We start from the raw sequence: 57036 nt of genomic DNA on the forward strand, positions 1-57036 counted from the left end.
GCGGCCTTCCAGCGGCTCGCTGCTTTTTGCTGTCTGATAGAACGCACTATTGGCGCAATGCCCACGGATTCGACTGCTGGCCATCGTGCTGCGCCCATGAAGCAACGGTCAGACCTGCCGAGGAGGGTGTGGTGTCGTGAGTTCATCATCTTGGCTGCCCGCGCAATTGACCTCGATGGCGCACAACGTGGATCTCCTTTTCTACATCATGCTTGGCATCATCACGTTCTTCTTTGTGCTCGTCGAGGTCTTGCTGATCACATTCCTGATCCGCTACCGCCGATCGGCGAAGAACCCGGTCGGCGCGGCCGTCCACGGCAACAACGTGCTGGAGACGGTGTGGACGCTCATCCCTGCCCTGATCCTCGTCTTCATGGGTGCCTACAGTGTGCGCTACGTCTACGAAGCGCAGAATCCGCCGGCGAAACCGCTGGTGATTGAGGTCATCGGGCACGAATGGTTCTGGGAGTTCAAGTATCCCAACGGGCTCGACACCCACAACGACCTGCGGATCCCGGCAGGACAGAACGTGTTGTTCGACATTCACTCGGCGGACGTGATCCACGGCTTTTACATCCCTGAGGCCCGAATCCAACAAGACGCACTGCCTGGTCGGATCACGCAATTCTGGGTGAATGTGGACGCCAAAGACGTGGGCAAGCAATTCCAGGTGCCGTGCGACCAATTCTGCGGCACGGGCCATCCCATCATGGTTGGCCAGTTGACAGTGATGTCGCCGGACGATTTCAACACCTGGATGCAGACGGAGCTGCAGAAACAGCAGGCCAAGTCGTAGGCCACGTGACACCCGGGCAACCCGCTCGCCGCCAGCGGACCGGAAGATCCTCCGGCGTCCGGACCGTCCGGCGCACTCCTCTCGTCGGTGTCCCGCACGGGGTGACGGGTGAGCGGGCATACTGAGACAAGGTGGTGTGAACATGGAAGCCGTGCTGCAGGCGCCGCGCCGGTCCTTCGTCCGCGAGTGGGTGTTCACCGTGGACCACAAGAAGATCGGCATCATGTATGGCGTCACCGCCCTGTTCTTCTTCCTCATCGGCGGTCTGTTCGCATTGTTGGTGCGTACCGACCTGCTGAGCTACAAGGGCTTGTTCGACGCGCAGAGCTACAACGAGTTTTTCACCATGCACGCGACGGTGATGGTGTTCCTGGTCATCATCCCGATGCTGATGGGCGCGTTCGCGAACTACCTGGTTCCGCTGCAGGTGGGCGCGCGCGACATGGCGTTCCCGCGCATGAACGCCCTCAGCTACTGGCTGTATTTCGTCGGGGGCATCATCATCCTGCTCAGCATGCTGTACGGGATGCCCGACTCCGGGTGGACGGCGTACCCGCCGTACAGCCTGACCTCCCAGGGGCCGGGGATGGATTTCTGGGTGATGGCGATTCACATCGTCGGTCTCTCGTCCATCCTCGGCGCCATCAACATCATCGTCACCGTCCACCGCATGCGGGCGCCCGGCATGACGTGGAACCGGCTGCCGCTGTTCGTGTGGAGCACGTTGGTGACGGCGTACATGCAGCTGTTCGCGACCCCCGCGCTGGCCGGGGCCGTGACGACGCTGCTGCTCGACCGCCACTTCAACACGGTCTTCTACGACAGCTCCGCGGGCGGCGACCCGATGATGTACCAGCACCTGTTCTGGTTCTATTCACACCCGGCGGTCTACATCATGATCTTGCCGGCGTTCGGCATCATTTCCGAGGTGATACCCGTCTTTGCGCGCAAGCCGATCTTCGGCTACCACGCCATCGCCTACTCCAGCGTGGCCATCGGGTTCCTCGGCTTCTTCGTGTGGGCGCACCACATGTTCGTGGCCGGGATGCAGATGTCCGCCGGCATTCCGTTCATGATCTCGTCGCTGGTCATCGCGGTCCCGACCTCGGTGAAGATCTTCAACTGGCTGGCGACGATGTGGCGGGGTGCGGTAGAGTACACAGTGCCGATGATGTACGCTTCGCTCGGGTTCATCGGGTCGTTCATCATCGGCGGCTTTAGCGGGACCATCGTGGCGGCGGTGCCTCTCGACATGCACCTGCACGACACCTACTTCGTCGTGGCGCACATCCACTACGTGCTGTTCGGCGGCGCCGTGATGTGCATCATGGCCGGCATCCACTTCTGGTTCCCGAAGCTGACCGGCCGCATGTACAATGAGAAACTCGGTTATCTCGGGTTCTGGTTGTACTTCATCGGCACCCAGGTGACGTTCTTCCCGATGCACCTGGTCGGCCTGGCGGGCATGCCGCGGCGCATCCAGTCATACGCGCCCATCTTCCAGACCTGGAACCAGGTGGCGACCATTGGTTCGTACATCCTGGGCCTGGGCACCATCATCATCCTGTACAATCTGATGGTGTCGGCCAAGTACGGCCGCAAGGTGGGCCACAACCCCTGGCACGCCCGCACCCTCGAGTGGACGGTGTCGTCGCCGCCGCCTGAGCACAACTTCGATGAAATTCCCGTCGTCACGGATACGCCTTACCGTCCGTACACGCCGGAGGAACTCACGGCGAGCAAGGAGTCCGCGTAGCGGTTCCGCCTGCGGGCGGGCAATACGGGCAATCATCGGAGCGGAGCACGGCACCCGGCGGAGCGAGGCGCCGTACCGGCGTCGCGGCGGTGCAAAGATGGGTCGGCGGGGAGGTGAAGCGCGTGAGCTGGCGACTGCCGCTGATCACGTCCATCGTCATTGTCGTCCAAATGACCTTGGGGGCGTTGGTGGTCGGCGAGAATGCGGGCTTCGCCTGTCCCGATTGGCCACTGTGCAATGGCGCGCTGTTTCCCAGCCCGAGCGGCCTGGTTGCGCTCGAATGGGTGCACCGGGCGACGGCGCTCCTGGTCGTGGTGCTGGTGGCGGCCGTCGCCGTGCAGGCCTGGCGGCGCAGGGAAGACGCGCGGCTGTTCCGCCTCAGTGTTTGGGCCGTGTTGTCCCTGTTGGTGCAGGTCGTGGTCGGCGGTCTGATTGTGCTGGTGAAGGCACCGGGGGTGACCACGACCATCGACGTGTTGAACAGCATGTTCCTGCTGTCGTTGTCCGTGACCATCGCTATGCGCCTGCGATCCCGGGCGGCCGCCTGCGCAGGCCTGCCGCTGAACGGCGTGAAATCCGGAGAACCGCGGGGGGAAGCGTACCGAAGGCTTCGCCCGGCATCCCGGGCGTTCACGGGTGCGGTGTGGGCGGCCGTGACGGCAGGGGCGCTGTTTCGGCACACCGGCGAGAGTGAGGCCTTGTTCGGGCGCAACGATTATCTGGCGAGCCACGGCCAGACCGCGATGCCGTCGCTGGCAGAGGCTCACTGGATGCTCGGCCTGCACGGCTTGACCGCCCTGTGTCTCGCGGGCGCCGCAGTGTTTCTGGCGGTGAGGGCGTCCCGGACGAGGGTCCTCGTCCGCTGGGCCTGGGGGTGCCTCGCGTTGGTGGGGGCTCAAGCCGTCCTGGGCATCCTGACGCTCGTGACAGCGTTGCAGCTCGCGTTGGCCACGCTCCATTGGACCGTGGCCAGTGTGTTGGTGGCATGCGCGGCCGTGCTGCAAGGACGGACGGCGGCGTCGGTGGCAGAAAATGCACGCGCCCGCCCTTCGGGCGCAGACACGGACGAGGATGGACGCACGGATGGGGTGGCACTGGCCGAGCCACATCCGTTACGATGACCCTGGTGAAAGGAGGGAGGGACGATGGCGGTGCACGGGACGGCGGCGAAGCGGTTACGCCGCGAGGAACCGCAGCAGCGACACGGAACGTGGCGCGACTATATCTCTCTGATGAAGCTCGGGATCACGACGGCCAACCTGATGGCGACGGTGGCCGGACTGTGGATGGGGGCCCATGGCCATCCGGGGTGGAAAACGGTGGTGATCACGCTCATCGGCACAGCGATGGTGGTCGCTTCCGGGGCGACGCTCAACAATTTTGTCGATCGCGACATCGACGTGCGCATGCAGCGTACGAGCGGACGCGCATTGCCCACGGGGAAGGTTCAGCCGGTGTCGGCCTTGGTCATCGGACTTGCCCTCGGTGCAGCCGGATTGGTACTGCTCGCCGGTTGGGTCAACAGCACGGCGGCGGCATGCGCGTTTGTCGGACTCGTGATGTACGCCTATGTGTACACGGTGTGGTTGAAGCGAACGACGACGCTGAGCACGGTCCTCGGCGGATTGGCCGGGGCGATGCCCCCGCTCATCGGATACGCGGCCGGAAGCGGCGGACGTCTGAATCTGGCCGCGTGGGTGGTGTTCAGCGTGTTCTTCCTGTGGCAGCCTCCTCATTTCCTTCCGCTTGCGATGAAGCGAGTGGAGGATTACCGCGCGGCAGGGATTCCGATGCTGCCGGTGGTGCGCGGATACACAGAGACGAAATGGCAAATACTGGTGTACACCGCGGCGATGGTGCCTGTTTCGTTGCTGCTGTACGCCCTGCAGGCGGCCGGCGTGATCTACCTGTTGGTCGCCCTGGTGCTCGGCGTCATCTTCTTGTGGCGCGCGGTTCAGGGGCTGTTCACGAAGGACGACCTGGGCTGGGCGAACCGGTTGTTCCGGTTTTCCTTGGTGTACCTGACGGCCATCTGCGTCGCAATGGTTGTGAATCCGCTGTAACTGCGAGCAACGCGTGTCACGGACACGTTGGAAACGGAGGAGGATCAGGATGGCGACCGAACATGCGCATGCGGCTGGGCACGCCGCCCATCACGACGAGCATGTCGACCATCAGGGCAACGCGAACTTCGCCGTCTGGTGCGGACTGGCTGCGCTGACGTTTACCACGGGGACGTTCGTCGCGTCCAATGTGTACCTGAGGGCGTGGAGCCCGGCCAAGTTCGTGCTGGACGATACCCTGTTGAAAAACCTGCCTTATGTTGCAGTCCTGTTTTCCATCATCTCCACCGTGTTGTTGTTGATAGCCGCGTCCTTTTTCGTCCGCGACAAATGGCGCGCTTTCAACGGGACCCTGGCGTTGGCGGCCTTGACCTATGCGGTCGTATTGTTGACGCAGTTCCGTCTGATGATCTGGTTCGCAGGGTACAGCAAGCAGGTGGCGACCATCTACGCCCCGACGGCGGCCATCCAATTTCTGCTGAACGTCGTCGGCATGGTTCTCATCGCCGTCGCCGGCTGGTATTCCAGCTTTCCGAACAAGGCGCACATCAACAAGTTCTTCCCGGTGGCGATGAACGTCTGGTTGTACTCGGCGGTGTCCGGGATCCTGATTCTGATCCTCGAGAACGTCATCACCTGGGGACAGTTCGCCGCGTGGTGCGGCATCAAACTGACCAGCTGAAGGCCGCGCGCAAGGCGGAGGAGGGGAATCGATGCAACCGTTGCTGTTCGCACTCGGCGCTTTCGCCTTTGTGGCGCTGACGCTGCTGATTTTGAAGTACACCACGTACCTGTCGAACACCAAGAAGTGAATCTGGCATCGCTCGCCGCCGTGGAGCCATCCGCGGCGGCTTCCGTACATTCTGCCGGACGCGATCCCGCGGATGGCCCGAACACCGGGCCGCCCCCTGTGCGCCACGGGGGTCACCGAGCGGTGCGGCGGTCCGGCTTGGAGAAGGGATAGGCGTGGGCTCGGCCTTGGCGTTTACAACCGGATGGGTTTGCATCGTGTTTCTGGGGTCGGTCTTCAGGCGGTACTTGCAGCACCGGCGCCTGAGCCACCTGTTTTGGAGCGTGTCGCTGGCGGCCTCCGCGGTCGCGTCGTTCAGTTATTGCGGTGCGGTCTGGTCATCCGGTGCCGCCGCCGAGGTGTGGTTCCGGTTGTATTATATCCTCGGGGCGATGTGGATGCCCGCCTGGATGGGGCTGGGGAGCCTGGCGTTGGTGCTGCGCCCGAGGTGGGTGTGGCTGCTCGCGTCGGCGGTGACGTTGGCCGGCGCCGCCGGCAGCGTCCTGTTGTCGCAGGCCCCCATTCAAGCCCAGGCCTTGGCGGCGCTGGCCGGACAGGCCGGGACCGGCATCTTGGCGCCGGGGGCTTGGTTGGGGGTGCTCATTCCGCTGAACACATTCGGCGCGGCGGCCGTCATCGGCATTGCGGCCTGGTCGGCGTGGAAGACGTACCGCAGGCAGGCCCCGGTCCGGTTCCTGTACGGGAACCTCTGGTTGGCCTGCGGCGTGCTGGTGATCTCCATGGCCGGGACATCGGCCCGGCTGGGCTGGGGAGATCTGTTCTGGGGCGTGATGTTTGTGGGATGGGGGATCACCTATTGCGGGTACCGCCTGTTGACGCCCCCTGCGCACGTGTGGGTGGAGTCCGTTCCGAACGGCGCCCGGTGACGGACCAGAGGCGGCGCCGGGGCGGGCTTCCGACGCTGGCGGACGGCACTTCGCACAGACGCTGGCGGGGGAGGATCCATCAAACGCCTGTCCTGCGGCACCGCCGGCGCAGCATCACGAGTGGCGGTTGTTGTCGCGGGTCCACTTGCGGTTGCGATTGCGCGTGTGGGGAAACGAGTCCCCCTTTTTCAAATACACCCGGTTCGGATGGTGCAGGTTCCGGCTGTCCGGATGTTCCCCAATCTCCACGTACCATCCGTCATTCGGCACTTCCCAGCCTGGCTCAAAGACGTTGTTCTGTCCCAAACGGACCACCTCATCTTCTGATATGTTCTAATATGGGGATGCATGTCCGAGTGTATGCAGAGGGAGATCGGATGCCTCCCGCCACATCGAGCAGGAGTTGGTTCCCGTGCGCCCTTTCCTGTGGTTGTTTCGCTGGATGATCTGGATGACCGCGGTGATCACCTTCGCCGTCATGCATCCTTCGTTGGATACGGCGGCGGTCTGCGCCGTGGCGGCCGCGGCGTTCTGCGGCACCAGCGCCGTGCTGGCCAGCCGTTCGCCGCATCCAGCGTGGCCACGGATCCGCGGCCGCACGGTATGGGTGGAGGGCGTGGTGTCCTGGGGGCTGGCGGCGTGGTTCTCGGCGCACGCGGAGCCGGATGTCCGCCTGCTCATCATCCTCTGGACGCCACCGGGCACCGCCGCGGCGCTGGCACTGCGCGAACGCGTGCAGTGGGCATTGGACGGGGCGGCCTCCCTGGGCGTCGTGACGGCCGTCATGTGGGCCGCACGGGTCGTCTCCCTGCCCGTCCTGACCGCGGTCTGGACGTACCTGCCGTATGTCGTGGCGTCGGGCCTGGTGGTGGCTTGCGAGCACCTGTGGCGGACGCTGTGCCGCGAACGCACATGGCACCGGGCGGCGTTGGAGGAGATCCAGCGCCGGACCGAGCAGGTGTCCCGGTACAACGAGCAGGTGAACGAATACGCCGAGCGGGTCCATCGGCTCGCCGTGGCGGAGGAGAGGAACCGGATTGCCGGGGTGATCCACGATACGGTCGCCCACCGATTGACCGCCCTGTTCGTCCAACTGCAGGCCGCGCGGCGCGTCCTGGCGCAGGGGGACAGCGCCGCGGCCGTGGGGAATCTGGAAGTGTGTGAGGTGCTCGCCCAGGAATCCCTCGCCGATGTCCGCCGCTCTGTCCACGCCCTGCGCAGTCAGGTGGCCGGCGAGGGCGTGGAGGCGCTGCGGCGCTTGGCGATCCAGTACGGCGGCCTGACCGGGATGGAGGTGCGCTTCGACGCAGGAGGGGTGGACTCCCTGCCGACGTATTGCCTCGGGGTGCTTTACCGGGCCCTTCAGGAGGGGTTGACGAACGCCCACCGCCATGGCCGCGCCACCATCGTCACCGTCCGCCTGCGCATGGCGGACGGTATGGTGACGCTGGAGGTGTCGGATAACGGGCGCGGCGCCAACGGGGCGCTGGCCGGTTTCGGGCTGGGCACCATGTGCGAGCGGGTACAGCGGCTGGGCGGGGACGTCCATGCGGACACCCGGCCCGGACAGGGATTTCACCTGCGGGTGCGTGTTCCGGTGTTGGAGGGGATGGGGGCATGATTCGCGTGATGATTGTCGATGACCAGCGCCTGATGCGCGACGGGTTGCGCACGCTGTTGCAGTTGGAGCCGGACATGGAGGTGGTGGGCGAGGCCTGCGACGGCGAGGAGGCCGTCCGCCTGGCGGAGCGGCAGGAGGCCGACGTGGTCCTGCTCGACATCCGCATGCCGCGTTGTGACGGGATCTCCGCGCTCCGTCAGCTCCGCCGGCTCCGCCCGAATCTGCGCGTGTTGATGCTCACCACCTATGACGACCGGGCCGACATTGTGGACGCGCTGAGAGCGGGAGCGAATGGCTATCTGGTGAAGGATATGCGCGCCGAGGAGATCGCCGAAGCCATCCGCACGGTGATGGAGGGCGGAGCGGTTCTTCCGCCGCGGGTGGCGAGCGAATTTCTCGCCGCGGTGCACACGGAGGGGATGCACGCCGAGTCCACCGTGCCTGACACGGGGGGCGGGGCGACCATGCCTCCCTTGCCGGGGGAGGAAGCGTTGACCGACCGCGAGCGGGAGGTGTTGCACCGTCTGGCGCAGGGCTTGTCGAACCGCGAGATTGCCCGCGAACTGTTTGTGAGCGAGGGGACCGTGAAGAATCACGTGAGCAGCGTGATCACCAAGCTGGGCCTGCGCGACCGCACGCAGGCGGCCGTGTACGCGGTCCGGCGGGGCTTTGGCGTGAGCGGGTCAGGCGCGGACGCGTGAGGCAGGGGACGCTGCCGGTGGGATGACAAAGGTCATGGATGTGGGAAGAAGATCGCCCCTTCAGGGGGCTCTTTTTATGCCGTTTGGCACTGTCGGCACGGTGCCGGCCCCTGATACGATGAGGGCGCGCACGGACACGGAATGGAGGAATGGGCGTGTTGGAGGTCAGGGATTTGCGCAAGACATACGGGTCTCACGTGGCGGTGGACGGCGTCAGCTTCACCGTCTCGCCCGGGGACGCCTTCGGGCTGCTCGGACCCAATGGGGCCGGGAAATCGACGACCATCGCCATGGTTTCCGGCCTCATACAGCCGGACAGCGGGGAGGTGTTGCTGCAGGGGCACAGCCTGCGCGCGCATCCCCGGTTTGTCAAGCAACGACTGGGGCTGGTCCCCCAGCACATCGCCCTCCACGAGCGATTGACCGCCGAGGAAAACCTGCGCTACTGGGGCCAGGTGTACGGCGTTCACGGGGCCAGACTGAGGGACAACGTGGAGTGGTGCCTGCGGGTGGCGGGCCTGACGGACCATCGGAAGCAGCGGGTGGAGCGGTTTTCCGGCGGGATGAAACGGAGGCTGAACATCGCCGTCGGCCTGATCCATCGCCCGGAGGTGTTGATCATGGACGAGCCGACGGTGGGCATCGACGCCCAGTCACGCAACCACATCCTGGACACCGTTCGGGAGTTGAACCGCGACGGCATGACCGTTATTTACACCAGCCACTACATGCAGGAAGTGGAGTACCTGTGCAACCGTCTCGCCATCCTGGATCACGGGCGGATGATTGCATACGGGGCATTGGACGACGTCCGGCTGTTGGCGGGCGGCCTGTCAACCGTCCGCATGGACCTCGACGGCGATCCGGCGCCCGCCTTGGACGCGCTGCAGCAGGCGCTCCCGGCGGAACGCGTGGAAGCGGGAGAGGGCCGAATCTCGTTCCACGTGCGCGACCCGGGGCCGGCCGTCGGGAAGGCGGTGTTGGCGTTGTCCCAATACGGGATTGCGCCGCTGCGGATTGACATCGAGCGCCCGAATCTGGAGGCCGCCTTCCTGCAATTGACAGGCCGGAGACTGCGCGACGGGGGGGACGCCTGATGCGCGTGGTGTGGGCAATGGTGTGGGCACAGCTGTTGGATCTGCTGCGGGATCGCAAGGCGCTGCTGCTGATCCTGGCCATGCCTCTGGTGTTGACGGCCATCCTGGGCTTTGCGTTGAACGGCCTGTTCGCCGGAAAACCGCTGCCCGTGGTGCGGGTGGTGGTCCATGACGCCGACGGCGGCGCGTATGCCCAGCAACTGACCGCTTTCCTGAAGGGTCAATCGCTGTTCCGCGTCTCGGAGGCGGCGAGTGCGGAATCCGCCCGCCAAGCTCTGGCGTCCGGGCAGGCGGACGTGGCGTTGGAAATCCCGCACGGGGCCTCCGGCGTGATCGATCACGGAGGATCGGCTCAGGTGAACGTGGAGGCGCCGGTCCAGCAGGCGTTCCGCCAAGGGCTGGTGCAGCAATACGTCGATGGCTTCGGCAGCCGGTGGTCGGCGGTCAGTACCGCCATCCGCGACGGCCTGCCGCCCGCGTCCGCTGCGGCCGGTGAGCCGCTGCAGATCCGGGAGGCGGCTTCAGGCACGCGGCCGTTGAATGCGAAGACGTATTACGCGTACGCGATGATGGCGATGTTCCTGTTGCTGCATGCGGTCCAGCGTGCGGGCGTTCTGGTTCGCATCCGGCAATCGGACCAATTCAAACGGATTGCCGCCGGGCCGGTTTCCACTTCCGCCGTCGCGGTGGGAGATCTCATCTCCACCCTGTTCGTGCTCGCCGCCCAGTGCCTCGTCCTGTTCGCGGCGTATCGATGGATCCTGGGGGCAGACACCGGTCCGCCGTTGCAGATGGGGGTGTTGACCGGTTCGTACCTCTTTGCGCTCGCCGGCCTGTCGCTGGTCATCGGGCGCTGGGTGCGGTCCGAGGCGGTGGTGGACGGGCTCGCGGGCATCGGCGTCAACGTGATGGCCGTGCTGGGAGGCAGCATGTACCCGGTCTACGGATTTCCGGACTGGGTGCAGCGCCTGGCGCAGTTCCTGCCGAACGGCCGCATCCTCAAGGCCTGGTTGGACTCGGCCATGGGCGTGTCGTGGCATGAGGTGTGGGTGGCGGCGGTGTACCTGCTTGCCGTGGCGCTGGTCTGCCTGCTGGCGGCTGCCGTGCGGCGGCCGGCGGTGGCGTGAAAGGGGGGACAACCGTGGCGGTTTGGAGCATCTTCAAAGGATTTTGGACGGGCACGGTGCGCAACCGCGCGAACCTGGTGTACATGCTGGTGATGCCGGTGGTGTTCCTGTTGGTCTTCGGCATCCTGCCGCGCATCGGAGGCCAGACGCTGCCGGTGGCGGTGGTGGACGACGATCACACGGTGGTCGCGAGAGCGTACATCGCCGCGCTGCGCCAGACGGACGGCGTTCACGTCGAGGAGGTGGCGGACGACGCCATCGGTGATACCCTTCGGTCGTTCCGGGCGGCCTGCATCGTCACCTTCCCGCACGGTTTTCAGGACGCGGTGCTGAGGGGGCAGACGCCTCAGGTCATCTGGGTGAATTCGCCGAACGCCAGTGCCGATGCCCAGGTCCGCATCCAGCGGCTGCAGGAGCGCATGCAGGAATGGACGCTGTTGGGGGAGGCGGGCGTCCAGCAGGCCACGGCCGGGCATGCGGACGTATCCGGGACCAGCGGCGGGGACCGGCGGGCAGAGGCGTTCGCGGCCGGGATGCAGGAGGCGCTGCACCTGACCCCGGCGTTCGCCAGCCGCGCCGTGAGCACGTCGGCAGACGACCGGGCGTCGGCGAGCCTGCCGCAGGAACAGCAGGCGGTCATCGGGGTCGCCCTCATGTTCATCATCTTCACGGTGTTCGGCAGTACGGGCACGGTGCTGCTGCATCGCAACAGCGGCGTATGGGACCGGCTGCTCGCCAGCCCTGCCCCGCCCTGGCAGGTCCTCGCCGGCTACGGTTTGGCGTTCTTTTCGGTGGGCTGGGTGCAGTTCGCCATCCTGTGCCTGGCTGGCGCGGCGTTCGGCAGCCCCGTCCCGCTCAATCCGCCGGCGATTGCGGTGGTCACGGCGTACGTCTTGGCCATCTGCGGCATCGCCCTGTGCATCGCGGGCCTGGTCAAGAACGTGGAGCAGCACATGAGCATCGGCACGTTCGTGGCCGTGACCACCAGCATGGTGGGCGGTGCGTACTGGCCGCTGGACATCGAACCGGAATGGATGCAGCGGCTGGCCTGGTTCGTCCCGCAGGGATGGGCGATGAACGGGTTCAAGGCGGCCGTCCTCGGCTGGGGCGCGACGCCGGACACCTGGCTCTCCCTGGGCGTGTTGGCCGTTCTCGCCGTCGTGTTCTTCACGGTCGGCATGGTGCAGTTGCGGTACTCGTGAGCAGCAAAGGCCCGCCGCAGGGTGCGGCGGGCCTTCCGTATCTCCCGGAGCAGGCGGTATTGCGCGCGGCAAGCGGTCCAGAAACCACCCGCCTGCGCTTTCGCCCTGAACCACAGGGCGTCTCGCGATGGCTTACGCGATGGTGATCTCCTTGCACAGATACACGTCCTGAATCGCGTTCAGCAGTTGGATGCCTTCTTCCATCGGGCGCTGGAACGCCTTGCGGCCGGAGATGAGGCCCATGCCGCCGGCGCGCTTGTTGATCACGGCGGTGCGCACGGCCTCGGCGAAGTCGTTCTGTCCGGACGGGCCACCGGAGCTGATGAGGCCGATTTTGCCCATGTAACAGTTGGCCACCTGGTAGCGGGTGAGGTCGATGGGGTGATCCGAGGTCAGCTGGGTGTAGATGCGTTCGTCCGTCTTCCCGTAGCTGCTGCCCTCCAGATTGAGCGCCTTGTAACCGCCGTTGGTCTCCGGTAGCTTCTGCTTGATGATGTCCGCCTCGATGGTGACGCCCAGGTGGTTGGCTTGGCCGGTGAGATCGGCCGCGGTGTGGTAATCGACGCCGCCCTGTTTGAAGCGGGAGTTGCGCAAGTAGCACCACAGCACCGTGAACATGCCGAGCTCGTGGGCCTCCTGGAACGCCTCACTGACCTCCTGCAGTTGGCGCGTGGACTCCTCCGACCCGAAGTAGATGGTCGCGCCGATCCCGGCCGCGCCGAGCTCCCACGCCTGACGCACGCTGCCGAACATCACCTGGTCGTACTTGTTCGGATACGTGAGCAGTTCGTTGTGGTTGATCTTGACGATGAACGGGATCTTGTGGGCGTACTTGCGGGACGTCAGCGCGAGCACGCCAAAGGTGGACGCGACCGCGTTGCAGCCGCCCTCGATGGCCAGCTTGACGATGTTCTCGGGATCGAAGTAGGCCGGATTTTTGGCGAAAGACGCGCCCGCCGAGTGCTCGATGCCCTGGTCGACCGGCAGGATGGAGACGTAGCCGGTGCCAGCGAGGCGGCCGGTGTTGAAGAGCTGCTGAAGGTTGCGCAGGACCTGGTTGTTGCGGTCCGAGCGGGTGAACACCTCGTCCACCGTGGCGGGCGACGGGACCGTGAGGGCCTCCTTGGGGATGGTCTTGCATTCGTGGCGCAACAGGGCGTCCGATTCGTCTCCCAGGTAGCGGACGATGTCGTCCATGGAAAGCATGCCTGTCACCTCTCTGAATCCAAATCACCCCGCGCAGGAGGGCGCCCTCGGGCCGCATCCGCGGGGGGGACCGCTCCGACGGGCCAGCCTGCGCACGGGTGTGCAGGACGTGCTGAAACCCGTCATTAATGTAACAGATCCCGGCCCCGAATGGAAAAACGATTTGCGGTATAATGGGCGTGCAACGGAAGGTGAGGGATGGACATGTATCACCGCACGCAGACGCGCCCGGTGCGCGTCGGCAACCTCACCATCGGCGGAAGCAACAAGGTCATCATCCAGAGTATGACCACCACCAAGACCGCCGATGTGCAGGCGACCGTGGCGGAAATCCACCGTCTGGAAGAGGCTGGCTGTGAACTGGTGCGCGTGACCGTCAACAATCTGGAGGCTGCGGAAGCCATCAAGGAGATCAAGAGGCAGATTCATATCCCGCTGGTCGCGGACATTCATTTCGATCACCGGCTGGCGTTGAAGGCAATCGAGAACGGGATCGACAAGGTGCGCATCAACCCGGGCAACATCGGGAAGCGCGATCGCGTCGAAGCCGTGGTGAAGGCGTGCAAGGAGCGGGGGATCCCCATCCGCATCGGGGTCAACGCCGGGTCCCTGGAGCGGCACATCCTGGAGAAGTACGGGTATCCGACGGCGCAAGGGATGCTGGAGAGCGCCTTGCACCACATCCGGATCCTGGAGGAACTCGATTTCCACGACATCATCGTGTCGATGAAGGCGTCCGACGTGCCTCTGGCCATTGAGGCGTACCGCCTGGCGGCGGAGTCGTTCAACTACCCGCTGCACCTAGGCATCACCGAGTCGGGGACGCTGTACAGCGGCACCATCAAGAGCGCGGCCGGCCTGGGGACCCTGTTGTCGATGGGCATCGGCAACACCATCCGGGTGTCGCTGAGCGCCGATCCGGTGGAAGAAGTCAAGGTGGCGCGCGAGCTGTTGAAGACCTTCCATCTGATCTCGAATGCTCCGACCCTGGTATCGTGCCCGACCTGCGGGCGCATCGACATCGATCTCATCGCCATCGCCAACGAGGTGGAGGCGTATCTCCAGAACATCAAGGCGCCCATCAAAGTGTCGGTGCTCGGCTGCGCGGTCAACGGCCCGGGCGAGGCGCGGGAGGCGGACATCGGGATCGCCGGTGCGCGCGGCGAGGGGCTTCTGTTCCGCAAGGGCAAGGTGGTGCGGAAGATCCCGGAGGCGGAATTGGTCAGCGAGCTGAAGAAGGAGATTGACCGTATGGCGAAGCGGTATCAGGAAACGGGATCGATTGACGAATAACCGTCCGGGCGTCGAGGCCGTCCGATGCGGGGCGCGCGGGGCAGACCGGGTTGGAAATGGAGTCGATGCATGGATGACGGCACGGGTGTTGTCGGTACAGACGGGCCAGCCGCGGGAGGTGCTCACCCAGGCGGACGACGGCCGCGGTTTGGCGTGGACGTCGGCGATTTGGAAGACGCCGGTGTCCGGCAGGGTGTGGCTGGGCGAGGAGCATCTGGATGGAGACGCCCAGGCGGATCTGGTGCACCACGGCGGGCCGCACCGGGCGGTGCTGTGGTACGGCGCCGGGCATTACCCGCAGTGGCGGGCGGAGCTGGGATTGGCGGAGCTGGATTGCGGCTGGTTCGGGGAGAACCTGACGGTGACGGACCTGGACGAGGCGACGGTCTGCATCGGCGACGTGTACCGCATCGGTGGCCCCGATGGGGCGGTGGTGCAGGTGTCGCAACCGAGATCGCCGTGCTGGAAGCTGGCCCGGCGCGTCGGCGTCCCCGACCTGGTGGCGCGGGTGGAGTCGACGTTTCGATCCGGTTGGTACGCGCGCGTCCTGCAGCCCGGTTGGGTCGCCGCCGGGGACGCGGTGGAGCGGTTGGAGCGCCCGTGTCCGGAGTGGACCATCCACCGCGCCCACGAGGTGCATCTGGGGCTGCGCGTCCTGAAGCGGCGGCGCGGGGACGTGACGGAGAGCGCGGATGTGGACGTGAACGCCCTTTTGGCCGCCGCCAAAGCGCTGGCGGCGTGCCCATACCTGTCCCCGGATTGGCAGCGGATGCTGTCAAGTGCGGGCGCGTGAGGGGGCTCCGGACCGGACGCTCCGGGTGCCGATTGCGCTCACCGCACCTGGACGACCTGCCCGCCGGTCATCCGCACCAACTCGTCCGGCGTGAGCGGGAACACGGCTTTCGGGTGCCCCGCGGCGGCCCAGAGGGTGTCGAGGGAAAGCAGGTTTTGATCGATGAAGGTGGTCAGCGGCTGGGCGTGCCCGATGGGCGGCACGCCGCCGATGACGAATCCCGTCGCGGCGCGCACGAAGGCCGCATCCGGCTTTTCCACCGGTTCTCCGCACAGCGACGCGATCCGCTCCTCATCCACGCGCCCGGCGCCGCTGGCGATGACGAGCACGGGCCGGCCGCTGTGCACGGTGCGAAACACGAGCGACTTGGCGATCTGCGCCACGCTGCACCCGACGGCGTCGGCGGCCTCCTGGGCGGTGCGGGTGCTGTCCGGCAGCTCGATCACCGAATTCGTGAACCCCTTTTGGCGCAGCGCGTCCTGCACGCGTTGGGCGCTCTCCTTCAGCGGCATCTGAGTTCCCTCCAAAACCATTGAAGATTCGGCCTTCTTCGACGATCCATCCCCGGATTCCTTCTTCACGGATTTCCCCCATCTTCTCTCCTTTTTTCACGCCATCTTTTTCACGCCATCCCGCAATCGTCCGGGGGCGTGGGCGGGCGCAATCGTTTCGAGCCAAATTCAAGGTTGACCGGATATACCTGTAGCAAGAGTGTTCGAAGAGAGGGGATTCGTATGGATCTGGATCCGAAGCGCGACCCGCAGGGGCCGGCCGTCCAGGGAATATCGTCCCGGGACGCCGCGCGGGCGGAGAAAGCGATGAAACAGGGGCGTCAACGCGCGCGTCAGGCGAGATGGCTGTCGGTGTTCTCATGGGGGACGGTGGCGGCCTCGGTGGCCGGATTTTTCACTCTGTGGTACACGGTCAGCGGATCGCCCGTGTCGGCGGCGACGGGGATCGGCCAGACGAACGGGACCGGGAGCGGCATGGCGGCGCAGGGCTCGGGATCGCAGGGTGCGAGCGGATCGACGAGATCCGGCTCGATGGCCTCCGGGGCGTACGGGGGCGGTGACGCGGGCTTCGGCGGAGCCATCGGGGGCAGGCGACATCATCGCGACTTAGGCTCCGGCTTGGACGGTGGCGCGTCGGGCGGCGGGAATGATGGCGGCGTCTACGGCGGCAGCACGTATGGCGGCTCCTTCGGGGGGGCCGGTATCAGCTCTGCGCAATCGCCGGACGTCCGGACGGGTGGCTCGTGATGGGGCTCGTGACGGAACGACGGGATGACCTGGTGCGCACCACCTTCGCCGCGATGGGCACCACGGTGGAGGTGGTGGTGGCCGACGGGGAAGCGGCGGAGCCGGCCCGCGCGAGGCATGTGCCCGGCGACACCGGCGGAGAACGATTGCCGGGCGGCACCGGCGTGGAGCGCCTCTTGGATGAGGCGCGGCGGCTCGTCGCGGATTGGGAGCGCCGGTTGTCCCGCTTCCATCCCGACAGCGACATCAGCCGCATCAACGCCGCGGCGGGGCGATGGGTCCCGGTGCACCCGGGGACGATGGAGGTGTTGCGGCTGGCGGAGGACGCGCGGCGGGCCACGGGGGGCTGGTACCACCCGGGGCTCGGGCGGGCCATGCGTGCGGCGGGGTACGGGGTGTCCTTCTCCGAACTGACTCCGGCTCCCCCGTTGCAACGGTCCGGGCCGACGCCTTGGGGAGAATGGCCGGAACCGGCCCCTCATTCCGGGGACCTCGCGTTGCCCGTGGACAGGACCGCCTATGAATTGGACGAGCGTGCGCTGCGGGTGAAGGTGGTGGAGGGCAGCGAGATCGATCTCGGCGGCATTGCCAAAGGCTGGATTGTGGAACAGGTGGCGTCGTGGCTGCGCGGGATGGGCCTGCGGCAGTTCATCGTCAACGCCGGCGGAGACATGGTCTGCGTGGGCTTGTGCGGCGAACGGCCATGGCGGGTCGGCATCGACGATCCGTTCGGCGGCACGGCACCTGCGCTGACCTTGGATGTCTGGGACCTGGCGTTGGCGACCAGCGGGACGTACAGGCGGCGTTGGCAGGCGGGGGATGGCATCGTTCATCATCTGATGGACCCGCGGACGGGCCGACCGGCACAGACGGATGTGGTCTCGTGCACGGTGTTGCACGAGCGGCTGGTGGTGGCGGAGGTGCTGGCGAAGGTGGCCCTGTTGCTCGGTCGCGACGCGGGGACGGCGTGGCTGGCCGGGCAACCGCAGCGGGGCTGGGTGATGATCGCGGCGGACGGGGAGGTGCGGCACGCGTGGACAGGCCGGAAGAGCGGGTGACCTGGTACCCGTTGGCGGGTGCTGTGCTGTTTTTGTTGGTGGTGATCGCGGCGTCGTACGCCTGGGTGGTCGTGATGTTCCCGCCGGAGAAGGAGAAGAACGAGATTTTCTGGTACATGGCACGCGCGGCGGGGTTCACGGCGTACGAGCTGTTGGCGTTCACGGCCCTGCTCGGGCTGACGTCCAGCGCGGGGGTGTGGGACCGATGGAAGGTCCGCCGTCTCGTGACGCAGTGGCACCAGTTTGCGTCGAGCCTCGTGATTGCCTTTCTCGTCCTGCACCTGTGGGGGCTGCACGAGGACACGACGATTCCGTTTCCGTGGTCCAAGCTGTTGGTGCCCTTCTCGGCGTCGTACCGGCCGCTGTACACGGGCTTCGGCGCGTTGGCCCTGTACGGCTTGGCGGTCCTGTTGGTCACCTCGTATCTGCGCCCGCACATTGGGTCGCGGGTGTGGCGGACCGTGCACTTTTTATCGATCCCGGTCTTCGTCCTGGTCACGCTCCACGGCCTGCTCTCGGGCACGGACGCGGCATCGGTGTGGGCGGCGTGGATGTACGTGGTCCCGGCGGCATTGTTCGTGGGCGTGCTGGTGCCGCGGCTCCTGCGGCGGGCGTGAATCTGTCACAATAAGGAGCATCCGCCTCGAACGTAAGTGCGAATCTGTCGTTGTCACCGTGCCGGGTGGGTAGTATAAGAATGATTCTGCCACTATGCCGTCGCCGTGAACATGAACCGGCCACGACGTGGCGTCCGCGCCGCGACCATAAGGACGAATCTGCCGTGGTGAGGATCCGTACTGCGACCATAAGGACGAGTCTGCCACGGGCGGTTCGGCGGCGGGCCCATACGGCCCTCGCGCCGGAGGTTGTCTACTCCCCATGCGCGGGTCGATGCGATCCGCACCCCATTCCGGACTTCCACACTTCTTCAGGTTGACGCCACGTTCTTCCCCGGCTACAATCGAGACATCCTTTAGCATATTAGCAAGCTAAAGCGGGCGGCGGGCGGAAGCGCCGACGGCCGCCTTGGATGGAATCGCGGAGTGATGCCCATGTCGATAGATATGCAGCAGCGCTGGGCGGACCGGCCGCTCGGCATGCGCGACGTGTATCCGCAGCAGGCCAGGCGGCGGCGGCAACTGGAGTCGAAGCTGCTGCGGGTCTTTGAGCAAAACGGATTCGAGATGGTCTCCTGCGGGCTGTTGGAGTATGTGGACACCCTGTTGCGCGGACGCGCATCGAGCGAGGCGGAGGACTGGCTGCGCATGGTCGACGCCACCGGACGGACGGTGGTGCTGCGGCCGGAGATGACGCCGTCCATCGCCCGGATGGCCGCGCCGCTGCTCGCGGCGGGGACGAAGGAGATCCGCTGGTCGTACGCCGAACGGGTGTACCGGCGCACGAACGATCCCGCGTCACTCTCCTGGGCCAGTGGCAAGGCGGCCGAGTCGACGCAGGTGGGCGTGGAGTGGATCGGGCGCGCGGGCGCCGAGGCGGATGCCGACGTGATGGCCCTCTGCCAGGCGGCGCTGGGGGCGCTGGAGCTGGACGGCTGGCAGATGGTCGCGAGCCACGCCGCCTTCGCGCCTGCGTTCCTGGAGGCGCACGGCATCGCGCCGGAGACCGCCGAATCGCTGACGCTGTGCCTCGCGCGCGGGGATTACGTCGGGTTCCGCGGCGTGATGGGCGCCCTGAGCGCAGCCACCGGCGTCGCCGACGACGTGCTGGATCAATTGTCCACGCTGAATCCGCTGGCCGCCGACCTGCCCGAGCCGCTGCAGCACCGCTTTGCGGAGAGCGAGAGCGGTCGGCGGGCGCTCAGCGCGTGGAGGGAGCTGCGCGACCTCGCGGCGGTGCTGCAGCGCCGGGGATTGGCGGACCGGGTGTCGTTCGATCTCACCCTGGTGCGGGACCTGACGTATTACACCGGCATCGTCTTCGAGGTGTTCGCGCCCGGCGCGGGCGCGCCCATCGCCCTCGGCGGCCGGTACGACGATCTCCTGGTGCAGTTCGGCACGCCCGCCCCGGCCATCGGGTTTGCGTTCGAGGCCGAGCGGTTGCTGACCGCGTTGACCGAGGGCGAGTGGCTGCACGAGGCCGACGAGCGGGGCGCAGGCTCCGCCGGCGGTGCGGAATCGTCCGGGCGCGCCCGGACCACCGCGTCAGGAGAGGAGGCATCCCCATGGTGACCATCGCTCTGGCCAAAGGGCGCACGGCGGACGACGTGGTGCCCATGTGGCGGCGTGCGGGACTGCCCGCCCCGGCCGATCTCGACGACAGCCGCGCCCTCGTCTTCGAGGTTGAGGCTCCGGTCCACGGGCCGCTGCGCTTCCTCCTCGCCAAACCGGCCGACGTGCCCACGTACGTGTCGTTCGGCGTGGCCGACATCGGAGTCGTCGGCAAGGACGTGCTGCTCGAGAGCGGGCGCGAGGTGTATGAACTGTTGGATCTGCAGGCCGCGCGCTGCCAGCTGTGCGTGGCCGGGCGGCCGGAGGAGCGGGATCGGCGGCCGCGGCGCGTGGCGACCAAGTATCCGCGGCTGGCCGATCAGTACTTCCGCAGCCTCGGCGTCGCCGCGGAGACGATTCCGCTCAGCGGATCCATTGAGTTGGCGGCCGTCATCGGGCTGGCGGATCGCATCTTTGACCTCGTCCAGACCGGCGCGACCCTGGCCGCCAACGGGTTGGTGGTCTTCGACGAGGTGTTGGACGTGTCGGCGCGGCTCATCGCGAACCGGTCCAGCTACCGGACGAAGCGGCAGGCCATCCAGTGGGTGACGGATCAATTGGCGCAGGCGCTGACGCGGGAGGCGGTGGAGTCATGAAGCTGGCGAGGGTTGAGGCGGGATCGTTCGATTGGCGGCGGAATGCCTCGGCGGACGACGAGGCGGTGCGCCGCGTCGCGGAGATGGTGGCGCAGGTGCGCCGGGAAGGCGACCGGGCACTTCGGCGGTACACGGAGGAATTCGACGACCCGGGCCTGGCGGGACGCGCGTGGACGCTTGGGGTCGATCCGGCCGATCTCGAACGGGCCTGGGCGACCCTGGATGCGCCGCTGCAGCGGGCGCTGGAGAGAGCGGCGGATCGCATCCGGCGCTTTCACGAGCGCCAGCGGCCGGAGGACGTGCAGGCGGCGGGATCGGACGGCGAACGGATGGGCATGACCTGGCGGCCGTTGCGGCGGGCCGGGGTCTATGCGCCGGGCGGCCGGGCGGCGTATCCGTCGACGGTGCTGATGAACGTGATTCCGGCGCAGGTGGCGGGCGTCGACGAGGTGGTGTTGGTCTCGCCCCCGCAGCGCGGGACGGGGTTGCCGCACCCCTTGGTGATGGCGGCGGCGCACCTGCTCGGCGTGCGGGAGGTGTACCGCGTCGGCGGCGCGCAGGCCATCGCCGCCCTGGCGTACGGGACGGAGAGCGTGGCGCGCGTGGACAAGATCGCGGGGCCGGGCAACCTGTACGTGGCCCTCGCGAAGCGCCTGGTGATGGGGGACGTCGGGATCGACAGCGTCGCCGGGCCGAGCGAGGTGTTCATCGTCACCGACGAGACGGCCGATGCGCGCTTCGTGGCGGCGGACCTGCTCGCACAGGCGGAGCACGATCCGGAGGCGGGCGCGGTCCTGGTCACGGTGGACGCGGGGCTGGCGGACGCCGTGGAGCGGGAGCTGGAGCGGCAGTTGGCGGACTTGCCGCGGCGGGAGATCGCCCGGGCCGCGCTCGAACGCTGGGGCGCGGTGGTGGTGGCCCCGACGCTGGAGGAGGCCATCGAGGTGGTGAACCGCAGCGCCCCGGAGCACGTGGAGCTGTTGGTGCGGGAGCCGGATCGATGGCTGCCGCGGGTGCGGGCGGCGGGGGCGGTGTTCCTCGGCGCGCACACGCCGGAGCCGGTGGGGGACTACTACGCCGGCCCGAACCACGTGCTGCCGACGCACGGGACGGCGCGCTTCGCGTCCGGCCTCGGGGTGCTCGATTTCATGCGGCGGATGACGTGGGTGGCGTACACGCCGGAGGCCCTCGAACGGCATCGGGCGGACATCGTCGCCCTCGCGGAAGCGGAGGGGCTTGCCGCACACGCGCGCGCGGTGACCATCCGCGCGGAAGGAGGGAGCCGGGATGGCGGATCGGAATGACGGGCCGGCGGAGGGCCTTCGCGCGGGCGGGGCGGGCGCCCCGGAGGCGGGCCCGCGCTGGCAGGCGGCGGTGGAGCGGCGCACGGGCGAGACGGACGTGCGCCTGAGCCTGAACCTGCGTGGCAGCGGCCAGGCCAAGCTGGAGTTTCCGGTACCGTTCCTGCGCCACATGCTGCACCTGTTCGCGGTGCACGGGCGGTTCGATCTGACGGTGCAGGCGGACGGCGACGTGGATGTGGATGATCACCACCTGGTGGAGGACATCGGCCTGTGCCTGGGGAAGGCCTTGCACCAGGCACTCGGAGACAAGCGGGGGATCCGCCGCTATGGCGAGCGGCACACGCCGATGGACGAGACGCTGGCGCGGGCGGTGATTGACCTCTCCGGCCGCCCGGCGTTCGTGCTCCAGGCCGACATCCCGGCCGAGCGGGTGGGGACGTTCCCGACCGAGCTGGTGCGGGAGTTCTTCAAGTCGTTCGCCAACGAGGGCCGCTTCGCCCTGCACCTGGCGGTGCTCTACGGCGAGGACAGCCACCACATGATTGAGGCGCTGTTCAAGGCGACGGCGGCCGCGCTGCGCGAGGCGGTCGCCCTCGACGGGGACGCGGTGCCGAGCAGCAAGGGGGTGCTGGAATGATTGCGGTGTTGGACCTCGGCATCGGCAACCTGTCGAGCGTGCGCAGCGGCTTTCTGCGGGCGGGCGAGGAGACGACCGTGATTGCCCGGGGCGAAGCGTGGGAGGAGCTGCTGGCGGCGCGGGACGACGTGACGGGCGTGGTGCTGCCGGGCGTGGGCGCGTTTGGCGACGCGATGTTTCAACTGCGCGCGTCGGGCCTCTTGAACGTGGTGCGCGGCGCGGTCCGCGAGGGCCGGCCGCTGCTCGGCATCTGCCTCGGCATGCAGCTGTTGTTTTCGCTCAGCGAGGAGCATGGATCGCACGTGGGGCTCGGGGTGTTCCCGGGCAAGGTGGTGCGTTTCCCGAACGACGTCAAGGTGCCGCACATGGGCTGGAACGACCTCACGGTGGTCAAAGACCACCCGCTGCTCGCAGGGGTGCGCAAGGGGGATTACGTGTACTTCGTCCACTCCTTCCACGCCGTGGTACAGGACGAGCAGCACCTGCTGGCGGCCGCCCAGTACGGGCGCACCCTGGTGCCGGCGGTGGTGGCGAAGGGGTCCGTGTGCGGGACGCAGTTTCACCCGGAGAAGAGCGGCCCCGTGGGCGAGAAGATCCTGCGCAACTTCGTCGCCATCTGCCGGGCGTGGACGGCGCCGAAAGGGGAGAAGGCCCATGTTTGACCTGTTTCCCGCCATCGACATCCTGGGCGGGGCGTGCGTGCGCCTGACGCGCGGCGATTACGAGGCGAAGACGGAGTACGGCCGCGATCCGGCGGCGATGGCGTCGCGCTGGATGGACGCGGGGGCGCGCTGGCTGCACGTGGTCGATCTCGACGGCGCCAAAGCGGGCCGCCCGGTCAACGTGGATGCGGTGCGCCAGGTGGTGCGGGCCGCCTCGGCGCGCGGGGTGCGCGTCCAGGTGGGCGGCGGCATCCGCACGCACGACGCCATCGCGCAGTGGCTTGAGGCCGGTGTGGCGCGTTGCGTGATCGGCACCGCGGCGCTGGATCGGGACTGGATGGACGCGGCGGTGGCGCGCTTCGGGGCGGACGCCTTGGTGGCGGGCCTCGACGGGCGCGGGGGCAAGATGGCGGTGCGCGGTTGGCTGGAGCAGACGGACGTGCCGCTGGTCGAGGTGGCGCGCGGCCTCTTTGAGGCGGGCGTGCGCCACGCGCTGGTGACCGACGTGAATCGGGACGGCACGCTGCAGGGGGCCAACCTGGACCTCGCCGTCTCGGTGCAGGCGGAGGGCCTCGGGGCCATCGCGTCGGGCGGCATCCGCAGCCTGGAGGACGTCCTCGCGGCGCGCCGGGCGGGCCTGGCGGGCGTCATCGCCGGCCGCTCGCTGTACGACGGGACGCTCGATTTGGCGGCGGCGTTCGCAGCCCTGCGGGAGGAGGAGACGGCATGCTGACCAAGCGCATCATCCCCTGCTTTGACGTGCTCGACGGGCGTGTCGTCAAGCACGTCGGTTTTTTGGAGAACCGCCGCGACGCGGGCGATCCGGTGGCGCTCGCGGAGCGCTACTGCGCGGACGGCGCGGACGAGCTGGTCCTGCTCGACATCTCCGCGTCGGAGGAGGGGCGCCTGGCCACCCACCGCGTGGTGGCACAGGTGGCGGAGAAGGTCAACATCCCGCTCACGGTGGGCGGCGGGGTGTCGACGGTCGATGACGTCCGCGCCCTGCTGTTGGCCGGCGCCGACAAGGTGTCGATGAACACCGGTGCCGTCCGCAATCCGCAGTTGATCCGCGAGGCGGCGCACCGCTTCGGCGAGCAGTGCGTGGTGGTGGCCATCGACGCCAAGCTCAACGAGACGATGGGCCAATATGAGGTGATGGTGAAGGGCGGCAAGGTCGGCACCGGCATGGACGTCATCACCTGGGCGAAGCGTGCGGCCGATTTCGGCGCGGGCGAGATCCTCCTGACCAGCTTCCGCCAGGACGGCACCCGCGAGGGATTCGACATCACGCTGACGCGCCTGGTGGCCGAGGCGGTGAACATTCCGGTCATCGCCAGCGGCGGCGCGGGCAAGAAGGAGCATTTCTACAAAGTGCTGACCGAGGGCAAGGCGGATGCGGCCCTGGCGGCGAGCGTCTTCCACTTCGCGGAGACGTCCGTCGGCCAGGTGAAGGCCTTCCTGCGCCAAAAGGGGGTGCCGGTGCGGTGGACGGGCACGGGGACGCCCGCGTGACGCGGGGGAAGGACGTGGTGGCGCCGGCGGGATCGGAAGCGGTGGCGCCGGAGAAGGAGGCGGTGGTGCCGGCGGGATCGGAGACTGTGTTGGCGGCGGGATCGGCGGCGTCGACGGCGGGCGGTGCCGCCACGGCCGGCGAGGAAGCGGTGTGGCTGGAGGCCGTGCGCTACGACAAGGACACCGGCTTGGTGCCGGTGGTGGTCCAGGACGCCCGCAGCGGCCAGGTCTTGATGCTGGCGTACGCCAACCGGGAGGCCCTCAAGCGCACCTTCGGCACGGGGCAGGCGTGGTTCTGGAGCCGGTCGCGCCAGTCCTTCTGGCGCAAGGGTGCCACCAGCGGAAACGTGCAGCGGGTGGTGGAGGTGCGGATCGACTGCGACGGCGACGCGGTCCTGTACCGAGTGGAGCCGGCGGGTCCGGCCTGCCACACGGGGGCAGCGTCGTGCTTCTACCGGGTGTTGCAGCACAAGGAGAGCGTCCTCGGCGCTGGTCCGAACGGCGGCGGTGCGGGCGCGGCCGGTGTGGGCGACGCCGGAGCTGTGCCAGGGCCGGCAGGTGCGGCGGGCACGGATCCGGTGAAGGACAGCAACACGAGCGCTGAACCGGCCGCGGTTGAGGATGCCGGCGGGCAGGTGTTGGAGCGGTTGTGGCGCGTGATCGAACAGCGGTGGACGGAACGGCCGCAGGGATCGTACACCACGTACCTGTTCGAGCGGGGCGTGGACAAGGTGGCGAAGAAGGTCGGCGAGGAGAGCGCGGAGGTCGTGATTGCGGCGAAGAACGCGGTGGAGTCGGCCGCTGGCCGCGCGGAGCTGGTCGAGGAGAGTGCGGATCTGCTGTACCACCTGTTGGCGCTGTGGAAGGTGGCAGGGATCCGGCCGCAGGACGTGTTCCATGCTTTGCAGAAGCGAGAAAAATGAGTTCTTGCGTCGCGCTGCCCGTCGCCTTCGGCACGTGCGCGGCGCCACGCTGCGTTGGTGAGCGAGCTGCATGGAAATTGCCGTCCGAATCGGAGTTGTGAGGAATATATTGAAAATACGAGAGAAATAGCCTTACAAGGTGACAGGATGGTATCTTGCCCGCACTCGAGCCATATCGCCGATTGAGCCAAAGTAAACACCCTATTATACTTAAGATACAAAACGAAAGACACAACGGGCAAACCTCGGGAAACCGGGGGACGCAAAGCCATGGGCCTACGGCGTTCAAGCTATGGTTGCCAGGTTGCTAATACTCGGCGTGCAACTGGCGATAGTTTGCCAGTTTTTTGTTTTCTCATACCGTCAAAGAGGCAGGTGTCCGCGTGAAGCAACCCAAGCTGAGACAATTGACCCACCGTGCGCAAAACGGCGACCAGGACGCGATTGTTCAGATTATTCAACGCCTGATGCCGCTCATCAAGAAATACAGTCACCACAACGAGGACGATGAAGTGGAGTTGATGTTGTGGGTCACGCAGGCCGTGCGCAGATACAAGCCGAACACGACCTGGGGGCGCGATGAACTCAGACGCTGGCAGGAGCGGTCGCGGTGAGTGCACGTGGGCGTTGTTAAATCATCTAGCTGATCCCGCCTTATAGAGTACAGGGGCTGAGCACACCGCAAGGACGCCGAGGATGGGGGAAGGCGTATGCAAGGGCTGGGATGGGAGTGGTTGCAGAGCCCGGAGGCGTTGAGCGCAGCAGCGGTCATCATCATCGAGTACGTGAAGGACGTTCCGGGGATTCGGCGGATTCCGACCAAACTGCTGGCGCTGATTGTGGGGGAGGCCTTGGTGATGCTGACAATTCAACCTTTTCCCACCACCCTGCGAGGATTGGCGGTGATCTGGCTGGACGGATTGCTGGTTGGCGCGGCATCCATCGGAGGTTGGCATTTGGTGCTGGAATGGGCGGGACGCCCCGAAGTCGTGAGGCGGCATGTCAGGTGTTTGCGTGATCGCCGGGTTTCCACGCGCGGTTGACGGTTTAGGCATAGTCCACAGAGGACCTCCATAGGCTGGGGTAGCACGACAAACGCTCATTGCGAAGAGGGTGTTCGGGATGAAACCATTCCCTTAGCTGACCCTTGGGATCTCGCGGAGGCGCGGATTGTAGCGTGGTTTGTCACCGGCATACGCCAGGAGGGCGCGAGGTTGGCCAGGAAGAGAGAGATTCTGCGGCATCGGGAGCTCTTGATTCTGAATGCGCCAGCTGAAGAGGACGGCGAGGACATGTTGTACCTCTTGGCGGCGCACTCCGACACCGCGTCGGAGGCCGAATACCACGTGTTCCTCGAAACCGCGCTGTCGTTGCTCACACCTAAGCAGAGAACGGTCATCATCGCCACGGTCATCCAGGGTGTGCCGGAGCACGTGTTGGCAGAACAACTGGGCATCACGCAACAAGCAGTGCACCGCTTAAAGTCGCGCGCCTTGAAACGACTGAGGGCCTGTCTGATCGCCGAACACGCACCGAGTTGATCCGTCCGTGTGGCAGCTCGCCCCTGGAAACGAAGGACTGTTGTACGCCGGGTCCTTTTCACAAAACCAGGCCTCGCCGTTCAGGTTCGGCGGGGCTTATCCACGTCGTACTCTGCTGTGCGGGGCGATGGTACAATGGGTTGGTAACATGCGGACTGTGGGGTCCGGACTATACAAGGAGGAATTCACCATGGCCATTGTGGCCGTCAGCATCGCACCCCTCGGGACGGGCAGCACCAGCGTGAGCACATACGTGGCCGAGACGCAGCGAGTCCTGGAGCGCCATCCGAATCTCCGGTTCCGCCTCGATCCGATGTTCACCACCATCGAAGGCGAACTGCCGGAGATCTTCCAGGCGATTCAGGAGATGCACGAGGCGCTGGTGGCGATGGGCGCGAAGCGGTTGTCGACGGTCGTGAAGATCGACGATCGGCGGGACGTCTCCCACTCGATGGAAGAAAAGGTCGCCGCTGTCGAGGAGAAGACGCGCCGGTGACCACCCAGCCGCACGGACCGCAGCGAGAACAGGAACCGGCTCGGGAGTCGGAGCGGGAACGTGGAAGAACCGTTGAGGGAGCCGGTCAGGGGGCACTTCTGGAGACGGACCGCCTCCTCCTGCGCCCCTTCACCGCGGCGGACGCGCCCTCCGTCCAGCGCTTGGCGGGGGACTCGGACATCGCGCGGACGACCCTCAACATTCCCCATCCTTATCCGGACGGCGCCGCCGAAGCGTGGATTCAGGCCGCGAACGAGGCGGAGCGGGCCGGCGCTCAGTACATGCGGGCGATGGTGCGCAAAGACAGCGGGGAACTGGTCGGCTGCGTCGGCCTCGGCGTCGCCCAGCGGCACCACCGGGCCGAGCTCGCCTATTGGGTCGGGCGCCCCTGGTGGAATCTGGGCTACGCCAGCGAAGCCGCGCTCCGCATGGTCCAGTTCGCCTTCACCGATCTCGGGCTGCACCGCGTCTGGGCGGCCGCCATGCCCCACAACCCGGCGTCGATGCGGGTCATGGAGAAGATCGGCATGCGGCGAGAAGGCCATCTCCGCCACCACGCATTCAAGGACGGCCATTTCATCGACCTGGTGTATTACGGCATCGTGAAGGGTGATCCACTCCCCTGACGCCCGGCCCTCCTCTGATCCCCTTCACCGATTTCTTTCACCGATCTCCGCCGATCCTCGCGCTTCACCCCGCGGCGCCGGCCGCCGTCGCGGCGCGGGCCAAGCGCTCTGCCGCCCGCTCCAGCTCGAGTGCCCGCAGCGCCTCCAGGGCGTCGCTGAGGTGGACGCGCAGCAGGCAGTCGGCGAGATCGAACGGCAGCGGCACGTCCGTGACGATGGTCGCCAGGCGCTTGCTGAGCAGGGCGATCTCCCGGTGTGCCACGATGCGATCCCGCAGCCGAACCGGCAACGCCTCCGCGTTCGCCAGCACCCTCTCCAGGGTCCCGTGCTCGGCCAGCAGCTTCTTCGCTGTCTTCTCGCCGACGCCGGGCACCCCCGGAATGTTGTCGCTGGCGTCGCCCATGAGTGCTTTGAGATCGATGATTTGAGACGGGGTCAACCCCCACGTCTCCAGGAGCGTGGCCGGCGTGTACACGTCGGTCTCGGCGACGCCGCGGCGGAGGATGCATACCGTCACCCCGTCGGCGACCAGTTGGAGGGCATCGCGATCGCCCGTGAGGACGAGGCCGTCCCATCCCTGCTCCTGACAGCGGAGGGCGAGGGTGCCGAGGATGTCGTCCGCTTCGTACCGAGGGTCGGCGTGCTGTGCCACCCCGAGCGCCGCGAGCACCCGCTGCGTCGTCTCAAACTGCTCCAACAGCGCCTCCGGCAACTCGCCTCGCTGGGCTTTATAGGCCGGATATAGGTCGCGCCGGAACGTGTCGCGGGTGGTGTCCCAGGCGATGACCACATAGCGGGGCCGCACCCGTTCCAGCGCGTGCGTGAACATGTGGAGGAATCCCATCACCCCGTTGGTGTACCGCCCGTCGGCCGCGCGCCGCGGGCGGCCGCCATAGAGCGTCGCGAAGTACGCTCGTACCAACAGGGAACTGCCATCGATCATCAACACATCGGCAGGGACCAACGTCGTCCTCTCCTTCCCGTATCCTCGTCATCATACCACTGGCCGGGAGGATTGCGCAGGACCCGGTCCGGTCCGGCATCGTCGTTGCGGGCGTATTGCACCCGCAGGTCCGGCGTGCTACAGTGAAGGTGACAATTTCATCGTGAGGCGCTAGGGGTGCCGTACCGGCTGAGAAGCGGCTTGCCGCTAACCCTATGGACTCGATCTGGATAATACCAGCGGGAGGAAGTGCCATCGGACAACACGTGCGTGGGACCTCTTTTGTGGGCCGGATCGGTCGATTGTGCAGACCGGGCGGAACACGAAAGAGGTTTTTGATTTCCAGCGTGTTCCCGCCTCACGGAAAGAAGGGGTGTTGGGCATGCAGTGGAAACTGCGGGACATTGTCGTGGCGGCGATTCTGTCGGTGGTGTGCGGCGTGGTGTACATGGGTTGGGACTTTTTTACGGAGGTCATCACCAAGGGCTGGAGCCCGGCGGCGGCGGGCATCGTCAACGGCGTGTGGTGGATCGCGGCGGGGCTCGTCGCGTACATCGTGCGGCGGCCGGGCGCGGCGTTTTTCGCGGGCGTGGTCAGTGCGTTCTTTGAGTTCGCCTTCGGCAGCCCGTACGGGACGGGGGCCATCATCTCCGGCCTGGTGCAGGGCATCGGCGCGGAGGCGGGCTTCGCGCTCGGCGCCTGGAAGCGGTACGGCGCCGGGATGATGATGCTCTCCGGGGCGCTCGGCGGCGTCGGCAACACGCTGCAGTGGTACTTCCAATACGGAGGCAACCAGTACGGCACGGGCACCATCCTCGGGTACCTGGTGCTGACGCTCATCAGCGGGGCGGTGTTGGCGGGGCTGTTGCCGAAGTGGATCGCGGACGCGCTCAACCGGGCGGGCGCCTTGCGAAATTTTGAGATCGGAAGGCAAGCGGGATCGAGATGAGCCGAACGGACGTCCTGACACGGCCCCAGGCCCGGGACGCGGAACGGCCGCTGGTGGCCCGGACGCCCGAGGAGCGGTCGGACGAGGCACCGGAGAAGCTGCGGGACGAGGCGCCGGTGCTGGCGGATGGCACGCCGCGGCGTGCGGAACGCCCTTGCCTGCTGCGGCTGCGCGGCGTGGACATCGCGTATGAGGACGGGCGGCCGGCGGTGAGCGGGATCGACTTCGAGTTGCATCAGGGGGAGTCGGTGCTGTTCCTCGGGCCGAGCGGGTGCGGCAAGAGCACGGTGGCGATGCTGTGCGCGGGCCTGATTCCGGAGGCGGTCGAGGCCAAGGTGACGGGCGAGGTGGTGCGCCACCCGTCGCTCGATGCGCCGGGGGCGGTGGGTTACGTCTTTCAGGACCCGGACGCGCAGTTCTGCATGCTGCGGGTGGACGACGAGATGGCGTTCGGGCTGGAGAACCAGGGCTTGGCCAGGGCGGAGATGGCGGAGCGGATTCGCGGAAGTCTGGCGCAGGTGGGACTGGCCGGGCAGGAGCGGGCCAATCACGCGGTCTTCTCCGGCGGCATGAAACAGAAATTGGCCATCGCCTGCGCGCTGGCGATGCACCCGAGGTTGCTGATCCTCGACGAGCCGACGGCCAACCTCGATCCGCTGGCCACCCGCCAGGTGTTCACGGAGATTGCGCGGCTGGCACGGGCCGGGCAGACGCTGCTCGTGATTGAGCACAAGTTCGATGCCCTGTTGCCCTGGATGGACCGGGTGGTGCTGTTCGACGCGGCGGGCCGCGTGCACCGGGCGGGCCCGACCGCCGAGGTGATCCGGGAAGAATGGGACTGGCTGGTCGCCGAAGGCGTCGTGGCGCCGTGGAAGGCGCGCCCAGTGTGGCTGGATGGATCGCCGGAAGGCGGGCCGGACGCTCCTTCGGGGGATGCGGCGGACACCGGGGCCTGGCGGGTGGCGGAACCTGCGGCGGCTCCAGGGGCGGCGCGATCGGCGAAATCGGCGGCATCGGCGGGATCGAATGTGGCCGAACCGGCCTTCTCCATCCGCAACGGCCGCTTGGCCTACGACGGGCGTCTTGTGTGGCAGGACGTGTCGTTCGACGTGCCCCGGGGTGCATTCGTGGCCATCGTCGGGCCAAACGGTGCGGGCAAGTCGTCCCTGCTGCAGGGGATGGCGGGGCTGCAGCGGCTCAGCGGCGGCGAGGTCCGGTTGTTTGAGAGAGAGATCCGAGCATGGCGGCCGGCGGATCGCGTGCGGGCGGTGTCCTATTGCTTCCAGAATCCGGAGTACCAATTCATCTACGAGCGGGTGGCGGATGAATTGGCGAACCGGCCGGTGGGGAATGAGGTGCCGCCGGAGACGATGCGGCTGCTCGAGGCATTCGGGTTGGCGGGCTGCGCGAAACAGAGCCCGTTCGGGTTGAGCCAGGGCCAGAAGCGGCGATTGAGCGTGGCGTCGATGTTGCGGGAGCCGCACGACGTGTACCTGCTCGACGAGCCGACGTTCGGGCAGGACGCGCGCACGCAGCAGGCCATCCTGGACCGGTTGGCGGCGCTCCACCAGGAGGGGCGGACGGTGGTCATCACCACGCACGACCTGGACCTGGTGCGCCGGTACGCCACCCATGTGGCGGTGGTGGCGGACGGGGGCCTGTTGTACTGGGGATCGCCCGCAGGGCTATGGCAGCGTCCAGACGTGATGGCGAAGGCCCATTTGGTAGACGATGTGCGGCCGCTGGAGGAAGGTGATGCGGCGGCGCCAGAGCCCCAGGGAGGCGCAGGACCTGCGATGGCGCCGGAGCCGCAGGGGGGCGCTGGGCCTGCGGCGGCGCGACCGGCGCGGGACGTAGGCGCAGGACCTGCGGCCGTATCCGGAGCCGAATCCTGGCCGGCGTCCCTCGCGGCCGAACCGCTGCGCAAGGGGCTGGTGTACCGGCTCAACCCGCCGTGGCATCTGGTGACGTGCGTGATCGCCATCGCGATCGGCATCTTCGCCCACACCCTGCCCGAGGCGGTGGCGATGTTCCTGTGGCCGCTGGTGCTTCTGTTCGGCGCGGCCCGTCTGTCGCCGCGTCGGGTGGTCGTGCGGCTGTCGCCGTTTCTCATCTTCTACGTGCTGTACGTGTGGACGCTGACGGCGTACGCCCGCGTGGAGCCGGGGACGAGGACCCTGGACTTCCTGTGGATGCACCTGAGTTATCCGGGGTTCATCGCGGGGTTGGTGCTCGCGTTTCGCATGCTCGGCGCGGTGTGCTTCGGGGTGCTGTTCGTGACGGCGACGGACGTGACCGATCTGGTCGTCGGCCTGTGCCAGACCTTCCGCGTTCCGCCCAAGTTTGCGTACGGCACGCTGGCTGGAATTCGCTTCATGCCGCTGTTTCAGTCGGAGTGGACGAAACTCAGGCAGGCCCGGCAACTGCGCGGCAAGGATGCCCGCTGGCGGGCGCTGCGGCCGGTGACGTATGCGCTGCCCCTGTTGGCGCAGGCGATCCGGATGAGTGAGCGGGTCGCGATCGCGATGGAGGCGCGGGGATTTCGCGGCGCGCCGGCGGATCGACCCGATGGCCGCGCCTACTATCGCGTGGTGCCGGTGCGCCGCTTGGACTTCGCGTACTTGGCCGTGGTTTGTGGGATTTCGATCACGCTCTTGTGGTGCTTTTGAGGCGGCCGTTGCGGTCCGGGAAGGGGTTGCCCGGGAAGGGGATGGTCCAGGCCGAGGCGGTGGAGGTCGCTGGCCCGGATGGCCGGTGAAGGAGCGGCGCCGGGCCGGCTTGCGTTCACTCGAAATCGTCAGGGTTGTCGACGGTGGTCCATGCGTCGCTGCCGCGCGCGCCCTGGGCCTGCCGGGCGGTGGATGGGCTGGCGGCGGGTGCGGCCGCAGGCGCGGCGGTGGCGGCGGTGGCGTCTTGCTGGGCGGCCTCAGGGATCGTGTCGCCCAGTTGCCCCTCGTAGGCGAAGTCGTCGGGGCTGTCCACGTCGACCAGCGACGTCACCTCTGTATCCCGTTGCCGCAACGGTTCCGTGGGGTGGGGGTGTCCGTTCACTGCATGGGTATCGGCCCTCGCGTGTTGGTCGGGGCCCGATATGCGTTCGTCCAAAGTGATCTCCTCCTTTTTCGTTCCTGGCGCAAGGTACGCGATGAACGGCTTGCGATCCGCCGGCACGAGTCACCACTTGGTTCATCAGATGGTACGAAACGGTGGCGGCTCTGAAACGGCTTCGCTTGGGGCTCGGCGGACAGGTGGTTCATGGCTAATTTGTCCAACGTGGTGCCGGCCTAGACACGGGGGACGCGGGTTTGGGGCGCGATGATGCCGCGGTCGTCACCATGTACTCCCTTCATGACCACTTTTAAGTCGCGGCGCTGGTGTGCAGGGAGTGGGTGGCGGAACGGAGTTCCGCGATGCGGAACTGCGAAATGTGAGGCAGCATGCCCATCGCCACATGCACAGGTGGAACCCAGGGCGAGTGGAGCCGGTCAGGGGTGTCCAGTCAGAGGCATCCACAGCCCCACGCGTCGACGCCCCCGCATACCGGGCCCGCGCCTCACCCGTCCACCCTCTCCATCCCTGCCCCCTACGCGCGCCCGCGTCACCCATCCGAGCCCTCCTCCATAAGATGCGGCACCGACATCAGCCCACTGGGAGGAGGCCACCCCATGACCCTGACCGTGTCCCACTGGATCTACCTCGCCGTCGTCGTGCTCGTTATCATCGGCATGGCGATGCGGCGAGGTGTCATCCCGCTGTGCGTGATCGGCACGTTCGTGCTCGGTTGGGTGTATTCGGGCCACTTCGTGATCGGCGTGCAGACCCTGTTCAACGCCAGTCTGACCAGTGCGAACGTGCTGCTGGAGATCATCCTCATCATCGCCATCATGATTGCGCTGCTGCGTCTGCTCGAGCACATCGGGGCGGATCAACTGCTGCTCAGGCCCGTGCGCAACCTGTTCCGCGGACCGGGCATGGCCTTCTGGGGCACTGGGGTGATCAAAGGGGTCGTCTCCGCGTTCGTCTGGCCGACGCCCGCAAGCATGATGATTGGGCCACTGATGATCCCCATCGCGCTTCGCGCCGGCCTGCCCATCCTCGGCGTGGCGATGGCCATGAACCTGTTCGGCCACGGCATCGCCCTGTCCGGAGACTTCGTGATTCAAGGCGCGCCGAAGCTCACCAGCGCTGCCGCGGGGGTGACCGTGATGGACATCATCCGCGCCAGCGTGCCGTTGGTGATCGCCACCGGATTGGTCAGCACCGTGATCGCTTACGTGCTGCTGCGCCGCGATATGCGCCGCGGCCGCCTCACCGCGGAGGCCGTGCCCGAGGTGCCGGCCGAGCGCACGTACAGTTTTGCCGCACGCTTCGCCGCCATCGTGGTACCGCTCGCGTTTCTCGCCACCATTGCCGCCACCATCGTCCTCGGGCTGCGCGGCGGTGATGCCACCGCGCTCATCGGCGGGGTGAGCCTGTTGTTGTTCCTGTTGATCGCGTTCCTCGAACACGGCTTGAAGGCCTACCAGGCCGTCATGGAATCCCTGCAGTCCGGCTTCACCTTTTCCATCCGCATCTTTGCCCCCGTCATTCCGATTGCAGGTTTTTTCTTCATGGGATCGCCCGACATCGCGCCGCAGATCCTCGGCAAGGGGGCGCCGGGGTACCTGTTCGATCTCGGTCGCGCCCTCGCCGCCCACGTCCCGCTCTCCGCGGTGCCGGTGGCTATCATCGTGGTGTTGGTCGGCGTGATCGCAGGACTGGACGGCTCGGGGTTCTCGGGCTTGGTATTGGTCGGCACCTTGGCGCAGGCGCTCGGCACGCCGATTGGCGTCCATGTCGCCGTGCTGGCGGCGCTGGGACAGATGGGCTCTGTGTGGAGCGGCGGCGGCACGCTCGTGCCGTGGGGCGTGCTGGACATCGCCGGCGTGACCGGGTGCAGTCCGGAGGACTTGACGAGGCGAAACTTCCTGGCGGTCATCTGCGGCCTCATCGCCGCGACGGCGGTCGCCATCGCGATGATGTGATGGCGGCACCAGGAGCGTCGACCGACGGCCCGCGCATCCCCAGGCGGCCCCCGCGCATCCCGCGCTTGCGCGTGTGCACGGGCCTGCGGTCGTGTAGAATGGAACGTATGAATCGGCAGATATGGTGGACAAGCGCATTGTTCTGCAATGAATTCATCCGGGCCGCCCTGTACTACGTGTGGGTGCCCGTCGTCCTGCCGCACCGGGTGCACATGCCCATCTGGTGGGTGGGCCTTTGCACGAGCGGCCAGTTCGCCGCCGACGCCGCGACCAAGCTGGCGTACGGGGTGGCCGCCGCCCGGGGCTACGCCCGTTGGACGGTGCGCGGCGGAATCCTGCTGGCCATCGCCGCGGTGGCCGTGCTCCTGGCAACCCACAGCAGTTGGGCCGCGCTGGCGTGTTCCATCCTGTACGGGTGCGGGGCGGCGTCCGTGTGGCCCGCGGCGCTCACCCATTTCGGCCAACGGATTGGGGGCGCGAAGGCGGAATCCCTGGCGCAGGCGTTCATCCCGTGGATGTCGGGGACGGGCATCGGCATGTTTGCGCCGAATTTGCTGCTGCACATCCGGTACGGAACGCTGACCGTGCTCGGCCTGATGGCCTCCATCCTCGTCGTGAGTGCATGGGCCATCCGGCCGGAGAACCGCAGCGGGACGCCGTCCCTGCGGCGCGAGGTCCTGCTCGCCCGGGTGCTCGGGCGAAAGCTGCGGCCGTTCCTGCTGCCGATGGTGCTGCAGACCCTGGTCATCGGCACCATCACTCCGTTTCTCGCGCTGTTCGGCGTGCGATCCCTCCACTTGCACACCTGGGCGTACGCCCTCTTTCTCATCGCCACCGGGGCCATCACCGTGGCGCTGCTGATCCCGCTCGGGCGGGTATCCGACCGGATGGGGAAGCTGCCGGTGTTGTCGATCGCGTTCTTGGCCTCGGCGGCCGGTGTCGCCGTGTTGTCCATGTGCCGATCGTGGGAGCGGGCACTGGTGCCGGCGGCGGTATTCGCCGCCGGATTCGGGGCTGTGTTTCCCACCTGGAACGCCCTCTTCATGGACGCCGTGCCGCACTGGCTGCACACGCGCGCCGTGGGGCTGTTCACCGCCGTGGAGGACTCGGGCACCGCGCTCGGGCCGTTTATCGGGGGGCTCGCGTGGCAGGGGCTGGGGGCGTCCGGGCCTTTCCTTGTCGCCGCCGCGGTGATGATGTTGTTGTCGGTGTACTTTTTCGCCTGGTGGCGCCACGACGTTCGCCGGCGAAGGTGAGCGTGGCGCAGGGTGCCGGGGAGTTTTTCGCTGTCGCCGCATGACGTGCTATGATACAACGAGGAAAAGCGTGCCAAGGAGTGGTCCACGTGCCTTTCAACGAGATCGATCAACGCGCCGTCAACGCCATCCGCGCCCTGTCCATCGACGCCATTGAGGCGGCCAACTCGGGCCATCCGGGATTGCCGATGGGGGCGGCGCCGATGGCATACGTGCTGTGGTCGCGGTTTTTGCGGTTCAACCCGAAGAACCCGAAGTGGATCAACCGGGATCGCTTCGTGCTGTCGGCGGGCCACGGATCGATGCTGTTGTACAGCCTGCTGCACCTGACCGGGTACGACGTCTCGCTGGAGGACATCCGGAATTTCCGGCAGTGGGGATCGAAGACGCCGGGCCATCCGGAGTACGGCCACACCCCGGGGGTGGACGCGACGACGGGGCCGCTGGGCCAGGGCATCGCGATGGCGGTCGGCATGGCGATGGCAGAGCGGTTTTTGGCGGCCACCTTCAACCGGCCCGGCCATACCCTGATGGACCACTACACATACGTGCTGTGCGGGGACGGCGATTTGATGGAAGGAATTTCCTATGAAGCGGCCTCCCTCGCCGGACACCTCGGCTTGAACAAATTGATTGTCCTGTACGACTCCAACGACATCTCGCTCGACGGCCCGACGTCGTGGTCGTTCACGGAGGACGTGGGGAATCGGTTCCGGGCGCTCGGCTGGAACGTGCTGCGGGTGGACGACGGCAACGATCTCGCGGCCATCGAGCAAGCCATTTCGGAGGCGCGCCAGTCGGCCGACAAACCCACCTTGATTGAGGTGAAGACCATCATCGGTTTCGGCGCGCCGACGAAACAGGGGACCAGCGCGGCCCACGGGACGCCGCTCGGCCCGGAGGAAGCGGCCCAGGCGAAGGCGGCCTACGGTTGGACGTTCGATCCGTTCGTCGTCCCGGACGACATTCGCGCCCACTTTGCGGCCATCGGGGCGCGCGGGGCGGAGCTGGAGGCCGCCTGGGACCAGGCGGTGGAGGCGTACGGGAAGGCGTACCCGGAGGAGGCGCAGAAGTTCGTCGACGCGCTGCATGATCGCGTGCGGATCGACTGGGACGCCGTCCTGCCCGCTTTCGAAGGCGCGGTGGCGACGCGCGACGCGTTCGGTAAGGTGGTGAACGCCATCGCGCCGCACGTGCCCACGCTGATTGGCGGTTCGGCGGACCTGTCGGGATCCAACAAGACCATTCTGAAGGACGAGCCGCACTTCGCGCGCGCGTCCTACCACGGGCGCAATTTCTTCTACGGGGTGCGGGAGCACGCGATGGGCGCGGTGCTCAACGGCATGTCGCTGCACGGCGGGGTGATGCCGTACGCCGGGACGTTCCTCGTCTTCTCCGACTACCTGCGCCCGGCGCTGCGCCTGGCGGCGCTGATGAAACAGCCGGTGATCCACATCTTCACCCACGACAGCGTGGCGGTGGGCGAGGACGGGCCGACCCACGAACCGATTGAACAGTTGGCGTCGCTGCGGGCCATTCCGGGCTTCAAGGTGTTCCGGCCGGCCGACGCGACGGAGACGGGGCTCGCGTTCCGCTACGCGCTCGAGCACCGGGACGGGCCGGTGGCCATCGTCCTGACGCGCCAGAAGGTGCCGGTGCTGGCGGAGGTCAAGGAGCGCGCGGCGCTGTTTCCCCGCGGCGGTTACGTCCTGTTCCAGGAAGGAGAGGGCAATCACCTGATCCTGATGGCCAGTGGCTCGGAGGTCCAACTGGCCCTCGGCGCCGCCCGGCGCCTGGCGGCCGAGGGCGTCGCGGTGCGGGTGGTCAACATGACCTGCATGGAGCTGTTCGACGCCCAGGACGAGGCGTACAAAGAGAGCGTCCTGCCGAGCGCGGTCACCCGCCGTCTGGCCATCGAGATGGCGCACCCGATGCCGTGGTACAAGTACGTCGGCCGGGAGGGGCGGATCCTCGGGATTGATCACTTCGGCGCCTCGGGACCGGGCGATGTGGTGGTGGAGAAGTTCGGCTTCACGCTGGACAACGTGCTTGCGGTGGCCTGGGCGATGGTGTGATCGCCCGGGTTGGAACCACCCGTATTCTGAAAGGTGCCTCCACATCCGATGGTGAACGGCGTCCTCATCCCTTCGCCTGCTCCGGCTTGACGTACGAAGACCACATCTTGTAATCCGCGGGGATCCGGGTGTCCGACCACTGTTCTTTCGGGAAGAACTGGTGGTGCTCCTGGAAGTAGGCGTCCATCAACTGGCGCGCCACCGGCGCCGCCGTCTCCGCGCCGTACCCGGCGCCCGGGACCATGACGCAGACTGCAATCTGCGGGTTGTCAAACGGCGCGTAACCGACGAACACCGAGTTGTCCATGTTCACGCCGCCCTCCGTGATCTGCGCCGTCCCCGTCTTGCCCGCCGCCGCATACGGTGCGCCCTGGAACGCCTGCGCTGCCGTTCCGACGGTGGTCGCCTCGTGCATGCCCTCCTGCACAATCTTCAAGTACTGTGCCGGGATGTTCAGCTTCGCCTGCACCACCGGCTTGATCTCCTGAGGCGGGCTTCCGTCCTGCGGGACAATCTTTGCCACCAGATGCGGCTGCAGCCGCACCCCGTTGTTGGCGATGGTGGCCACGTACTGCGCCAACTCAATCGGCGTGAACTGCTGCGTCTGCCCGATGCCTGCCATTGCCAAGTCGGCCGGGGAGCCGTAGAGCGGATAGCTGCCGTTTTTCTTCAACGATTCCTCCGCCTTGTCCAGGTCCAGTTGCACGCGCTGCATCTGCTTGCGCGAATCTTCCACATAGAATCGGCCCTGGGCCTCGTAAGGCAGGTCAATCCCGGTCTTGGCGCCCAGCCCGAAATCCCGTTCTCCCTGAAAGAGGGTGGTGATGCCCCGGGCAAACTGGGTGTTGAGCCACTGCGGGTACGACGACGCCCCTGTGAAGCCGCCGCCGCTAGAGGCATCCGCGCCCATCCACTTGCCGAGCCACAGGCCCACCTCGTAGAAGAACGTGTCGCAGGACTGGGCGATGGCCTTGACCGGCGTCACCAGGCCGTGGTACTCATTGTTGTCGTTCATCTTTGTTGTGCCGACATAGGTGATGGTGTGGTCCTGAAACACCGTGTTCGGTGTCACGATGCCGTTTTTCAGCGCCGTCACCAGGTTCGCCATCTTGACGGTCGATCCGGGCGTGCGCGGGCTCTGGATCACGTTGTTCAACTGCGCTCCTGAGGTCTCGACATAGTGCTTGTGCGGATCGTATGCCTTCGACCCGCCGACGAACCAATTCGGATCGAGGTACGGGTAGCTGACCATGGCCAGCACCCCGCCCGTCTTCACGTCGAGCACGACCGCCTCGGCGTCGTGGATGTATGCGGCATACTTCGACTTCTCCACGGCATCCATTAGCACCTGCTGGGCGATGGCCTGCAGGTGGCCGTCGAGCGTCAGTTGCAGGTTCGCCCCTGGCACGGGCGCCGGGTCATAGTCCAGTGTCTGAATCGGACTGCCATTGCTGTTGACCTGCACAATCTGCTTGCCCACCTTGCCCTGCAGGACGCGCTCATACTGCAACTCCAGACCGGCAACTCCGACTTTCTGCGTCCGCAGATAATGCAGTTCATCCACATAGTACGTCTCTTTTCCCGCCGGGATCTGGCCCGTGTACCCGAGCACCTGTCCGGCCAGCACCCCGTAGGGATACGTCCGCTGCGACTCCACCATGACGTCGACGCCCGGCAGCTCCGAGCGATGCTCTTCCACCCATGCCAGTTGCTGGTCCGTCAACCCTGACGCCAGCTCAATCTGCGACTGATAGGTCTCTTGTTGCATGGTCTCGAGCAAGTCGCTCTCTTTGACCTTGAGTACCGGCGCCAATTTGGCCGCGATGCTGGGCAGTCGGGGTTTCAGGGACGGGTCATTTGCTAGATACAGGGTGTACGCCGGCTTGTCGTAGGCGAGCAGGTCACCGTTTGCGTCGTAGATGCGCCCCCGCGCCGGCAGCACCGGGATGGTGTCTTGACGGGCATTGGACGCCTTCTCGCGAAATTCTTCGCCGCGCGCAATCTGCAGGTAGCCCAAGCGCAGGATCAGCGACAGGCTGGCCAAAAACGTCATGCCATAAACGACATTCGCTCGCCGCGCAAGAGAGCGCTCCGATCTTTTCGTCTTCTTCGTCCTGATCATGGGTACCGGTCTCCCGTGTCGGTCTTTCCGAGGGCATGAAGCAGTTCATGGGCCTGGAGCGCGGTCCAGATGGACGTGATCTGCTGGAGATCGCGCAGGGACAGGCCGAGCAACTGTTCGATGTGCCGGATGCGGTACAGCAGCGTGTTTCGGTGCATGAAGAGGACCCGGCTGGCCTGGGAGGCGTTCTGGTCACAACTGAGGTAGACCCACAGCGTATCCAGCAGGTGCCGGTGGTTCGGTTCCAAGAGCGGCCCGAGCGTGCCCTGGACGAGCCGCAACAGGTCCGCCTCCGGGAGGCTGGCCAGCATGCGGAGCATCGGAGGGCTCAGCCGGTTGGAAATGAGTCCGTGCTGGCCAAACCGCTCGGCATAGCGGAGGACCACCTCCTGCTCCCGCAGGCTGGGGCCGAGGTCGTGTTCGTCGCGCGCCCAGGACACGTACGCCCGGGCGGGGAGGCGGGCGGCCAGCCTGCGTTCCGCGTAGGCGGACCATGCATCGAGCCACTCGTGGGCCAGATGCTGGCCGGCGGACGGATTGGACGAAGGCAGGATGGCGAGGATACCGTTCGGCCGGTAGGCGAGAAACGGGAAGGCGGGTTGATACCGCCAAACGTGCGTCACCAGGAAGCCGCGAAGGATGTCCATGTTTTGATACTTCTCCTCTGGCTGTGTCAGCTCCATCCCGATGAGCAGATAGCCGGGATGGGGCGGCAGCCCGCACAACGTCAGCAGGCGAAGGTTTTCCGCGGTCACCCCGTCCAGGAGGATCTTTTGAACCTTTTCCCCGCGGCGTTCGGCTTCCGTCGCCGACCACTCCGAGAGTTCCGTCAAAATAAGGGCGAGCCGCAGAGAATAGAGGGACCACGCGGTCTCGTCCATCACTCGTTGCAGCGGCGCGGACGAGCGAATCGTCCCGTACACCGTGTTTTGGTCGGTGATCTCGTAACGATGCCAATGGTCCTCGGGGATCTCCACGTCGCGGTTCGCCATCATCCTCCGGACCGGCACCCCGCGCGCGTCCTCGAGCAGGAACGATTGATCGGGCGCCATTCGATGCAGCTCAGCCAGATGGCGATCCAGTTGTTGCAGCAGCCATCGCCCGCGCCGGTCGGCGTGCAGGAACTCTGCCGTGGCATGGGGGGCAACCGGATCCATCCGTTGAACGTCGGTGCGGGCGACGTGGATAGGCTCCCTGCGGTTCCTCGGTTTCACCCGAAATCACCTCCGCGTCCGCGTGAAGCTCGGTCAACCGGCCGTGGGAACCGGGCCGGAACCGTGTCTCCAGTTGTGCAGATGCACAAATCCGGCACGTCAATCTGACAAATCAGACGATTGTTCGTTGAGACGCCCGGTTCGGCCGCCGTATGCTCATCCATGTAAACCCTTACATCCACCTTTTACTGTACCACACCGAACCCAGATGGGAAGCGGGGGTGAGCGGCAGATCAGACGCTTCCGACTGTGCGGTCTTGGAATGACCTTGGCGCGTGGAAATCCGTGAGGAGGGATGAAGGATGCCGGGAAATCGTGCGGTCGTGTACAAAGGGCCGGGCCGAGTGGCGGTGGAGACCATCGATTATCCGGAGCTGGTGCTCAAGGACGGGCCGGGCGTCAACCCGTTGAACGTCGGGCGCAAGTGTGAGCACGGCGTGATTCTCAGGGTGGTGTCGACAAACATCTGCGGCAGCGACCAACACATGGTCCGCGGGCGGACCACCGCGCCCGAAGGCCTGGTGCTCGGTCACGAGATCACGGGTGAGGTGATTGAGGTCGGCCGCGATGTGGAGTTCATCAAAAAGGGAGACCTGGTTTCCGTTCCCTTCAACATCGCCTGCGGGCGGTGCCGGAACTGCAAGGAAGGCAACACGCACATCTGCCTGAATGTCAATCCGGATCGCCCCGGTTCCGCCTATGGATACGTGGATATGGGGGGCTGGGTCGGCGGTCAAGCGGAGTACGTGATGGTGCCGTACGCCGACTTTCAGTTGCTCAAATTCCCGGACAAGGATCAGGCGATGGAGAAGATCCTCGACCTCACCATGCTGTCGGACATCTTCCCGACCGGGTATCACGGGGCGTACAGCGCCGGAGTGACCACCGGATCGACCGTGTACGTCGCGGGGGCGGGTCCGGTCGGCCTGGCGGCGGCACACGCGGCGCAGCTGCTGGGCGCCTCCGTGGTCATCGTGGGCGACCTGAACCCGGCGCGCCTGGAGCAGGCCCGGAGCTTCGGCTGCGAGACCATCGATCTCAGCCAACACGCCGACGTCGGCGAGATGATTGAACAGATCCTCGGGGTGCCGGAGGTGGATTGCGCCGTCGACTGCGTCGGCTTCGAGGCGCACGGTCACGGGCGCGATCACCAGGAGGAACCCGCGACGGTGCTCAACACCATCATGCAGATCACTCGGGCCGGCGGGCGCTTGGGGATCCCAGGGCTGTACGTGACGGGCGATCCCGGCGCCAAGGACGAGGAGGCGAAAATTGGCTCCCTGCGCATCCGCATCGGTCTCGGTTGGGCCAAGGCCCACTCCTTCGTCACCGGTCAGACGCCTGTCATGCGCTACCACCGCCAGCTCATGAACATGATCCTGAGCGGACGGGCGCAGATTGCGAAAGCGGTCAACGCGACCGTCATTGACCTGGACGATGCCCCGCGCGGTTACGCGGATTTTGACAGGGGTGTGGCGAGAAAATTCGTCCTCGACCCCCACGGTTTGGTGCGCAAACACCATCCGGAGCGTTTCCTGGCCTTCAGCCAGAACTGACTCGGCGGGGCGGGTGACAGGATGGACACGTCGCCTTCCCTGTTGAAGCGCGGTGTGGCGGAGCTGATTGGGACCGCGATGCTCGTCTGGATTGGGGCGGGCACCGCGGCGTTCAACGGCGTGTTGTCGAGCGACGCCCGCCACGCCGTCACCCTGGCCGACGTGGGTGTGGTCAGCCTGGCGTTCGGGATGGTGGTGCTGGCGATGATCGCGGCGTTCGGCCCTATCTCCGGCTGCCACATCAACCCGGCGGTGACGGTCGGGCTGGCCGTGACGGGCCGTTTTCCCTGGCGGGAGGTGCCCGCCTACGTGCTCGCGCAGGCCGTCGGGGCGGTGGTGGGGGCGCTGGGGATTGTGCTCGTCCTCGGTTCGGCCGGGACCTCGGTCGGCAACACCGGGGCGACCGTCCTGGCTCCGGGGATTGGCCTGGTCCGCGGGACGCTCATCGAGGCGGCCAACGCCTTCGTCCTGATGACCGTCATCATGGGGGCGGCCGTGGACGGCCGTGCCGCAGGCCGGTGGGCCGCTGTGCCCATCGGTCTGACCGTGGCCGGCATCATCATGGCGACGGCGGGGCCGACCGGATCGTCCTTCAACCCGGCCAGGACGTTCGGGCCCTATGTGGTCGACAGCCTGTTCGGGGGGCACGTGTCGTGGGCGCAATACCCGGTGTACCTGATTGGGCCCGTCGCGGGTGCCGCCATCGCCGCGTGGGTCCACGACTGGGTGGCTGATTTCCGCGTGCACGCCGTCCGGCCTCCGGCCGAGGGACGCCAGACGGATCACGTCGGAGAACCCTTGCGCTGACGCCCTGGCATGCGACACCTCCGCGCTCATGAAAACCGGCAGCCAGGTCACACCTGGCTGCCGGGACCTTCCAGGGAGGGCCGAACGGGTGCGCGCTCCCTTGCACCTGTCCCCGCCCCCTCTTCTTCGTCTCCATCTTCTTCCTCGTGCCATCGCACGAAGGGCCACGGATGGGCCGGGCCCACCAGGGCGATGGCCGCCGGCATGAAGAACGCCAGCAGCACGAACACGTAGAGGAACAGCCCCACGACGACCGACAGCCCAATCTCGACCATGGTCGCCATGCCGGTGACCATCATGGAACCGAAGGTGCCGGCCATGATGACGGCGGCCGAGAAGACGACGCCGCCCATCCGGCGCATCGCCGTGCGCATGGCGCGCATCGGCATCGGGCCGCGCGGGGCGATGCGCGAGCGCTCCGCGGTGTCGCCGCGCCGGCCGGCGTCCCAGCCCGCCCAGTACTCCTCGTCGAAGCGGGACATCAGGAAGATGCTGTAGTCCACCCCGAGCGCAACCAACAGCAGGAACGTGAAGAACGGCACTGTCCAGCTGACGCCGTCCTGGCCGAGCACGTGCACCGAGAATTGCTGCACCAAGCCCATGGTGACGAAGTACGTCGCCGCCAGGGAGACGAGGATGAGCAGCGGTGTCAGCACCGAGCGGAGCATCGCCACCAGCAGGACGAAGATGGCGCCAAATACCAGAGTCATCGTCCAGGAGAAGTCCTCGCTGGACAGGGTGTTCATCGCCGCCTGGAACGCCGTCGTGCCGCCCACGTACACCTCTCCCGTGTGTACCGGACTCGCCGCCAGGGCGACCGACGCGGCCTGACGAAGCTGATTCACGGTCGCGATGGCCTCGGGCGAATACGGGGTGTGGTTGAGCAGCACCCGGAACTTCGCCACATGCCCGTCCGGTGACACGAAGGCATCGAGGGCCTGCCGGAGTTCGGCGTTGTTCTGGATCTCGCTCTGCGGCACGTAAAACCCGGGCGACGGCGCCGCGCTCGATTCGGACAAAAATGACTGCGCCTGTGCGACGCCGGACTGCAGTTTCTGCGCCGCGCCGGCCGCTTGGCTGAGTCCGGTGGCCAGGTCACCGCTCTTCTGCGTGAACTGCGCGATCCCGCTGGCCAATTGCCCGCCTCCGTCCGCCACCTGGCTCGCGCCGCCGGCCAGCCGGTGGGCGCCCTGGGCGAGCTGGGTGGCAGAACCGGCCACCTGGTTCATGCCGCCGACGAGGCCCGGCATGGAGACGGCCAGTTGCTTGGCTCCCGCCGCCAACTGCTGGCTCGAGGCGGCCACCTGCTGGGTGCCCTGCGCAAGCTGCTGGGCCAGTTGCTCAATCTGCTGCCAGTTCGGGTTGTTCGCCTGGTCCGGATGGGCCGCTGTCCACTGGGCGATGGCACCCGCCAGCGCGGACGCCGCCGTCGACACCTGCCCCGCGGCACCGCTCAACTGCTGGGTGCCGTCGGAAAGCTGCGCCGCCGCCTGGCTGGCCTGTGCGGTCCCGTCCGCGAGCTGCTTGGCGCCGCCCGCGAGGCGGTCGGCGCCCGACGCCAGCTGACTGGCGCCCCCGGCCGTTTGCCGGGCACCCTGGGCGAGGCTCGCGGCCCCCGACTGCAGCTGATTCAAGGCGCCCTGGGCCTGGCCGCCCTGTTTCGCCGCACTGCCGAGCTGGTCAGCCATCTGGCCGAGGCCGCCCTTCACCTGGCCGAGGCCGTCCGCGGCCTGCTGGTTCTGGTGGCTGAGTTCAAAATCGGTGACCACTTTGCCCAGCGGCTGCGTGGCGCTGTCCACCTCCGCGACCCCGTGGACGGAAGCCAATTGGCGTGAGATCCGGTCGATGGTGGCCAGCCCGTCGCTGGTGCGCAGGTTCGCGTCCGTCTTCAGGACCACGGTGGTCGGCATCGCTTCGCCCGTGCCGAACGCGTCCGACACCACGTGGAAGCCTTGCACGGAGGGGGCGTCCGGGATGTCGGCCATCGGATCGAACGAGCGGGACGGCCCGAAGGCGAGCGCCACCGGGGTGAGCACCACCGCCAACATCAGCGTGACCAGCCAGGGCCGGCGGGTGGACACGCGGCTGGTCCAGCCCCACAGCCGCGAAGGCCGGTGATCCATGCCCGGCTTCGGCACCACCGGCCAGTACAGATTGCGGCCGAAGAGGGCCATCAGGGCCGGGATGAGGGTGAGGCACGTCAGCAGCGTGATGGCCACACCGACGGCCACCCCTACGCCGGAGCGGTAGAGGCCGAAGTTGGCGAAGTACAGGGCCGCAAACGAGACGAGCACGGTCAGCGAGCTGAAGATGACCGTCTTGCCGACCCCGCGCAGGGCGCCGGCCAGGGCGTCGGCCCGGGTGTGGGTCTTGGTCAGCTCTTCGCGGAAGCGGTTGAGCAAGATCACCGTATAGTCGGTGCCCGCGCCGAACAGCACCGCAATCATGAAGGTCTGCGTGAAGGTCGACACCGGAAACCCGCGTTGGGCGAGCCACGCCACGACGCTCGAGGAGACCAGGTAGGACAGGCCGATGGCGAGCAGGGTCAACAGCGGCGCCAACACGGCCCGGAAGACCGCGAGCAGGATGACGAGCACCAGGCCGACGGTGACGACGGCGGTCTTGTCGGCCGCGCCCTGCATCAGGGTGATGGCGTCCTTCTGTACCGGCGTGTCGCCGGTCAGGTACACCTGGGCCCCGGCGGGCGGGTGCGCGAAGGCGTCATGCAGGCGCTGCAGGTCGTCTGATAGGCCCGGGTCCTCGATGTTCTCGGTCAGGCCCACCACGGCGATCTCGGTCGTCTTGTCGCTGCTGATGAACGAGCTGGCCATGTCCTTGGGGGCATTGTTTGCGGTCTGGACGTAGGACACGTGGTAGGACGCCTTGTCGCCGTCGACGCGCGCGAGGCCGTCCTCCAAATAGGCGCGGTCGGCGGAGGACAGGCCGCCCGCGCGATGGACGGCGACGATGACCGTGCTCTTTGCGTGATGATCCGGATCGACCTCGTCCGCCAACCGGCTCGCGACCATGCTGGGGTCCGAATCGGGCAGATACGTGGTGCTCTTGTGGGCCACGACGTCCGGCAGCTTGGGCAGGCCGACGAGCACCGCGGCGACCATGGCCGCCCAGAGGACGATGATGAGCCATTTCCATCGCGTCACGAAACGCGCGTACCACTCCGCCACGTCGTTTCACTCCTTTTCTTTGAATGGGTTGTCTCAATTGATTTCAATGTGAAGATATCTGCCGCAAAACCGCGGACGCGGACCTTTGCCGACCTCTCCCGACGCCTGGCGGGCGCGTCCCGATGTTGCGTATGACCGGTCAAATGTCGCCTTGACCGTCTTGACCTCTGTCGCGTGTCCCCTCTCGCCGGTCACCGCGACGGCTCCCCCTGCAGGCCGTCGAGGACGCGGATGGTGTTGCCCATGATCTCGAGCGCCGTGCGGGCGCGGTCCTCGCCGACCTGGCGGATTACGGCCGCCCATCGCTCGGTGCTGTGCCTGGACAGGGTGTCGGCGAGGGCTTCGCCGGCTTCGGTCAGGGAGAACCAGACCACGCGGCCGTCCTTTTCATCCGGCCTGCGGTGCAGGAGCCCGCGCTGAATCAGGCGCTTGGTCAAGCTCGTCACCGGGCCGGAGGTGACGCCGAGCAGGTCGGCGATGGTCGACGCGGTGCATGGCCCGTGGTGGCGCAGGTGGTGCAGCAGAAACGCCTGGGGCAGCGTCACGTCGGGCACCGGGAAGTCTTTGACGAAGTGCACCAGTTTGACCGCGAGCACCGGCAGAACCTGGTCCACCTGTTCGGCAAGGGCCCAAATGCGGCGGGATTCGTTGTCGTCCATGGCGTCGTGTGATGCCCCCTGAATGTGTCTTGCCACTCGCCAGCATAACAAAAGATATTTTCAATGTAAAGATATTATGTTCATCCACGGCAGCAACAGCGGGATGAGGACGACGCCGGCGAGGGCGGCGACGACCATGGACAGGCTGGAGAGGGTGCCTTCCTGCGAGCCCATCTCGAACGCCCGGGCGGTGCCGATGCCGTGGGCGCCCATCCCCATCAGGGCGCCGCGTCCCACGGGGGTGCGCAGGCGCAGGATCCGGGTCAGCCAGGGGCCGACGAGGATGCCGAGGATGCCCGTCGCAATCACGAACACGGCGGTGAGCACCGGATTGCCGCCGATCTGCTTGGCCACGGCCATCGCCACCGGCGTGGTGATGGATCGCGGGGCGAGGCTCCGCGCCACACCGTCCCCGAGGCCCGCCAGGTGGGCGAGGCCGATGGAGGAGATGACCGCCATCACGCTGCCGCACAACAGCCCGGCGCCGATGGCGGGGGCGTGATCGAGAAGGGCACGGCGGTGCCGGTACAGGGGAACGGCGAAGGCGACCGTCGCCGGCTGCAGCAGGCTGCTCAGCCAGTGGGCTCCGGCCATGTAGCGCGGGTACGGCATGCGCAGGAGCACCAGCAAGCCTGCCAGAAGGACGAGGCTCGTCAGCATGGGAGAGAGCAGCGGCCATCTCCAGCGCCGGTAGACGCGGCGGCAGGCGGCGTGGATGGAGACGGTCAGCGGGATCGACAGGATGGAGATGAGGTCCGGCGAAACAGCGTCGGACAGTTGGGTCAGGAATGCGTTCATCATCCGGATCGCCTCCCTGTGAGAGCTTGGTGCGCAAGCGGATGGGCCCGGCGCTGTCGGCGGCGGGTGATGGCGTCGGCGACCGCCCCGGTGATGGCCATCACCAGGGCGGTGCTGGTGAGGATGACGAGCAGGAGGCGCCAGCCATCCGCGCGGATGAGGGCGGGGTATTGGATGATGCCGACGGCCGGCGGCAGAAAGAAGAGCAAGAGCTGCGCGATCAGCCAGTCGGCGCCCGCCTCGACCCAGGCCAGCGGCACGACGCGAAACAGCAGCAGCAGAAACAGGACGGCGCAGCCGAGGATGCTGCCGGGCACGGGCACATGCAGGGCGGTCGCCACCCGGTTGCATACAGCGGCCAGCAGCCACAACAGCGCCGTCTGGAGGGCGATGCGGGCGGCCCGGGTGGCGATGCGAGCGGCCTTCGTGAGGCAGCGGGCGGTCTGGACGGCGATGCGCACCAATGCGGTTCCTCCCTTTGCAAAGCGTTTGCTCTCCAAATGTACGACACGTCAATTCATAGGTCCAATATATAATGTCGAATGGATCGATATGTATTGTGAATGTATCGAGGGGATGGCAGGGATGGAACTGCGGCATTTGGTGTATTTCGTGACCCTTGCGGAGGAGCGCCACTTTGGCCGCGCCGCGGCCCGCCTGAACATGACGCAGCCGCCGCTGAGTCAGCAGATCCGGCAACTGGAGGAGGAACTGGGTGTTCGGCTGTTCAGCCGGAGCTCGCGCCGGGTCGAACTGACGGCGGCGGGGGAGGTGTTTCTGGCGGAGGCGCGCAAGGCGTTGGCGCAGGTGGAGCGGGCGGCGGATGCGGCCCGCCGCGCGGGCCGGGGCGAGCTGGGGCGGCTGCGCGTGGGATTCGTCGGATCGGCGACGTACGACGTGCTGCCCGCGGTGCTGCGGGCGTATCGGGCGCGCCACCCGGGGGTGGATGTGGTGCTGCAGGAGCTGTCGACGCCGCAGCAAGAGGAGGCGCTGGTCACCGGGGAGATTGACGTGGGATTTGTGCGGCCGCCGTTGGCGGCACCGGAGCTGGCGCTGGAGGTGCTGGACGAAGCGCCGTGCGTGCTGGCGGTGCCGGTGCGTCATCCGTTGGCCGCCGCGGAGAAAGTCTCCCTGGCGGATCTGGCGGGGGTGCCCTTGGTGATGCTCTCGCGCAGCACGTGGGCCGGGCTGTACGACGAGGTGATTGGGCTGTGCCGGACGGCGGGTTTCAGCCCGGACATCCGCCAGGAGGCGAGGGAGTTCCAGACGGTGATTGGTCTCGTCGCGGGCGGGCTGGGGGTGGCGGTGGTGCCGGCACCGGCGAGGAATCTGCACACGCGGGACGTGGTCTACAAGGAGGCGGCAGGCATGCCGCGCGCCGTGATGGGCCTGGCGTGGCGGCGGGACGACGACGCGCCGGTGCTGCATGCGTTCGTGGAGGTGGCGCGCAGCCTGCGCGCGAGCGGGGTGTAGCGCCTCACGACGAACTCTGCTTGAGCTCGTCGTAGTACTGCCGCACGATCTCCACGAACCGGTGGGTCAACGTCCGCTCGGCGTGGGCGGCGGGGTACGCCAACAGGGTGGGGCGGACCCAGTCGTCGCCCGGGAGGGGGATGGCGCGGTAGCCTTTGTAGGCGGCGTCGTTGAGCGTGCGCCGCGGGAGCAGCGAGATCCCGAGGCCATGGGAAACCATGGCCTTGACGCCGTCGATGCTGTCGAGCTCCATGCGGACCTGCGGGTACACGCCGGCTTTGGCGAGCAGTCTTTCCACGCGCTGGCGGAAGGGCGCGCGGGATCGGCCGAAGGCGATGTACGGCTCTCCGGCGATGGCCTGGACGCCGGGGAACTCGTGGGTGAAGTAGTGGTCGGCCGGGACGACGAGATCGATGGCGTCGGGCAAAAACTCCACCTGCCGCACCAGCGGATGGTAGATGGGCTCGCCGAGGAAGCAGAAGTCCACCTGCTGGCTCAGCAGCGCGTCCACCATGTCGTCGTACAGGCCCATGCGCACCTTGAGGTGGACCTTCATCTGGCGCACGACACGGGACAGGCACGCGGGGACGTCGACGGACACGAATGCGCGCCCGGACAGCACGCGGACGACGGGGGTCTGCTCCTCGTCGGGGTGCAGCATCATGCGCTCGAGCGCGGCCATGCGTTCGGCCAGCGGCACCAGGCGCTGCCCTTCGGCCGTGAGCTGGACGCCGCCCGGAGTCCGGTGGAACAGGGTGTAGCCGAGGGCGCGCTCCAGCCGCTGCAGGTGGTGGGTCACCGTCGACTGGGACATGAACAACTGCTCGGCGGTCCGCGAGATGGACCCGAGTCGTGCAATGGTGAGAAAGAGGGTGACGTCTTTGGTGTCCACGGTTCGGTGTCAGGCCTCCTGGGCTTCACCGGGGCGGGGTGGCGCGGATGGGGTCCGGCGGCGCGCCGCAGCGTGATCGCACGGGCGGGCATGTGTCACGTGCAGGCACGTGCGGGAACGGGTGCGCGAGTGCGCAGGGACCGCCCGGCGGCGGCGTGCAGGGACGCCCGGGCGCGGAAGCGCGTGTACGCGCAGTGGCCGCCCGGGCGCGCGTGTGCCGGCGCGTGCTCGGACTGCGCCTGCCCTCAGTGTGGCCGTATCGGGTGCATTATAGCATGGGACGGCGCCGTGGACGAGGCAGCTGAGCGGTCGCATGTCGGTGCCGCCGCAAGATCGTCTGTGTTCCGCATCCGGGAACTCCGTTCCGCCATCCGCAGTAAGGTGGCCGATTTGTCGTATCGCAGAGCCGACGGCGCGGATAAAGTGGTCATTTGACGTTACCGCAAGGTCGGCGAGGATAGTTACGTGCAGTTCTCGCGTTATGGCCCGTGCGGGTCCGGGGGCACCGAGCGATTTAAGGAAAAAACTGTTGTTCGGTTCAAGCCACCCTGAACCATTAAGGTAGAAATGGTTGTTATGCCCACGCGCCATAACGCCATGAAAGCGAAAATGGCGGTCATGCCACCACAATACCACCCCAGAAGGGTACCGCTTGCGGTCCGCCCCAGCGCGCGGTACCCTGAAGGCGATCGTCCCTGCCGCGGTTTGCCAGGGACACCTGCGGTTCTACATCTCCACAAGGTGGGATCTATCGTGTCGACATTGCAGCAGACGTGGGATCTCGACAGCATTTTTCCAGGCGGCAGCCAGTCCGCCGAGTTCAACCGATTCTTGGACGATCTCGCCCGCGCGATCGACGCTTTCACCGACCAGACGACCCGCCTTCCGGTCAGCGGAGGCGTCGACGATTGGGCGCAGGCCATCCTCACCCTGCAGGATCTGCGCGCGCGGCAGCGGCAGGCGGCGGCGTTCACCGAGTGCTTGACGTCGGCCGACGCGCGCGACGAGCGGGCCAAGGGGCTGCAGTCCCGGGTGACCGGGCTGAGCGGGCGCATCACCGCCGCGTTGGCCGCTTTCGACGCCAAGCTCAGCCAGCTCGATGAGCCGACGTGGGCGGCCTTGCTGGATGATTCTCGCGTGGCCCCGCTCCGGTTCGCCGTTGAGGAGCGGCGCCGGCGCGCCCTCGACAAGCTGCCGCCGGAGCAGGAGCAGTTGATCGCCGGTCTCATGGTCGACGGCTATCACGGCTGGAGCCAATTGTACGACACCATCGTGGGCGGGCTGACGATCACGGTGGAGGAAAACGGCACCCCGCAGACCCTCTCGATGGGCCAGGCGGCGAACCGGTTGTTGACGCCGGATCGGGCCGTGCGGGATCGACTGTTCCAACAGTGGGAGGCGGCTTGGCAGAGCCGGGAGGACCTGTGCGCGCAGGCCATCAACCACATCGCCGGCTTCCGGCTCGAGGTGTACCGGCGGCGCGGCTGGGATGATGTGCTGCGCGAGCCGCTCGAGATCAACCGCATGGACCGGGAGACGCTGGAGACGATGTGGGCGGTCATCGCCGCCAACAAGGCGCCGCTCGTGAAATACCTGGAGCGCAAGGCGAAGCTCTTCGGCGTACCGCGGCTGAGTTGGCACGACGTGTCCGCGCCTGTGGGCAAGTCCACGTCGACGGTGACGTTTGAGCAGGCGCGTCAGTTCATCGTCGATCACTTTGGCCAGTTCAACCCGGAGATGGCCCGGTTTGCCGACCACTGTTTCCGCGATCGCTGGATTGAGGCGGAGGACCGTCCCGGCAAGCAGTCGGGCGCGTTCTGCACCAGCTTTCCTGTCAGTCGCCAGACGCGCGTGTTCATGACCTTCTCCGGCACGACGGCCAACGTCTCGACGCTCGCCCATGAGCTCGGACACGCGTACCACCAGCACGTGATGCGGGAGATGCCGGTGCTGATGCAACAGTACGCGATGAACGTCGCGGAGACCGCCTCCACGTTCGCCGAGGCCATCGTCTCGGATGCAGCCGTGCGGGCAGCGGGGGACAAAGACGAGCGGATCGCGTTGTTGGATGAAAAGATTGAGCGCGCCGTGGCGATGCTGATGAATATTCACGCACGGTTCCTGTTCGAGACCCGCTTCTACGAGGAGCGCAAGCGCGGCTGGGTGCCGGCGGAGCGGCTCAACGAACTGATGGTGGAGGCGCAGCGCGAGGCGTACTGCGACGCCCTCGCCGAGTGGCACCCGCGGTTCTGGGCGTCGAAGCTGCACTTCTACCTTACGACGACGCCGTTTTACAACTTTCCGTACACATTCGGCTACCTCTTCAGCGCGGGCATCTACGCCCGGGCCCAGGCGGAGGGCCCGTCGTTCGCGGACAAGTACGTGGCGCTGCTGCGCGACACCGCGGCGATGCGGGTGGAGGAGTTGGCCCGGCGCCACCTCGGCGTGGACCTGCGTCAGCCCGACTTCTGGCAGTCCGCCGTCGACTTGGCGGTGGCGGACGTGGACGAGTTCCTGCGCCTGACCGAGTAGGTGCGATGCGACCGATACCCGGGTCCGGCGGCTGCGGAAGCCGCTGGACCCGGGTGCTGGATGGTGCTGGATGGTGCTGGATGGTGCTGGATGGTGCTGGATGGTGCTGGACGGCGACGTGGCGGACGTAGCGGACGTGGAGCTTGGCGGACGTGGAGCTTGCGCATGCCGGCGGAGTCGTGGTCCGTGGCCGTTGCGCATGCCAGCCAAGGCGCGGGGCGTCGCGAAGGGCAAGGGGATGGACGCGATGGATCGGGATGAGCCCGGGCCGGCGGAATGAATTGTGTGAACAATCCCATTGCTCGAATCGCGTGGCGAGGGTATCATGGAAGCTATCTTTCGGGAGGTGACGGCGGTGGAGGAGGAGAGTGTGCTGGACACGTGCGCGGTCTGCGGCAGAGAACTGGCGGCTGGAGAGGCGGCGCCGCAGGAGCGTGTCCTGCAATTGTGCGATCAATGCGTGGACGCGTGGGCTCGCGACGTGGAGAGCCACTGGTGAAGGGAGCGGGGGCGATAACCATGCGGGGCATCGGATGCCTGTTGCCCTGGCGGCGGAATGAGGTGTTGATCTACACCGCGCTCAGCGACGAGTCGTGCATCGAGGCAATCTCCCGCTTGGAACAGGCGGGGGTGCGGCACCGGACGGTGCTGCGGGGTGTTTTCGGAAGGCGCGCCGATCGATGGATGAACGCCGTGCGGCAGTACGACATCTACGTGCCACGGGAGCAGGAGGAGCGGGCGTTGCGCGCGCTGCAGGGTAGCCGCGGCGGGTGAAGCGGTGGGGGGGGTGCGGCGGTGTGTTGCGGGGGCGTTGTGCGGCGGCGTTTGCAACATTTTCGTCTTGATATAGCGCCGCGGCGGCAGTCTAATAAACGTTTCCACCTTATTCGCTGACCGGTGCCTGTGAATAGCGACGGCTTTGATTTTATTCGCGGGGCGCCCCGAACATGGATGACGCAATAAGGCTAACCTGCGCACTTATCCACTCCGACCGACCTCTCGGTAAACTCCATTCTCCACCTTATTTACCGTACCAGGTCAGGAATAAGTCGAATTTTGCCTTCATTGCGAACGGAAGAACGGAGTTCCCTGATGTGGAACCCACTCTGCCAGGCCAACCGCAGGATCACGCGAATGCGCCACGTGATCCGTGGACGGAGGGCATGCATCAGGGGGCGATCCCGCGGCCGGTCGCGCCCTATCCCGGCGCCGGTGGGGCCCCGGCTCGGCCCCTGCTTCCTGGCTTCTGGGCCCCCATTCCGGGCCCGGTTGCGGCCCCGCAGGGTGCGTCCCGGCGGGGCCTTGAGGCAACGCCCTGCCTCATGCCCCAGCCTCACTCCGGTCCCGGCTGGGCGCATGCCCCGGCCGCGCGCCATTGCCCTGGCCGCGCCCCATGGCCCGGCCCCTTCCCCCGCTTCACTCTGGCCCCGCCCGCGCCCCATGGTCGCGCCCCATGGCCCGGCCCCGCCTGAGCACGCGCCCCTCACTTCACCTCACTTCACACCGCCGACCAGGCCTTCCACAGGGCTGGACGGCGATGGGACGTCGGACTTGGGGATGCGTCCGGCCCGGTACGCCATCCGCCCTGCCTCGACGCCCAGCGCCATCGCCCGCGCCATGGCGACCGGATCGTCCGCCTTCGCGATGGCCGTGTTGACGAGCACCGCGTCCGCCCCCAGCTCCATCGCCAGCGCCGCATCGGAAGGGGCGCCGATGCCCGCGTCGATCACGACGGGGACGCGGCCGCCGACGAGATCGATGATGCGTTTGAGCCGCTCCGGATTCGGCAGGCCCTGGCCGGTCCCGATGGCCGATCCATACGGCATGATGGTCGCGCAGCCGATGTCGAGGAGGCGTTTGGCGACCGTGTGATCGTCCGTCGTGTAAGGGAGGACGACGAACCCCTCCTCCACCAACACCTTCGCCGCTTCGACGGTCGCCACCGGATCTGGCAGGAGCGTCCCGTCGTCCGGGATCACCTCCAGTTTCACCCAGTTGGACAGTCCCGCGGCCCGCGCCAGCCTGGCCGTGCGGATTGCCTCTTCCGCCGTATGGCAGCCGGCCGTGTTCGGCAGCAGGAAGTAGCGGTCGAGATCGATGTACGCCAGCAGCGACTCTTCACGCTCGTCCAGGTTTACGCGCCGCACGGCGACGGTGACAATTTCGGCGCCCGACGCGTCCAACGCCTGGCGCATCTCCTCCATCGTGCGGTACTTGCCCGTGCCCACCATCAGGCGGGAGCGAAAGCTCCGCCCGGCGATGACCAGGTTGTCCATCTCTCCATCTCCTTTCGGATATCCGCAGGCGGCTTCAACCGCCGCCGACAAAGCGCACGACCTCCACCACGTCGCCCGTGCGCAGGACGTAATCTCCGAACGCATCGCGGTCGACGATGCGGCCGTTGACCTCGACGGCGACGCGTTCGCCCGCGAGATCGAAGTGCTCCAACAGTTGCTTCACCGTGACCTCCCCGGGCAGGTCGCGCGGTTTTCCGTTGACGATCACGTTCATCCAGCTTGCACCTCCGTCTTCGCGTCCGAGCCTGCGGTGAACGGCTGGCGCTCCGCCCGCGCATGGCCGTCCATCGGCGCAGCGCTCCCGTCCGGCGCCGCTCCGGTCTCCGTGCCGCCGACCGACCGAGCGGACCGGGCCCTCCAGGCCTCCACCGAGAAGGGCCGCCAACGCTCCGGCCACGCCTCGCCTGCGACGGAGGCGGCGAGGATGGCTCCAGTCACCGGCGAGAGCAGGATCCCGTTGCGGAAGTGGCCCACGGCCAGGTGGACGTTCGGGTGCTCCGGCACCGGCCCGAGCAAGGGTTCCCCCTTGGGGGATCCCGGGCGAAGGCCGATCCAGGCGCGATCGAACACCGCATCCGCCAGGCCCGGCGCCGCCCGCCGCAGCCCCTGCAGCAGGTGGAGCATGGCGTCGGCCGTGAGATCGCGGTTGTATCCGGCACCGTGCTCCTCCGTGGCGCCGACCACCACCGTGCCATCCCGCTTAGGCACCAGGTACACCTCGTCGGTGTGCAGTGTCCGCGTGATACCGTGGCCGGCGCGGGGCCGCACCGCCAGCAGCTGTCCCTTCACGGGCCGGATGGCGAAGTCGATCCCGAGGTCCGACACGAACCGGCCCGCCCAGGCGCCGGCCGCAACCACCAGGGTGTCGGCGGAAAACTCGTCCTCCGCCGTCCGCAACCGCACGCTGCCGGGCTCCGGCAGGATGGCTGTCACCTCGGCGCCCTCGCGCACCTCGCAGCGGCGGTGGACCGCACGTGCCAGCGCCCGCATCAGGAGCGGCGCCGCCACGTTGCCGTCGTCCGGCAGCAGCACACCGCCCAAACCCGGCGCCGCGTCCGGCTCGAGGGCCCCAATGTCCTG

At 67.0% G+C, this 57036-nt stretch carries 56 protein-coding genes and 2 riboswitches (1 of these 58 running past the window's edge); of the genes, 41 read left to right on the forward strand and 15 right to left on the reverse strand.

The window, feature by feature from the left end; genetic code table 11:
• Positions 1-136: 136 nt before the first annotated feature.
• The 6 genes from coxB (at position 137) to BM357_RS00790 (ending at position 6292) form a co-directional block, all read left to right on the forward strand.
• Positions 137-796 (forward strand): cytochrome c oxidase subunit II, encoded by a 660-nt coding sequence (gene coxB / locus BM357_RS00765; RefSeq protein WP_074948627.1) that lies wholly within the window; start codon positions 137-139, stop codon positions 794-796.
• A gap of 142 nt (positions 797-938) precedes the next feature.
• Positions 939-2552: a cytochrome c oxidase subunit I gene (gene ctaD / locus BM357_RS00770; RefSeq protein WP_074948628.1), complete on the forward strand. Its 1614-nt coding sequence runs from the start codon at positions 939-941 to the stop codon at positions 2550-2552.
• A gap of 122 nt (positions 2553-2674) precedes the next feature.
• Positions 2675-3673, forward strand: a complete 999-nt coding sequence (locus BM357_RS00775) for a COX15/CtaA family protein (RefSeq protein WP_074948629.1) — start codon at positions 2675-2677, stop codon at positions 3671-3673.
• A 24-nt stretch (positions 3674-3697) separates the two neighbouring features.
• A complete protein-coding gene (gene cyoE, locus BM357_RS00780) occupies positions 3698-4615 on the forward strand; it encodes a heme o synthase (RefSeq protein ID WP_083430048.1) in 918 nt (305 codons plus the stop codon).
• A gap of 49 nt (positions 4616-4664) precedes the next feature.
• Positions 4665-5297, forward strand: a complete 633-nt coding sequence (locus BM357_RS00785) for a hypothetical protein (protein ID WP_074948630.1) — start codon at positions 4665-4667, stop codon at positions 5295-5297.
• A gap of 284 nt (positions 5298-5581) precedes the next feature.
• Positions 5582-6292, forward strand: coding sequence for a hypothetical protein (locus tag BM357_RS00790; protein ID WP_074948631.1), 711 nt, complete (start codon positions 5582-5584; stop codon positions 6290-6292).
• Between the two features lie 114 nt (positions 6293-6406).
• Here BM357_RS00790 and BM357_RS00795 read toward each other — a convergent pair whose 3' ends face one another.
• Positions 6407-6607: a YjzC family protein gene (locus BM357_RS00795; RefSeq protein ID WP_425426462.1), complete on the reverse strand. Its 201-nt coding sequence runs from the start codon at positions 6605-6607 to the stop codon at positions 6407-6409.
• Between the two features lie 97 nt (positions 6608-6704).
• Here BM357_RS00795 and BM357_RS00800 point away from each other — a divergent pair, with 97 nt between their 5' ends.
• The 5 genes from BM357_RS00800 to BM357_RS00820 all read left to right on the forward strand — a co-directional run bounded on the left by BM357_RS00800 (position 6705) and on the right by BM357_RS00820 (position 12040).
• The gene (locus tag BM357_RS00800) at positions 6705-7913 is read left to right on the forward strand and encodes a sensor histidine kinase (RefSeq protein ID WP_074948635.1); all 1209 of its coding nucleotides are present in this window, start codon (positions 6705-6707) and stop codon (positions 7911-7913) included.
• Positions 7910-8614 (forward strand): response regulator, encoded by a 705-nt coding sequence (locus tag BM357_RS00805; RefSeq protein ID WP_074948637.1) that lies wholly within the window; start codon positions 7910-7912, stop codon positions 8612-8614. Before BM357_RS00800 ends, BM357_RS00805 begins: the two co-directional genes overlap by 4 nt.
• Before the next feature lie 155 nt (positions 8615-8769).
• The gene (locus BM357_RS00810; protein WP_083430049.1) at positions 8770-9711 is read left to right on the forward strand and encodes an ABC transporter ATP-binding protein; all 942 of its coding nucleotides are present in this window, start codon (positions 8770-8772) and stop codon (positions 9709-9711) included.
• Positions 9711-10838, forward strand: a complete 1128-nt coding sequence (locus BM357_RS00815; RefSeq protein WP_074948641.1) for an ABC transporter permease — start codon at positions 9711-9713, stop codon at positions 10836-10838. Before BM357_RS00810 ends, BM357_RS00815 begins: the two co-directional genes overlap by 1 nt.
• Before the next feature lie 14 nt (positions 10839-10852).
• Positions 10853-12040: an ABC transporter permease gene (locus BM357_RS00820; protein ID WP_074948643.1), complete on the forward strand. Its 1188-nt coding sequence runs from the start codon at positions 10853-10855 to the stop codon at positions 12038-12040.
• A gap of 132 nt (positions 12041-12172) precedes the next feature.
• On the opposite strand, the gene BM357_RS00825 is transcribed toward BM357_RS00820, so the two are convergent.
• Positions 12173-13246, reverse strand: coding sequence for a class I fructose-bisphosphate aldolase (locus BM357_RS00825; RefSeq protein ID WP_074948645.1), 1074 nt, complete (start codon positions 13244-13246; stop codon positions 12173-12175).
• A gap of 204 nt (positions 13247-13450) precedes the next feature.
• Between BM357_RS00825 and ispG the strand changes: the two genes are divergently transcribed.
• Positions 13451-14539 carry a flavodoxin-dependent (E)-4-hydroxy-3-methylbut-2-enyl-diphosphate synthase gene (gene ispG, locus BM357_RS00830; protein WP_074949218.1) on the forward strand — a complete coding sequence of 363 codons (1089 nt, stop codon included), beginning with the start codon at positions 13451-13453 and terminating at the stop codon, positions 14537-14539.
• A gap of 73 nt (positions 14540-14612) precedes the next feature.
• Complete coding sequence (locus BM357_RS00835; RefSeq protein ID WP_074948647.1) at positions 14613-15332, forward strand: MOSC domain-containing protein; 720 nt, start codon at positions 14613-14615, stop codon at positions 15330-15332.
• Positions 15333-15370: 38 nt separating this feature from the next.
• Here the strand turns inward: BM357_RS00835 and BM357_RS00840 are convergent, their stop codons facing one another.
• Complete coding sequence (locus tag BM357_RS00840) at positions 15371-15844, reverse strand: YbaK/EbsC family protein (protein WP_074948649.1); 474 nt, start codon at positions 15842-15844, stop codon at positions 15371-15373.
• Positions 15845-16066: 222 nt separating this feature from the next.
• On the opposite strand from BM357_RS00840, the gene BM357_RS00845 reads away from it, so the two are divergent.
• The 16 genes from BM357_RS00845 (at position 16067) to BM357_RS00920 (ending at position 28174) form a co-directional block, all read left to right on the forward strand.
• Positions 16067-16591: a hypothetical protein gene (locus BM357_RS00845; protein WP_074948651.1), complete on the forward strand. Its 525-nt coding sequence runs from the start codon at positions 16067-16069 to the stop codon at positions 16589-16591.
• On the forward strand, positions 16591-17649 hold the full coding sequence (locus tag BM357_RS00850) for an FAD:protein FMN transferase (RefSeq protein ID WP_074948653.1): 1059 nt from the start codon (positions 16591-16593) through the stop codon (positions 17647-17649). The genes BM357_RS00845 and BM357_RS00850 overlap by 1 nt, the downstream gene beginning before the upstream one ends.
• Positions 17625-18266, forward strand: a complete 642-nt coding sequence (locus tag BM357_RS00855) for a ferric reductase-like transmembrane domain-containing protein (protein WP_139234494.1) — start codon at positions 17625-17627, stop codon at positions 18264-18266. The genes BM357_RS00850 and BM357_RS00855 overlap by 25 nt, the downstream gene beginning before the upstream one ends.
• 435 nt (positions 18267-18701) lie before the next feature.
• A complete protein-coding gene (locus BM357_RS00860; protein WP_245783783.1) occupies positions 18702-19838 on the forward strand; it encodes an ATP phosphoribosyltransferase regulatory subunit in 1137 nt (378 codons plus the stop codon).
• A complete protein-coding gene (gene hisG, locus BM357_RS00865; RefSeq protein ID WP_074948657.1) occupies positions 19832-20473 on the forward strand; it encodes an ATP phosphoribosyltransferase in 642 nt (213 codons plus the stop codon). The genes BM357_RS00860 and hisG overlap by 7 nt, the downstream gene beginning before the upstream one ends.
• The gene (hisD, locus tag BM357_RS00870) at positions 20470-21777 is read left to right on the forward strand and encodes a histidinol dehydrogenase (protein WP_074948659.1); all 1308 of its coding nucleotides are present in this window, start codon (positions 20470-20472) and stop codon (positions 21775-21777) included. Before hisG ends, hisD begins: the two co-directional genes overlap by 4 nt.
• The gene (hisB, locus tag BM357_RS00875) at positions 21761-22414 is read left to right on the forward strand and encodes an imidazoleglycerol-phosphate dehydratase HisB (protein ID WP_083430050.1); all 654 of its coding nucleotides are present in this window, start codon (positions 21761-21763) and stop codon (positions 22412-22414) included. Before hisD ends, hisB begins: the two co-directional genes overlap by 17 nt.
• Complete coding sequence (hisH, locus tag BM357_RS00880; protein ID WP_074948661.1) at positions 22411-23076, forward strand: imidazole glycerol phosphate synthase subunit HisH; 666 nt, start codon at positions 22411-22413, stop codon at positions 23074-23076. Before hisB ends, hisH begins: the two co-directional genes overlap by 4 nt.
• Positions 23069-23809: a 1-(5-phosphoribosyl)-5-[(5-phosphoribosylamino)methylideneamino]imidazole-4-carboxamide isomerase gene (gene hisA / locus BM357_RS00885; protein WP_074948663.1), complete on the forward strand. Its 741-nt coding sequence runs from the start codon at positions 23069-23071 to the stop codon at positions 23807-23809. Before hisH ends, hisA begins: the two co-directional genes overlap by 8 nt.
• A complete protein-coding gene (hisF, locus tag BM357_RS00890) occupies positions 23803-24588 on the forward strand; it encodes an imidazole glycerol phosphate synthase subunit HisF (RefSeq protein ID WP_074948665.1) in 786 nt (261 codons plus the stop codon). Before hisA ends, hisF begins: the two co-directional genes overlap by 7 nt.
• 155 nt (positions 24589-24743) lie before the next feature.
• On the forward strand, positions 24744-25511 hold the full coding sequence (gene hisI, locus BM357_RS00895) for a phosphoribosyl-AMP cyclohydrolase (protein WP_281245549.1): 768 nt from the start codon (positions 24744-24746) through the stop codon (positions 25509-25511).
• Between the two features lie 227 nt (positions 25512-25738).
• Positions 25739-25823: riboswitch (cyclic di-GMP riboswitch) on the forward strand.
• Positions 25824-25894: 71 nt separating this feature from the next.
• Positions 25895-26125, forward strand: a complete 231-nt coding sequence (locus tag BM357_RS00900; RefSeq protein ID WP_074948667.1) for a helix-turn-helix domain-containing protein — start codon at positions 25895-25897, stop codon at positions 26123-26125.
• 96 nt (positions 26126-26221) lie between these two features.
• A complete protein-coding gene (locus tag BM357_RS00905) occupies positions 26222-26554 on the forward strand; it encodes a hypothetical protein (RefSeq protein ID WP_074948669.1) in 333 nt (110 codons plus the stop codon).
• A 126-nt stretch (positions 26555-26680) separates the two neighbouring features.
• Positions 26681-27052, forward strand: a complete 372-nt coding sequence (locus BM357_RS00910; protein WP_281245550.1) for an RNA polymerase sigma factor — start codon at positions 26681-26683, stop codon at positions 27050-27052.
• Between the two features lie 190 nt (positions 27053-27242).
• Positions 27243-27548 carry an MTH1187 family thiamine-binding protein gene (locus BM357_RS00915; protein WP_074948673.1) on the forward strand — a complete coding sequence of 102 codons (306 nt, stop codon included), beginning with the start codon at positions 27243-27245 and terminating at the stop codon, positions 27546-27548.
• Complete coding sequence (locus BM357_RS00920; RefSeq protein WP_245783785.1) at positions 27545-28174, forward strand: GNAT family N-acetyltransferase; 630 nt, start codon at positions 27545-27547, stop codon at positions 28172-28174. The genes BM357_RS00915 and BM357_RS00920 overlap by 4 nt, the downstream gene beginning before the upstream one ends.
• A gap of 64 nt (positions 28175-28238) precedes the next feature.
• On the opposite strand, the gene BM357_RS00925 is transcribed toward BM357_RS00920, so the two are convergent.
• Complete coding sequence (locus BM357_RS00925; RefSeq protein ID WP_074948675.1) at positions 28239-29138, reverse strand: 5'-3' exonuclease; 900 nt, start codon at positions 29136-29138, stop codon at positions 28239-28241.
• Positions 29139-29280: 142 nt separating this feature from the next.
• A riboswitch (TPP riboswitch) is annotated at positions 29281-29382 on the forward strand.
• Between the two features lie 117 nt (positions 29383-29499).
• Between BM357_RS00925 and BM357_RS00930 the strand changes: the two genes are divergently transcribed.
• The gene (locus tag BM357_RS00930; RefSeq protein ID WP_074948677.1) at positions 29500-30066 is read left to right on the forward strand and encodes an ECF transporter S component; all 567 of its coding nucleotides are present in this window, start codon (positions 29500-29502) and stop codon (positions 30064-30066) included.
• Positions 30063-32735 carry an ATP-binding cassette domain-containing protein gene (locus BM357_RS00935; protein ID WP_074948679.1) on the forward strand — a complete coding sequence of 891 codons (2673 nt, stop codon included), beginning with the start codon at positions 30063-30065 and terminating at the stop codon, positions 32733-32735. Before BM357_RS00930 ends, BM357_RS00935 begins: the two co-directional genes overlap by 4 nt.
• A 115-nt stretch (positions 32736-32850) precedes the next feature.
• Here BM357_RS00935 and BM357_RS19605 read toward each other — a convergent pair whose 3' ends face one another.
• Positions 32851-33066: a hypothetical protein gene (locus BM357_RS19605; protein WP_175511387.1), complete on the reverse strand. Its 216-nt coding sequence runs from the start codon at positions 33064-33066 to the stop codon at positions 32851-32853.
• 665 nt (positions 33067-33731) lie between these two features.
• On the opposite strand from BM357_RS19605, the gene BM357_RS00945 reads away from it, so the two are divergent.
• The 3 genes from BM357_RS00945 (at position 33732) to tkt (ending at position 38421) form a co-directional block, all read left to right on the forward strand.
• Positions 33732-35090, forward strand: coding sequence for a hypothetical protein (locus tag BM357_RS00945; RefSeq protein ID WP_074948683.1), 1359 nt, complete (start codon positions 33732-33734; stop codon positions 35088-35090).
• 107 nt (positions 35091-35197) lie between these two features.
• Positions 35198-36346 carry an MFS transporter gene (locus BM357_RS00950; protein WP_074948685.1) on the forward strand — a complete coding sequence of 383 codons (1149 nt, stop codon included), beginning with the start codon at positions 35198-35200 and terminating at the stop codon, positions 36344-36346.
• A 50-nt stretch (positions 36347-36396) separates the two neighbouring features.
• Positions 36397-38421: a transketolase gene (gene tkt / locus BM357_RS00955; protein WP_074948687.1), complete on the forward strand. Its 2025-nt coding sequence runs from the start codon at positions 36397-36399 to the stop codon at positions 38419-38421.
• Positions 38422-38485: 64 nt separating this feature from the next.
• Here the strand turns inward: tkt and mrdA are convergent, their stop codons facing one another.
• The gene (gene mrdA, locus BM357_RS00960; RefSeq protein WP_074948689.1) at positions 38486-40543 is read right to left on the reverse strand and encodes a penicillin-binding protein 2; all 2058 of its coding nucleotides are present in this window, start codon (positions 40541-40543) and stop codon (positions 38486-38488) included.
• Positions 40540-41757 carry a PucR family transcriptional regulator gene (locus BM357_RS00965; protein ID WP_083430051.1) on the reverse strand — a complete coding sequence of 406 codons (1218 nt, stop codon included), beginning with the start codon at positions 41755-41757 and terminating at the stop codon, positions 40540-40542. The genes mrdA and BM357_RS00965 overlap by 4 nt, the downstream gene beginning before the upstream one ends.
• Before the next feature lie 302 nt (positions 41758-42059).
• Between BM357_RS00965 and fdhA the strand changes: the two genes are divergently transcribed.
• Together fdhA and BM357_RS00975 are read left to right on the forward strand one after the other, a co-directional pair.
• Entirely contained in the window at positions 42060-43313 is a 1254-nt protein-coding gene (gene fdhA / locus BM357_RS00970; protein WP_074948691.1) for a formaldehyde dehydrogenase, glutathione-independent, read from the forward strand.
• A 21-nt stretch (positions 43314-43334) separates the two neighbouring features.
• Complete coding sequence (locus BM357_RS00975) at positions 43335-44120, forward strand: MIP/aquaporin family protein (RefSeq protein WP_074948693.1); 786 nt, start codon at positions 43335-43337, stop codon at positions 44118-44120.
• 47 nt (positions 44121-44167) lie between these two features.
• Here BM357_RS00975 and BM357_RS00980 read toward each other — a convergent pair whose 3' ends face one another.
• From BM357_RS00980 to BM357_RS00995, 4 genes are all read right to left on the reverse strand, one after another.
• Positions 44168-47305: an MMPL family transporter gene (locus BM357_RS00980; RefSeq protein WP_074948695.1), complete on the reverse strand. Its 3138-nt coding sequence runs from the start codon at positions 47303-47305 to the stop codon at positions 44168-44170.
• A gap of 191 nt (positions 47306-47496) precedes the next feature.
• Positions 47497-47964 carry a MarR family winged helix-turn-helix transcriptional regulator gene (locus BM357_RS00985; RefSeq protein ID WP_074948697.1) on the reverse strand — a complete coding sequence of 156 codons (468 nt, stop codon included), beginning with the start codon at positions 47962-47964 and terminating at the stop codon, positions 47497-47499.
• 60 nt (positions 47965-48024) lie between these two features.
• Positions 48025-48765, reverse strand: a complete 741-nt coding sequence (locus tag BM357_RS00990; protein WP_245783786.1) for an LrgB family protein — start codon at positions 48763-48765, stop codon at positions 48025-48027.
• Positions 48762-49223 carry a CidA/LrgA family protein gene (locus BM357_RS00995; protein WP_245783799.1) on the reverse strand — a complete coding sequence of 154 codons (462 nt, stop codon included), beginning with the start codon at positions 49221-49223 and terminating at the stop codon, positions 48762-48764. Before BM357_RS00995 ends, BM357_RS00990 begins: the two co-directional genes overlap by 4 nt.
• Positions 49224-49347: 124 nt before the next feature.
• Here BM357_RS00995 and BM357_RS01000 point away from each other — a divergent pair, with 124 nt between their 5' ends.
• On the forward strand, positions 49348-50235 hold the full coding sequence (locus tag BM357_RS01000; protein WP_074948699.1) for a LysR family transcriptional regulator: 888 nt from the start codon (positions 49348-49350) through the stop codon (positions 50233-50235).
• 4 nt (positions 50236-50239) lie between these two features.
• Here the strand turns inward: BM357_RS01000 and BM357_RS01005 are convergent, their stop codons facing one another.
• Complete coding sequence (locus tag BM357_RS01005; RefSeq protein ID WP_074948701.1) at positions 50240-51127, reverse strand: LysR family transcriptional regulator; 888 nt, start codon at positions 51125-51127, stop codon at positions 50240-50242.
• Between the two features lie 753 nt (positions 51128-51880).
• Here BM357_RS01005 and BM357_RS01010 point away from each other — a divergent pair.
• The 4 genes from BM357_RS01010 to BM357_RS01020 all read left to right on the forward strand — a co-directional run bounded on the left by BM357_RS01010 (position 51881) and on the right by BM357_RS01020 (position 54433).
• Positions 51881-53659: a M3 family oligoendopeptidase gene (locus BM357_RS01010; protein WP_342741584.1), complete on the forward strand. Its 1779-nt coding sequence runs from the start codon at positions 51881-51883 to the stop codon at positions 53657-53659.
• 70 nt (positions 53660-53729) lie between these two features.
• Complete coding sequence (locus BM357_RS01015; protein WP_139234497.1) at positions 53730-53939, forward strand: hypothetical protein; 210 nt, start codon at positions 53730-53732, stop codon at positions 53937-53939.
• Between the two features lie 45 nt (positions 53940-53984).
• Positions 53985-54158 (forward strand): hypothetical protein, encoded by a 174-nt coding sequence (locus BM357_RS19610; RefSeq protein WP_175511391.1) that lies wholly within the window; start codon positions 53985-53987, stop codon positions 54156-54158.
• A 20-nt stretch (positions 54159-54178) separates the two neighbouring features.
• Positions 54179-54433, forward strand: coding sequence for a hypothetical protein (locus BM357_RS01020; RefSeq protein WP_139234498.1), 255 nt, complete (start codon positions 54179-54181; stop codon positions 54431-54433).
• 719 nt (positions 54434-55152) lie between these two features.
• On the opposite strand, the gene BM357_RS01025 is transcribed toward BM357_RS01020, so the two are convergent.
• The 3 genes in view from BM357_RS01025 to thiO are tightly spaced (at most 34 nt apart) and all read right to left on the reverse strand, a layout consistent with a single transcriptional unit that may run on beyond the window.
• Positions 55153-55935 (reverse strand): thiazole synthase, encoded by a 783-nt coding sequence (locus BM357_RS01025; protein WP_074949235.1) that lies wholly within the window; start codon positions 55933-55935, stop codon positions 55153-55155.
• Positions 55936-55969: 34 nt separating this feature from the next.
• Positions 55970-56170, reverse strand: a complete 201-nt coding sequence (gene thiS, locus BM357_RS01030; RefSeq protein WP_074948707.1) for a sulfur carrier protein ThiS — start codon at positions 56168-56170, stop codon at positions 55970-55972.
• Positions 56167-57036 carry the 3' portion of a glycine oxidase ThiO gene (gene thiO / locus BM357_RS01035; protein WP_074948709.1) on the reverse strand. The gene runs 381 nt beyond the window's last position, so the window shows 870 of its 1251 coding nt (coding positions 382-1251); its start codon lies off the right edge, out of view; the stop codon is at positions 56167-56169. The genes thiS and thiO overlap by 4 nt, the downstream gene beginning before the upstream one ends.

It is taken from the genome of Paenalicyclobacillus macrosporangiidus (genome assembly GCF_900116805.1).
In the GTDB taxonomy this organism is placed as follows: domain Bacteria; phylum Bacillota; class Bacilli; order Alicyclobacillales; family Alicyclobacillaceae; genus Alicyclobacillus_H; species Alicyclobacillus_H macrosporangiidus.

Bases quoted from the DNA above. Each gene is read 5' to 3' on its own strand.
- BM357_RS01000 (WP_074948699.1), top strand. From the start codon at position 49,348: ATGGAACTGCGGCATTTGGTGTATTTCGTGACCCTTGCGGAGGAGCGC.
- fdhA (WP_074948691.1), top strand. From the start codon at position 42,060: ATGCCGGGAAATCGTGCGGTCGTGTACAAAGGGCCGGGCCGAGTGGCG.
- thiS (WP_074948707.1), bottom strand. From the start codon at position 56,170: ATGAACGTGATCGTCAACGGAAAACCGCGCGACCTGCCCGGGGAGGTC.
- hisH (WP_074948661.1), top strand. From the start codon at position 22,411: ATGATTGCGGTGTTGGACCTCGGCATCGGCAACCTGTCGAGCGTGCGC.
- BM357_RS00915 (WP_074948673.1), top strand. From the start codon at position 27,243: ATGGCCATTGTGGCCGTCAGCATCGCACCCCTCGGGACGGGCAGCACC.
- BM357_RS00930 (WP_074948677.1), top strand. From the start codon at position 29,500: ATGCAGTGGAAACTGCGGGACATTGTCGTGGCGGCGATTCTGTCGGTG.
- BM357_RS00905 (WP_074948669.1), top strand. From the start codon at position 26,222: ATGCAAGGGCTGGGATGGGAGTGGTTGCAGAGCCCGGAGGCGTTGAGC.
- BM357_RS00945 (WP_074948683.1), top strand. From the start codon at position 33,732: ATGACCCTGACCGTGTCCCACTGGATCTACCTCGCCGTCGTCGTGCTC.
- BM357_RS00840 (WP_074948649.1), bottom strand. From the start codon at position 15,844: ATGCCGCTGAAGGAGAGCGCCCAACGCGTGCAGGACGCGCTGCGCCAA.
- BM357_RS00990 (WP_245783786.1), bottom strand. From the start codon at position 48,765: ATGATGAACGCATTCCTGACCCAACTGTCCGACGCTGTTTCGCCGGAC.
- BM357_RS00825 (WP_074948645.1), bottom strand. From the start codon at position 13,246: ATGCTTTCCATGGACGACATCGTCCGCTACCTGGGAGACGAATCGGAC.
- BM357_RS00975 (WP_074948693.1), top strand. From the start codon at position 43,335: ATGGACACGTCGCCTTCCCTGTTGAAGCGCGGTGTGGCGGAGCTGATT.
- hisD (WP_074948659.1), top strand. From the start codon at position 20,470: ATGAAGCTGGCGAGGGTTGAGGCGGGATCGTTCGATTGGCGGCGGAAT.
- BM357_RS00845 (WP_074948651.1), top strand. From the start codon at position 16,067: ATGGATCTGGATCCGAAGCGCGACCCGCAGGGGCCGGCCGTCCAGGGA.
- BM357_RS00935 (WP_074948679.1), top strand. From the start codon at position 30,063: ATGAGCCGAACGGACGTCCTGACACGGCCCCAGGCCCGGGACGCGGAA.
- hisA (WP_074948663.1), top strand. From the start codon at position 23,069: ATGTTTGACCTGTTTCCCGCCATCGACATCCTGGGCGGGGCGTGCGTG.
- cyoE (WP_083430048.1), top strand. From the start codon at position 3,698: ATGGCGGTGCACGGGACGGCGGCGAAGCGGTTACGCCGCGAGGAACCG.
- BM357_RS19610 (WP_175511391.1), top strand. From the start codon at position 53,985: ATGGAAGCTATCTTTCGGGAGGTGACGGCGGTGGAGGAGGAGAGTGTG.
- hisF (WP_074948665.1), top strand. From the start codon at position 23,803: ATGCTGACCAAGCGCATCATCCCCTGCTTTGACGTGCTCGACGGGCGT.
- BM357_RS01015 (WP_139234497.1), top strand. From the start codon at position 53,730: ATGGTGCTGGATGGTGCTGGATGGTGCTGGATGGTGCTGGACGGCGAC.
- hisB (WP_083430050.1), top strand. From the start codon at position 21,761: ATGGCGGATCGGAATGACGGGCCGGCGGAGGGCCTTCGCGCGGGCGGG.
- hisG (WP_074948657.1), top strand. From the start codon at position 19,832: ATGGTGACCATCGCTCTGGCCAAAGGGCGCACGGCGGACGACGTGGTG.
- ctaD (WP_074948628.1), top strand. From the start codon at position 939: ATGGAAGCCGTGCTGCAGGCGCCGCGCCGGTCCTTCGTCCGCGAGTGG.
- BM357_RS00785 (WP_074948630.1), top strand. From the start codon at position 4,665: ATGGCGACCGAACATGCGCATGCGGCTGGGCACGCCGCCCATCACGAC.
- mrdA (WP_074948689.1), bottom strand. From the start codon at position 40,543: ATGATCAGGACGAAGAAGACGAAAAGATCGGAGCGCTCTCTTGCGCGG.
- BM357_RS00835 (WP_074948647.1), top strand. From the start codon at position 14,613: ATGACGGCACGGGTGTTGTCGGTACAGACGGGCCAGCCGCGGGAGGTG.
- BM357_RS00950 (WP_074948685.1), top strand. From the start codon at position 35,198: ATGAATCGGCAGATATGGTGGACAAGCGCATTGTTCTGCAATGAATTC.
- BM357_RS00850 (WP_074948653.1), top strand. From the start codon at position 16,591: ATGGGGCTCGTGACGGAACGACGGGATGACCTGGTGCGCACCACCTTC.
- BM357_RS00815 (WP_074948641.1), top strand. From the start codon at position 9,711: ATGCGCGTGGTGTGGGCAATGGTGTGGGCACAGCTGTTGGATCTGCTG.
- BM357_RS00805 (WP_074948637.1), top strand. From the start codon at position 7,910: ATGATTCGCGTGATGATTGTCGATGACCAGCGCCTGATGCGCGACGGG.
- BM357_RS01025 (WP_074949235.1), bottom strand. From the start codon at position 55,935: ATGGACAACCTGGTCATCGCCGGGCGGAGCTTTCGCTCCCGCCTGATG.
- ispG (WP_074949218.1), top strand. From the start codon at position 13,451: ATGTATCACCGCACGCAGACGCGCCCGGTGCGCGTCGGCAACCTCACC.
- BM357_RS01020 (WP_139234498.1), top strand. From the start codon at position 54,179: ATGCGGGGCATCGGATGCCTGTTGCCCTGGCGGCGGAATGAGGTGTTG.
- BM357_RS00985 (WP_074948697.1), bottom strand. From the start codon at position 47,964: ATGGACGACAACGAATCCCGCCGCATTTGGGCCCTTGCCGAACAGGTG.
- BM357_RS00860 (WP_245783783.1), top strand. From the start codon at position 18,702: ATGTCGATAGATATGCAGCAGCGCTGGGCGGACCGGCCGCTCGGCATG.
- tkt (WP_074948687.1), top strand. From the start codon at position 36,397: ATGATACAACGAGGAAAAGCGTGCCAAGGAGTGGTCCACGTGCCTTTC.